This is a genomic window from Kribbella sp. NPDC051718, assembly GCF_040681515.1.
Lineage (GTDB): Bacteria > Actinomycetota > Actinomycetes > Propionibacteriales > Kribbellaceae > Kribbella.
The window spans coordinates 57,672-114,016 of sequence record NZ_JBFAYZ010000012.1; the positions used below are offsets into that span (position 1 = coordinate 57,672).

The window sequence follows — 56,345 nt, forward strand, 5'->3', positions numbered from 1 at the left end:
CCACTACCTCGCCGAACGGTGGATATCCGTCGTCGAGCCACGGGTGCCACTCCGGATCGATCATGAAGTAGCGGACACCTTCAGCGGAGAGGTCGCCGTCCTCGTACGCGACTACGTCCAGCTCGAAGCCTGCCTGGAGTAGGTCGTCGGCTCGCTCGCGGTAGGTGCCCATGCCCCAGCCGCCGCCATGCACGAGCAGCCGCTGGTCCCTATCCCGCCAGGGCACGGGCTCATCCCGGCTGACTGGGATGCTGCAGGGGATGATCAGGTTGTCGGCGTCTGCGAGCCAGATGTGCCGCACGGGCAGGGTGGTCGGCCCGGCCTTGTCGAAGGATGGCGACTGGACCGAGTCCACATGGCACACGTCTACGGGGACTTCGCCGTACTGTGCGATGTACCGCTCGACCAGTGGAAGCCAGAAGCCGGAGAAGACGACGAAGCGGGTTACTCCCCGCGCCTGCCAGCCGTCGAGGAGTGCGGTGACAGCAGCCTCCTCGGTGGAGACGGAGGCGTCGCGAGCGAGTTTCTGGCCGGCCAGCGCGATCCGGAAGTCGCGGTGGAAGGCCTGCTTGGAGCGGGCCGTGGTGGCGAGGGTCTCGGGTGGCATCAGGCGCTCCAGCACGGAGACGTTCGCGGCCTGGCCTTGTTCGACCAGGCGATCGGCGAGCAGCAGGCCGGGGACGTGGACGCCGAGAGCTACGCCCGAGGTGAGGATCTCGATCACAGTTGGTCCAGGTCCTTGTTCAGGTGCCGAAGGATCAACTTCACCATCGCTTCGCGGTCCGGACCCTCGTAGCCGCGAGGCGTCCCCTCGATCAGCATGATCAGGTAGAGATAAACCCGGTAAAGAACGAGAGCCTCGCCCAGTTCCAGCTCGCCGTACCCGGCCAGCAGATCGGCATCCGGGGCAGAGCGGAACAGGGTCAGCGAGGCGAACTCGGCGACCGGATCACCCCAGAACGCGCGCTCCCCGTCGATCACCCCGACGATCCGCCCGTCCTCGACGAGGATGTTGCCGTCCCACAGGTCGAAGTGGATCAACCGCGGAGTCTGTACCTCGTCCAGCAACTCGAGACGGCTGAGGACGAGTTGCCGCAACTGCTCGGCCGGCCGCGGCAGCTCCACGGCGAACCGGCTGGCATCGGCCAGGACGTCGTCGACCATCGACAGGAACGCCTCGCTCCAGGTGGAGACCAGCCCCTTCTGCGGATAGCCGAAGGCCGAGCCGGTCACCTCGTGGAGCGTCGACACGATCCCGCCCAGTTCGCGCTGGAGAACGGCCCGCTCGTCGTCGGGCACGCCTTGCATCGTCGTACCGGGGAGGGCCGTCATCAGCAGGTAGTCGTCGCCGCTGTGGATGACCTCGGGCACCGGCGCCTTGCCGCGGGCCGCTTGGTAGAACAGGGCTTCGGTGCGGATCAGGTCGTGCTCATGGCTCAGGACCGGCGCGTCCGGGTCGGGGGAGACCTTCAGGATCAGGTCGGAGCCGATCCGGTAGACGGTGTTGTACGTGCCCTCGGTCAGCTCGGTGACCTCGCCGCTGGGGTCGACGCCGGCCTCCACCAGGATCTGGGTGATGCCCGGGCGGTCGAGTTGGCGCTTGTTGCTCATCGGGTGTCCTTGCGGCGGAGGGCGTCGGAGTAGATCTCGTCCATCAGGGTGATCCGCGGAGTGGCCGCGTCCAGGTCGTCGGTGGTGCTGTCGAGGATCCGGGTCAGCTGGCGTTCGTAGTACGAGATCGCTGGGAAGCCGATCACTTGGCGGTCGCCGTCGGTGGGGGTGACGATCAGGTTGAGCGGTACTGCGCCGGCGACCGGGCGGAGGAAGTTCCTCAGCTTGACGGTCGCGCGTTCGAAGGTGAACACGTGGTCCGAGATGTGTTGCTCGCCGACGTCGGCGGTCAGGGTCGCCTCGACACCCGTTGCCCATCGCAACGAAGCCTCGAAGGAACGGTCGACGCCGTTGGGTCCGGCGAAGTCCGATCGGCCCTCGACGCTTGTTGGCTCGAGTCCGATCGTCGCCTGGACGGCCTGCAGCCAGTAGCTCGCGGCGTCGAAGAAGATGCCGCCGCCCAGCTCCGGCCGATCGCGATACCCACCAGGAGCCGGTACTGCGAACCTGATGCTGGTGTGCGCCTTGATCAGCGGGCCATAGGTCTCGTCGTGGATGAAGTCGTGAACCGTCTGCTGCCACGGGTGGTTCGCGGTCGCGACGGCCTCGAAGACCTTCACGTCCGTGGCGGCGAAGGACAGCTCGGCGAGCTCCTCGGCGGTGAGGCAAAGCGGCTTCTCGACGATCACGTGCTTGCCGGCGACCGCCGCCCGGACCGCCCAGCGGTGGTGGGCGGAGTTGTGCAGGGAGATGTAGACGGCATCGATCGCCGGGTCGGCGAGCAGGGCCGCGTAGCTCTCGTGCACGACCGGGATCTCGTGCCGGCTGGCGTATTCCTTGGCGCGGACGGGATCGCTCGCGGCGACTGCTCTGACGCCGGCGCCCTGCTGGAGCAGAGTACGTTCGGCGATTCCGGTGGCTCCGATCAAGCCGATCTCAAGCGGCATCGGTCATCCCTCGTGGTGTCAGGCCGGCCGAGATCACTTCGGTCAGCAGGCGTTGCCGCCATCGGTGGATCTCACCGGCGGCGCAGAAGACGGCGACGTGGACCCGCCCGCCGGGGGACGCCAGCGTGCTCCCGTTGAGCACCGTGACGCCTGGCTGTGCGGTTCCGGCGTACCGGATGGGGTCGAAGGCCCGGATCAGGTCTTCGACGGACTCGCCGGGGGCGAGGTTGAGTTCGAGTTGCCAGAGGTGGCCGGTGAGGCCGTGCTCCCTGGCCTGGCGGTCGAGGCGGATCGCGAGCAGGCCGAGTGACTGCCTGGCGTTGATCTCGAGGACGGGGATCACGGTGCCGTCGTCCAGCAGCATCGAGTCGATGCCTACCGGGCCCCAGTAGCCCGCCTCGGTGAGGGCGGGGATGACTTCGGCTACGGTTTCGGCGTACCAGCCCTGGTCGATCAGTGCCGGGGTGGCGGGGCTGGAGCCGAAGTGGCGGAAGCCGCGGTTCGTCATCTGCTGGATGCCGAGGAACTCCCAGCCGCCGTCGCGGTCGAGGTGGAGATGGCCGGAGAAGTCGTGTTGCTTGGCGAACTTCTCCTGGACGACGAGCTCGACCCGCAGGCCCTTGTCGACCTGCTTGCGGAGGACTCGCTCGATCGCCTTGAGGACGCCGGGGGAGCTCGCTTCGAGCAACGCCCGGCCGGAGACGCCGTACGGATCCTTGATCAAGGCCTTGAAATCAAGGGAAGTGACGGCGTCGGCCAGCTCGTCGGTACTCCGGACGACTCGCCCGGCGCCTGGCAGTCCGAGCCGCCGGACGAGGTCGTCGGACCAAGCTTTCGAGTTGACCTGGGCAACCACTGCTGGTGCTGGCAGCAACTGTTCGGCGAGCGTCCAGGTCTCCGGCAGGACGGCGTACGGTGCGATGGCGGCACCGCGGATCCGGCTCATGATCGCCTGATCGGCCAGGACGTGCCGCTCGATCGGGCCGGGGCCGGGATCGCCCAAGGCCAGGTGATCGAAGCGCAATCCCATGGCTGCAAGGCCTTCTCGGACCGCCGCCGACATCGGACGTCTGGTGATCAGCAGGTCGCCGGGATCGCAGAAGCCGGCGAGCAGCTCGTCCATGGCGTCGACGGCCGGATCAGGGCCGCCGCCGATCGCCGGGAGTGCGGCCAGGTCGGTCGGGCGCCAGCGTGACTCGGCGTCGAACGTTCCCAGCCGCACCACGAGTGGATCGGTCATCGCACCGGGGCCGCCAGGTTGGCGACGAAGGTACTGAACTGGCGGACCGAGCGCAGATCGTCCAGCTGCAGGTTCGGGTAGTCGAGCTCGAGGTCGAACTCGTCCTCGATCGCCAGCAGGAAGGTGATGGTCTGCAGCGAGTCCAGGCCGTACTGCTCGACCAGGTCGGCCTCGGGGCCGATCCCGTCGGCGGTGATGCCGTTGTCGAGGACCTTGGCCAGCACGACCTTGACGCGTTCTTCGATCTCCACCTCAGACTCCGTTCAGATAAAGGAGAATGCACTTCGAGCAGACCGGCATCATGCCGTTCTCGGACATGATCCGGCGGACCTCTTTGAAGGACTGGCTCTGCCACAGATCGTTCACCGACTGGTCGTACAGGTTGCCGACCACGAACTCCGGGAAGAACTTGCAGGAGCTGACGGCGCCGTCGGCGTGCACCTCCATCCGGTTCGAGACCGCGAGGCACTTGCTGCGGTGCTGGGCCGGGCGCGACGTACCGAGGATGAAGTCGGTGACCTCGTCGTCCTCGAGCTGCGGCTGGTAGCGGAGCCGGACGTTCCAGGCTCGGGAGGCCAGGCGGGCCATCGAGTCCTTCAGGGCCGGCAACTCCTCCTCGGGCAGCTGGTAGGTGTACGAGTGCCAGGTCGGCTTCTTGGTGTCGGTGCTCGGGTTCAGCCAGGAGAAGGTCTTCTCGTACAGGGCGTCCATCGAGTTGGCGACCTCGGGACTGATGTACCAGGGGAACTGGAAGTAGACCGTGTTGACGCCGAGCTCCTCGGCCCACTCCATGAACTCGTACATCTTGTGCACGGTGACGTGGCTGACCATGCACGACAGCGACAGCTCGCCGTCCCACTCGCCCTTGCGTTTGAGGTCCAGCATCAGCTGGATGTTCTCCATCGTGCGCTTGAAGGTGCCGCGGCCGCGGAGTGCCTCGTGGTCCTCGCCGAGGCCGTCCAGGCTGACCAGCAGGTTGAGGTTCTCGCCGATCTTCAGCAGGTCGTCGAGTTTGCGCTTGAACAGCAGGCCGTTGGTGCACATGTTGACGGTCCGCGGGTACTTCACGAGGAGGTCCGCGACCTGGTCGAACTTGGTGTGCATGAGCGGCTCGCCGCCCCACAGGAAGAGCTTCGAGCGGACGGGGGCGGTGGTCCGCAGTACGTCCTCGATCACCTCGAGGTCCAGTTCGGTCTTCTGCTTCTGGGCGCTGAAGTCGCGGAAGAAGCCTTGCTCGTTCCACTGGTAGCAGTGCGTGCAGCGCAGGTTGCAGCGGTAGGTCAGTTGCAGGCTGACCTCCTGTGGCAGCGGTGCGGCGTAGCTGGGGTCGAGCAGGAGGTTCTTGCGTGCCTTGGAACGGATGGACACGGTGTGCTTGATGTCCGCGAATTCCTTGGTGTTCAGCGTTCGCGTCGTAGTGGGGCGCATACGATCTCCCTCAGGCTTGACTGGTTCTTCCGATCGACAAGACGCTCGCTCCGGCGATCACACCTCCCGTCGCGAGGACGAGTACCAACGCTGTGGACGTCCCGAGGTGCCCACCCAGTACGCCGGCCGCGAAGCCGCCGGTGAGTGCGCCCAACGGGACGGTGGAGGAGGTGACGGTGCGGGCGGTCGCGTGGACGGTGCTCTGCAGGGCGGCCGGGGTGACGTTCTGGCGGACGCTGGTGGTCAGCACGTTCCATACCGGCGTCCAGATCGACGCACAGACCCGGATCACCACGAGCACGATGGCCGGCGCGAACAGCAAACAGACCGGAATCCCCAACCAGAACACACCTTCCAGCCCGGTCAGCAGCAGCGTCCGGTGCGTCCCGATCCGATCCACCAGCCGTTTGGCCGCAACCGCCCCAAGCAACCCGCCGACCGACCCAGCCGCAATCAACAAGCCACCTTGCAGACTCGACAACCCCAACACCCGATAGGCGAAGAGCAGCAGCACCGCATCCACCATCCCGGTCCCGAAGCTCCGCACGGCCGCCCCGATCACCAACGGCTTCAAGACCTCGTGGTCCATCACAAACCGCAAGCCAACCCGAATCCGCCGCACCATCGCCTGCGGCGACGCTGCGGCGGGGGAGGGGGCTGTGGTGGGCTCCAGTGTTTGGATGCGTGTTCGGCCGACGGCTGAGGCCAGGAAGGGGAGGGCGCTTAGGAGGAGGCCGGCGTACGGGCCGGTGGTTTTGAGGGCTAGGCCGGCTAGGGCGGGGCCGAGGAGTTTGGAGAGGCTGTCGGAGCTTTGGAGGTGGGCGTTGGCGGGGACCAGGCCGCCGGGTGGGACTACGACTGGCAGGTAGGACTGGCCGGCTATGTCTACGAAGACGGTGGCGACGCCGGCCAGGGCGACCACGATGAGGAGTTGGGGGATGGTGGTCCAGCCCGCGAGGGCGGTCAAGGGGATGGTGGCGAAGAGGGTGAAGCGAAGTAGTTCGCCGGTGATCATGACGCGGCGGCGGGGGAGGTGGGTCAGCAGGGCGCCGGCGAAGAGGCCGAGGGTGGGGTAGGCGAGCCAGCCGATGGCGGAGAGGACTCCTACCTGGGCGGAGGACGCGTTCAGCGTCAGGATGGCGATGCTGGGGACGGCGAAACCGGTCAGCCGGTCGCCGACGAAACTCGCGGTCTGGCTGGTCCAGTACCAGTTGAAGTCTGCTCTGGGCGGAGCTGTCCCCACGGTCGTACGCACCGCACCTCCGACTCCCCAGCGCCGTTGTGCCTGCCTGTCGCCCGCTTAGTTCAAGCTCTGAAATAAGCGGCTCGGCACAACCTAACCGGGTAAGTCGCGAGTCTCAAGCCCTCCGTCACATCTCGATCGCAGACAGTCGCGAAGTGGGAGAAGCCTTCATTTTTGGCGGGTTCACAGGTCGTCGGGTGACTCGACCGGCTTCTTCCGCTCCTGCTGCAGCTGGATTTCGATCCGCGACTCGGCCGCCGTCGGCAGCCACATCTGTTCGAACGGGCCCATCATCGAAGCCCCGATCCCACGCCGCCGCGAGCGCGCCGCGGCCCAGGCGAGCAGCACCAGAAACCCCGCCACCACGGCCAGACTCACCAGCAGAATCCAGATGTCGTCGATCGCTCCCACCTCCGCTCGATGGACGTGGGGGAGCCGCCGATCGTTCCCCGGGCTAGACCGGTTTGGGGACCGGGCTGTTGAGCAGCGCCGCCAAACCGGAGGTGTAGCCCTCGGGGGTGACATCACCAAGCAGTAGGCGCTGAAGGACGAAGCCGGGGACCATCCCGAAGAGCACCTGGGCGATCAGCTTGGGATCGGCATCCGGATCGACCGTGCCATCGGCCTGGGCCCGCTCGGCCACCGCCTCGAAATGCCCCCGCAGAAGCCGGTACTTCGAGCAGGCGGTCCCCATGATCGTCTCGTTGTGCAGCGCCTCGGCCCACGCCTGGATGGCCACCCGGGTGACGTCGCCGCCGGGCTGGTCGGCGATCCCGACGATGTGCTCCAGCGTCGCCCGCAGGGCCGCGACCGGAGTGAGCGGCTCCTCGGTCGCGAGGATGCCCTCGAAGAGCTGGTCGATCGTGCCCAGCGCGTCGTCGGCGATCGCCGCGACGATCTCCTCCTTGCTCTTGAAGTAGCCGTAGACCGCGCCGGCCGAGAGTCCGGAGACCCGGATCACGTCCGCCATCGTCGTCTTGTGGAAGCCCTGGTCCATCACGCACTCGCGCGCTGCCAGGACGATCTCGCGGCGGCGGTTGGCGCGGTGTTCCTCAGTGACCTTGGGCATACGGCAAACATAAAACGAATGTCCGTTCTTGACAACAGAGGGTGATCCCGGCAGGCTCGGAACCAATAAAGAACGATCATTCGGTTTTTCCTGAGGAGCTGACCCAGATGTCCGAGGATCAAGCAGTCGTCGAGGAGGGCCGCCGGGTTCCGGTGGCGGTGGTAGTCACCCTGCTGACCGTGATGCTGACCGTCGTACTGATCGCGTTCGCCTGGCCGGCCGCGCGGTCGCAACCGCGTGACCTGCCGATCGCGGTCGCGGGTCCGGCGCAGACCGCCGCGCAGGTGAAGGGCGGGCTCGACCAGGCGATGCCGGGTGGGTTCGAGATCGACTCGGTCGCGGACCGGGCGGCCGCCGTTGAGGCGATCAAGGACCGTGATGTCTACGGCGCGATCGTGCTCGATTCGCAGGCGCCCGAGGTGCTGACCGCATCGGCCGGTGGCCCCGCAGTGGCCCAGATCCTCACCCAGTTGTCGACCAGGCTCGCGGCGGAAAATCCCGGCGTACAGGTGAAGGTGACGGATGTCGTTCCGCTGCCGAAGGATGATCCGCGCGGGGCCGGTCTGGCTGCCGGTGCGTTGCCGTTGGTGCTCGGTGGCATCATCGCCGCGGCCGTGCTGACCCAGCGGATCAGGGGTGGCGGCCGCCGGGTCGCCGGCGCGCTCGCTTTCGCAGTGACCGGCTCGCTGGCGCTGGCTGCGGTGCTGCAGTTCTGGCTGGGGTCGTTCGAGGGGAACTACCTGGCCAACGCCGGGGTCATCGCTTTGTCGATCGGTGCCATCTCGCTGACGCTCCTGGGCCTGGAGGGGTTGTTCGGATTCGTCGGCCTGGCTGCTGGTGGCGCGGTGATGATGCTGCTCGGCAACCCGTTGTCGGGGCTGGCGAGTGCGCCGGAGATGTTGCCGACCGGGTGGGGCTCTCTCGGCCAGTTCCTGCCGCCGGGGGCAGCTGGTACTGCGTTGCGCTCCGTGAGCTTCTTCGACGGCGCCGGGTCCGGGCGGTCGTTCCTGGTACTCGGCTGCTGGCTCGTCGCCGGGTTGGTGCTCTGCGGATTCGCCGCGATGCGGAGTCGGGGCCGGAGCGTCGTACAGGCCCGTTCGGAAGCGTCGCCGGTTACCGTTTGACAGATGACGGCGCGGTGACCGGATCGTTACGACCCGGTCTCCGCGCAACGGCGTCACGGCGAGGACAACGTTGTCTCTCAACCATTGACTTCACTGGTCTGAGCCTCCTACGGTCACGGAAAGCCCAGGGGGTTTGAGCGGTGGTACCGGGATGACAACGATTGCCCGAAGGTGGACGTGATGGCCATGAAGAACGGTTTCAAGACCGCAGGTGTGCTAGCTGTCGGCGCGCTCCTGCTGGGGGTGTCGGCCTGTAGTCAGGGATCGACGACCAAAACGCCGGATGCCGGCGGTAGCCAGAGTGCCGGCCCGGCGAACATCAAGATCGCCTACCAGCAGTGGGGCCCCGGTACGGTGATGAAGAACTTCCTCACCGGTGCGAAGGCCGAGTACGAGGCGGCCAACCCCGGCTCGAAGGTCGAGATCCTCCCGATCGTGGCGAGTGAGAACGACTACTACACGAAGCTCCAGCTGATGATGCGCTCGCCGAACACGGCGCCGGACATCGTCTACGAGGACACCTTCCTGATCAACTCCGACATCACGGCGGGGTACCTGAAGCCGCTCGACGACTACATCAAGAACTGGTCGGACTGGAGCCAGTTCGAGGACACCGCCAAGGGCGCCGCGAAGGGTCAGGACGGCAAGACCTACGGCATTCCGGACGGCACGGACACCCGCGCCCTCTGGTACAACAAGAACTTGTTCAAGCAGGCCGGCCTGCCGACCGACTGGCAGCCGAAGACCTGGGACGACGTGCTGAACACGGCCCGGACGCTGAAGCAGAAGCTGCCCGGCGTGATCCCGATGAACGTGTACTCCGGTAAGCCGATGGGCGAGGCCTCGGCCATGCAGGGCTTCGAGATGCTGCTCTACGGCACGAAGGACACCCTGTACAACTTCGACCAGCAGAAGTGGGTCGTCGGCAGCCAGGGCTTCAAGGACTCGCTGAACTTCGTCAAGACCGTCTACACCGAAGGCCTCGGCCCGTCGCCGAAGCAGGCGCTCGACCCGAACATGGGCAGCAAGGTCGGTACCGAGCTGCTGCCGGGCAACAAGCTGGCGATCGCACTCGACGGCTCCTGGATCTACGGCAACTGGCAGAAGACCGGCGCCAAGCCGTGGCCGCAGTGGACCGAGGTGATGGGCCAGACCGCGATGCCGACCCAGGACGGCGGCGGCAAGGGCAAGGTCAGCCTCTCCGGTGGCTGGACCTGGGCGATCCCGGCCAAGTCGAAGTCGCCGGACGCGGCCTGGAAGTTCATCCAGTCCCTGCAGACGCAGAAGAACGCGACCAAATACGCCACCGACGGCGCGCAGATCGCGGTCCGCAAGGACGTCGCCTCGGACGCCGGCTACAAGTCGTCGGCCAAGAGCACCCAGTTCTTCACCGACCTGGTCGCGGTCACCGTCTACCGGCCGGCGCTGCCGGAGTACCCGAAGGTCTCGAACGAGATCATCACCGCGATGGAGGCCACGATGACCGGCCAGTCGTCGCCGGAGGATGCCGCCAAGAACTACGACGAGGCGGTCGAAGGCATCGTCGGCAAGGACAAGACGACCGCCGGGAACTAGCGGAGCTGCGAAAGGGATTTCCCTGTGACGACGACTGCTCCCGCCGTGCCCGCTCCGATCGGCAGCAAGCCTGCTGATCAGAGCGGGCCACCGCGCGGCGCCAAGCTGTTCAAGATGTTGCCGTTGGCACCGGCCATCGGGCTGATGCTGGTCTTCCTGGCCGGCCCGATCCTGTACTGCGTCTACGCCGCGTTCACCAACATGGCGTTGACCGGGACCGGGGCGGCGAACGTGAAGTTCGTCGGGCTGGACAACTTCCGCAAGGCCTTCGGCAGCCACGCTTTCACCAACTCGATCTGGCTCACCCTGGTCTTCACGCTGATCTCGGCGATCATCGGCCAGAACACGCTCGGCCTCGGCCTGGCGCTGCTGATGCGCCGCTCGACCAAGCTCGTCCGTAGCTTCGTCGGTACCGCGGTGATCGGCGCGTGGGTGCTGCCCGAGGTGGTGGCGGCGTACCTGCTGAGCGCGTTCTTCAACACCGACGGCACGCTGAACGTGATCCTGCACAAGGTCGGGCTGCCCGGCCAGGACTGGTTGTACGCGGCACCGATCATCGCGGTGTCGATCGCCAACATCTGGCGGGGTACGGCGTTCTCGATGCTGGTCTACTCGGCGGCGCTGAGCGAGGTACCGAAAGAGATCGAGGAGTCGGCCGAGATGGACGGCGCCACCGGTTTCCGGCGGCTGATCTTCGTCACGCTGCCGATGATCAGCCGGGCGATCATGACGAACCTGATGCTGATCACGCTGCAGACGCTGAGCGTGTTCGGGCTGATCTTCGCGATGACCCGGGGCGGCCCTGGCACCAAGAGCCAGACGCTGCCGCTGTACATGTACGAGCAGGCGTTCAGCTTCTCGCAGATCGGCTACGGCACCGCGATCGCGCTGGTGATGCTCGCGATCGGCGCGGTCTTCTCGCTGATCTATCTACGTGGACTGAATGCGGAGGCCGCATGATCCCGCGCGACCGGATCAACAAGTTGACCGCGAACCTCATCCTGCTCTTCCTCGGGGTGCTGTTCATCCTGCCGTTGCTCTGGGTGCTGTTCGCCTCGGTCAACCGGACGGCGGGACTGCGGGTCGAGTTGCCGACCAGCCCGACCTTCGCGAACTTCAAGGCGGTGCTGAACGTCACCACGACGTACCGGCCGGTCCTGAACGGGATCGTGCTGTGCGGCGGGTCGGCGTTGCTGACGATGGTCTGCTCGGTACTGGCGGCGTACCCGCTGTCCCGGTTCAAGACGAAGTTCAACCGGCCGTTCCTGCTGACCGTGCTGTTCTGCACCGGGCTGCCGATCACCGCGGTGATGGTGCCGGTCTACGGACTGTTCGTGCAGCTCAACCTGGTCGACACGCTCGGCGGCACGATCCTGTTCATGGCGACCTCGTCGCTGCCGTTCGCGATCTGGCTGACCAAGACGTTCATGGACGGCGTGCCGATCTCCCTGGAGGAAGCGGCCTGGGTCGACGGCGCCAGCAACATGCAGGCGCTCCGCCGGATCGTCCTGCCGCTGATGTGGCCGGGCATCGCGGTCGTCGGCATCTTCACCTTCATCGGCATGTGGGGAAACTTCTTCGTCCCCTTCATGCTGCTGCTGTCGCCCGAACGCCTGCCGGCCTCGGTGAGCATCTTCACCTTCTTCGGCCAGTACGGCGAACCCAACTACGGCCAACTGGCCGCGTACTCCCTCATCTACACCCTGCCCGTCCTGCTGCTCTACCTGCTCCTGAGCCGCAAACTCGGCGGCGCCTTCGCGCTCGGCGGCGCCATCAAGGGCTGAGCCCGACCCTGCACCTCCACGGCCCGGCGGGTCGTGGAGGTGCAGGGACCAGCGCCGAGGGCGTACGGTCGGTAACCATGAGCAATGCCGTGGCGAGGGCGCGGCCGAGGGCCGGGGGTCGCACGTCTGCTGTGACCACGCTGATCGCCGTGGTCGGCATAGTGATCACGGTCGCATTGTTCGCGGCTGGGCAACGCGCCTGGGAGTACCGGAGCCCTGCGTCGCACCTGGTTCTGGAGACGGTCGACGCCTGTGTGGCGGTGCTCGTCTCCTACCTCGTCTACGGCCGGTTCCGGCGCAGCCGGAGTCGGCAGGACTTGTTTCTGCTGCAGGGATTCGCCTTGCTGGGCATTGCAAACGCTTGCTTGGCGCTGACCTTGGCCCAGACGGAATGGGTGGCTCTGCTGGGGTTGTGGCTGCCCCCTCCGCTTCGGGTGCTGGGCGCGCTGCTGATCGCCGCGGCCGCGCTGCTTCCGCGACGCTCGATGCGATCGGCCTGGCGACGATGGCTGGCTGCGCCACTCCTCGGCATGGTGCTGGTCATCGCTCTCGTACAGCTGTGGCAGCGCGACAACCTGCCCGGGTCGGAGCAGGGTGAGGGCGGGCTCCGTCCCCCGATCAGCAGTCATGGTCACCCGGCTCTCCTGATCACCCAGGTCGTCTCGCTGGTCGCCTTCGCCGCGGCGGCGGTGGTCTTCACGGTCGAGGCGCGCAAGCGGGACGATGTACTGCTGCGGTGGCTCGGACCAGCCTGCGCGCTGGGTGCACTGGCCCGAGCGAACTACCTGATCTTCCCGGCGAGCGGGCCGGACTGGGTCTACAGCGGCGACGTACTCCGGACCGGCTGCTACTTCCTGCTGCTGGTCGGTGCCGGCCGGGAGATCAGCCGCTACTGGGGAGCGCAGGCCGAGGCAGCCGTGGCCGAGGACCGGCGGCGAGTGGCCCGCGAGATGCACGACGGCGCACTGCAGGAGCTGGGCTACATCCGCTCCGAGCTGGCCGCTTTCGTCTCGGTGGACGAGGCGCGCGTCGGCCGGATCGTCGCTTCGAGCGACCGGGCGTTGGACGAGGCCAGACAGCTGCTGGTCGCGTTGGGCCGGGCCGGTGACGAGCCTCTCGCCGATGCGCTGGAACGCGCGCTCGAGCAGATCGCCGAGCGGTACGGCGTTGCGCTGGCCCTGGAGTTGGACGTGTCGATCGCTGCCGATACCGAGCAGCGGCATGCCCTGGTCCGGGTGGCTCGGGAGGCCGTCCTGAACGCCGTACGGCATGGCCAGGCGGAGCGGATCCGCGTCCGGCTCGGGCGGGATGACGAGGGGCGGCTGCTGGAGGTGGCTGACGACGGTACCGGGTTCGAGCCCGGTCGGCGGACCACAGGGTTCGGGCTGATCAGTATGCGGGAACGTGCGGAGGCTCTGCCGGGGGTGTTCCGGATCGAGTCCGAGCCGGGCAGGGGGACGACGGTGCAGGTCAGATGGTGAGTTCCGAACAGCGCCGGGTGGTGATCGCCGACGACCACCCGCAGCTGCGTAACCAGATCCGCACGGCATTGGAGACCGGCGGTTTCGAGGTCTGCGGCGAGGCTGCGAGCGGGCCGGAGGCAGTGCGGCTGGCGCAGGAGCACGCGCCGGACATAGTGCTGCTGGACGTGCACATGCCGGGCAACGGCATCCGGGCATCAGCCGGTTGCTGCCCGAGGTGGCGATCGTGATGCTCACCGTCTCCCGCGACGACTCCGACCTGTTCGACTCGCTCCGGGCCGGCGCGTCAGGCTATCTGCTCAAGGACACCGACCCGGTACGGCTGCCTGCCGCCCTCCGTGGAGTGCTGTCCGGCGAGGCGGCGATCCCGCGGTCACTGGTGGCCCGCATCCTGAACGAGTTCCGCACTCCCGGCCGTCCTCGGTTCGGTCGCCGGCCGAAGGTGGCGGCCCGGCTCACCTCCCGCGAGTGGGAGGTGATGGAACTGCTGTCCGATGGGCTGAGCACCGACGAGGTGGCGCGGCGGCTGTTCCTGTCGCCGACCACCGTGCGGGTGCACATCTCTTCGGTACTCCGCAAGCTCCGGGTCAAGGACCGGCAGGCCGCGATCGACCTACTGAGCGACGACGATCCGTCGTGAGGGCGGACTGCCGCCTCCCCCCTTTCTCCCCCCTCCTGGCCGCCCTCACGAACGTCTATTGGCGCAGCTCGAACTGCGCCGAGACCCTGCCGTCGTCGTCATCGACGACACTGATGGCGATCCGGTGCGGGCCGGTCGAGGCGTAGTCGTGGCTTCCGGTCACCGCACCGGTCGCGGATCGGGCGAGCGTCGTGCTGCCGTCACCCCACCGGACGAAGGCTGTGTGCGTGTCAGTCGTTCCCGGATCGCTGTACGGCGCGTTCACGGAGACCGTGTTGCCGCTGCGCCGGGTACCGCGTAGGTGGCCCAGAGTGGGCGCGACGTTGGCGGCCGTCCAGCCGAACGCCTCGATCGCGGCCGCATGCTTGCCGTCCGTCGCCTTGACCACGACGATGCCGGACGCGTCGTCGCCGCTGGTGTAGGACCAGGACCAGGTGCCGTCCCCGTTGTCCGTCACCGTTCCCGCTCCGCTCGACAGGGTGACCTTCAGCCTGCTGGTGCCGGGGCCGTTGGTGAACGATCCGTGCGTGGCCAGCGACGAACCCTCGTCACCATCCGCGTCCGCAGGCATGCCTGCCACGATCGGCAGATCGGCAGCGACCGGCAACTTGCCGGCGACCGGTGTCAGGCCGGGCCCGACCCCCGCTTGCTTGCCGCGGTCGGCGTGCACGATCCCGGCAAGCAGCAGAGCGGCCCCGATCGTCATTCCCGCCGCCAGCAGCGCGTGCCGGGTGAAGAAGACACGCTCGGACATTTGGCCCCCCAAGGCTGCGGTGCACACCCCTCCGCGTGCACCCAGTGCCGTAACGCTAAGTAGTGGAGGGGGGGTCGGCCTAGGGCCCGAGGTTCATTTGAGCGTTCAAATACCTAAACACCGGCGATGAGTTCGCTTATGGTCCAGGCAGAGCGGCGCAGAACGGCGGCCGTCTGTCCGGGGAGGCCCTTTACCGCGATGTCGATGCCGGTCGGGTCTTCCTGGAGAAGGGAGATCAGGAACACGCAGGCGGTGAGGTAGCTGCCGGCGAGGGCGGGGTGGGAGTCGTCGGCATCGTGCAGGGACGGCGTTGGGTGGGCTGCCTGGAAGTGCTCCCAGATCAGGCCGGCCGGGACGAGGGTGGCTTTGAGTTCGGCTGCGATGGTGGCGTAGGCCGTGGTGAACGGGGCCTGCGGCTGGTTCTTGCGGGACCAGGTCATGTAGAGGGCGGTTCGGGCGCCGACCTCGGTGATCGCGGTATGGAAGTCGCGGATGTTCTCGTGCATGCGGGTGGGGTTCTTCACCGGGAGGGTGCTCTGCTCCTGGAGGACGACCGTGTCGTAGTTGCCGGTGGCAAGTTCCGTCAGGGCTTTGCCTGCATTGAGGTGCTGGCGCAGGGACGCGCCGCCGGCGGAGATGAGTTTGTGCTCGATGGCGATGCCGCGCGCAGCGGCCAGACTGGCGATCAGGCCAGGCAGGTTGTTACGCGCCGTGAAGCTGTTACCGACGAACAGGATCCGCATTCCGGCAACGATACTCAGGTGCGACAGACCCCTTGGAGCCATCGCGCGGCCTCGCTCGACGGTGGCTCCGTGGCATCGATGAGGCGAAGGACATCGTGCGGGGTGGGCATGGCTGTACCGGCGCCGTTCTTGAGAGCTGCGGCGGCGCCGAACGCGTTCGCCAGCGCCACGGCGTCGGCAAGCGCAAGCCCTTCGAGCCAGCTCGCAGTGAAGGCCGCGACGAACGCGTCTCCCGAACCCGTTGTGTCGAGCACACGGACCTGGTGGCCGGTCGTCCGGACCTGGCCCTCGGGGCCGATGGCAATGGCGCCTTCTGCGCCTAGCGTTGCGATCACCGTGAGAGTAGCGGTGGCCAAAGACTCCGCTGCCGCCGATGGGTTCGGAATGCCGGTCAAGTCACTGATCTCCCGGCCGCCGACGACGAGGACACGGACCTCACTCAGCAATCCGGAGGCCAGATCCTGGATCCCCGTGGGTAGGTCTGTCGGCAGGTCGAGAATCACCGGAATGCCGAGCAGCGCCGACCGATGGATGGCTTTGATTGCCTGGGCAGCCCGTTCTTCGCCGAACAGGGCATATCCGGATACCAACAGGGCGTGTGATCCGGCGATCGCTCGGTCAAGCGGTTGCCACGGGCCTACCCGCGCGCTCGATCCGCGGTGACCGATCATCGTTCGCTCACCATCACCGGAGACGATGATCAAGGTGAGATGCGTGGGAGTGTCCGGATCGTAGGAGATTGCTGAGACGTCGACGCCCTCGTCCACCAGCGAGGCCACCGCGGACCTGCCCCAGTCGTCATCGCCGACGTTGGCCGTCAATGTCGGCCGTGCGCCGATCCGGCCAAGGGTGATAGCGGCATTCGTCCCGCATCCGCCGACTCCCATCCGCTGCGAACTCGCGAAGGCGTCACCGCCGACCCGCGGGAAGGTAGGAACGTCCAGGGTCAGGTCGACTGCCACATCGCCGAGGACCGCAATCGACGGGCGCACCTCGCTCTTCCCTAAAGCCGGGTGCCCATTGGGCGACAACGCCCCAGTAAGAAGCGGGGGAACTCCCAGGCGATCGGGTACTCACCCTCGATGCCTTCGTCGGGATAAGGCTCGACCAGTTCCTCCACCATCAGTCCGGCGGCTGCGAACGCACTGAAATAGCGCTCGAGTGGTCGATGGATATGCGTCGTGGTCAATCCGTTCTCCGGAGACAGTGAGGTACGGAACGGCGCTTCGATCCAAATCTCCCGGTCGTACTGGAACCAGGCTGCCTTCTCGTACTTCCAGTACCGCGGCCAGAAGCACGGGTGGGGGACAGCGAAGACGAGGGCCCCATCCGGAGAAAGCGCCTTCAGGCAGGAGGCGAGTACATCGGGCAGCGAACTCACGTTCTGAAAAAGCATGTTCGCAACAACGAGGTCGAAAGACTGTGGGGGAGTCTGCTCGACGAACGATTCGACCGTCGCCCGGCGGAAGTCCAGATTCGTTCTGGCCGGCCGCTTGCTGCAGGCGATGTCGACGCTGAGTGCACTGGGATCGACGCCGACGATCTCGCTGTCCGGATGATTGGTGGCGAGTTCGGAGGCGAACTTGCCGGTCCCGCATCCCACATCGAGTATCCGCGTTTTCGGAACAAGCCAGTCGGCGCTGAGCCGGAGCAACGCGGGCAGCAGAATGTAGCTGTAACTCAGGTCGCGGCCCTCGGAGATCAGTTGATCCCGGTCTGCTGCGACCTTGTCCCATTCCGCGGCCAGCTGCTCGCTGTCTCGAGCCTCGACCCGGCGGGGCCGGCCACGTCGGCTACTCATCGCCGCCGCCGTCGATTGATCCTGACGAGGCGACGCTATATGCGGCATCCCAGTCTCCTTCGTAGATGTGTGCAGACATGACGTGCAGCGTCAATGCGCCCGGCAGGACACCCAGCTCGTCGGCGATAAGGGTCTGAATCCGGCGCAGTGCGCAAGCATTTCCTGGCTGGCTCGCGAAGATGTTCTGGCTCCGGAATACTGCCGTGAGATGCAGTCGGCCATCGCGTAGTTTGCAGTCCACCAGCGAGATGCAACTCAGGACCTCGTCTCCCGGAGTATGGAAGCCGATCGTCGCCGACTTCGCCTCCGGTCGGAGTTTCAGCCGTCGTACCAGCCACTGGAGTTGGTCGACACCAGCGTGCTCGCGAAAAAGCTTACCGTAGCTCACCGTGTACATCGGCAGTACGGAAAGTGATTCGTACTTCTCGACCATCAAAGTGATGCGGTCCGGATCTGCGCCCGCGGCCACGAACTCGTCCGGTCTGCAGTTCCACGCTGAAAGAGAAACGTTGAGCACCTCTTTCAGTGGTCTGCCGTCGTCGGTCACGACGTGGCCCTCGGCCATCACGTGGCGGACGCACATCCGCCAGGCATCGGCGAAACGGTCGAAGGTGCCGAGGCTGGCCGAAACCGCCGGGCTGTCCGCGAGCACGCTAGGCCGCCGATTCCCAGTGCCGCCGCACGACAGTGCGGATGCCGTCGAAGTCGGGGATCCGCCGGGACCAGACGAACCCGCTGACCGGGTCACCGGTCGACGGCTCGTCGCGCATCTGATGAATGAGGTGACTCACCAGCCTGATGTGATGGGTGGCGAAGAATCGCCAGATCGGCAACGAGCGCAACTCCATCACCAGGTCGGCGCCGAAGCGATCAGGGTGCGGGACCTCGGACAGCGCACTGAGATGGTCGAGCAGATGGCCGTAGTAGTAGACGCTCAACCGGTCCCGGCGATTCGTGACCTCCATGTGCGGCAGGCCGCCGATCGTGCCGGCCAGGTGCAACAGACTGATCCGTTCCTCGAAGGCCTCATAGACAGGGTCGGTGTCCTCGATCCCGGCTCCGCCGCGAATTGCCTCCATCAGGATCTGCCGCGAGAACGAGTTGTGGTTGGCGAGCCGGTTGACATCGGCCTGGATCTTGCCGACGGTGCCGGAGTCGGCCACCACCCGGCTGAGGCCTCCGTCCGAACCCTGGTAGGACAGATCGAGCAGTTGCCGCAACGTCAGGCCCAGCTGGCTGATGACACTGGCCGCGAAGTGCTCGCGGATGGTGATTCGCTCGGTCGGCTGCAGGTCGCGCTTGACCGCCCGGATGAAACCGTCCGCACCGGAGAAGCCTCGGATGAGTGCGTAGGGACTGGCTCCGAGTAGAGCTTCCGAGCGTTCGATCGCATCGCTGTCGACATGGGTCAGCGAACCACATCGCGCTGTCCCAGATCCGATTTTCCGTACTGATGGATTTTGAAGTCGATATAGCCACGGAAATGTGTGCGCGGGTTCTGGGCGTTCTCGCCGAGCAGGTAGAGCAGATCGCCGGCGGTCGTGCACGGCAGGAGCTCCACCAAGGTGCTCGCCACCTGGCTGGACCGGTGTGGGTCGGCGCAATGCACGACGGCCTTGTCGGCCAGTAGCAGCGCCGCCTCGAGATGTTGCTCGATCGGCGCCTCCGGAAAGCGCCGGCGGTACAGCGCCGCGTTGTGGATGTCGGTGATTGCCACATACAGGGTGCTCGGCGGCAGATCGTGGAGGGTGATGACCTGTGGCTCGGTGTCGCGGGTCGCGGTGGCGGGAACAGCGGTGGGCGCGGGCCGGGCAGGGTTGGAGATGTCGACCGGTGAATTGACCCAGACGACCGTGCTGGTCTCTTTGACGTTGATCATCACCGGTGCGAAATCGTCCGGATCGAGCGATCCGTATCCCGGCTTGACGATCTTCTGGAAGAAGTCGTCGGAGACGGCCACCACCGAGTCGTTTCGGGTCGTCTTGAGCGCGTCGCGGATGACGTCGTTGTCGATGATCCGGAAGGCCAGGTTGAGTTGCTCACCGGAATATCCCTGGTCGTCGACGGTCACCTCGCCGTGGTGAATGCCGACCCTCAGACGCAGGGCTGCCGCTGTACTGGCGCTCCGGTTGTGGTGGCGCAGACCGGTTTCCAGGGATGGCACGAAGTCCTGCAGGAGCGAGGTTTTGGGTATGTCCGAGCGCAGCAGGATCCATTTGCCGTCGCCGGTGTCCCCCTCGGCCGCCACCGGATCCGAGTACGGCATTCGCTCCAGCCCGGTCCGGATGAGGTCATCCAGGGTTCGACGGAGGCCGGCCCGGATGGGGTCGGTCCTGGTCGGCGATCCGAATCCTTCGATGTCGATCGTCAGGATCGCATGATGGCGGGGTTCCCAGAGCGCGTTGTTCAACAGTGATCCTCATCAGACCGTGGCCAGAGCTGCTAGAGCCAGACCGGCGATCGCAAGTAGGAGGGATGCCCGGAGCAGGAGCGATTTCCGGTGCGCGATGGCACTGAGCGCGGCCAGTTGCCGGCAGACCTGGTCCAGGTCGTCGGCCTGACGGAGTCGTTCTGCAATCTCAGTGCCTGACATTCCGCGCAACGCCCGGAAGTAGTACCAGCCCCTCTCCTCCGCGAGATCGGCTCGTCGAGACCCGAGCGATGGCAGAACCACCAGGCAGGCGAGCAGTACTGCAGCCAGCAGGCAACCACCGCTGATCCAAACCAGGGGTCCACGAGGTCCAGCAACCCCGTCACCGAGTGCCAGCAATCCACCCAGTTCGATTGCTGACGCGAAACCGGCCTTGGTGTCCGACTTGGTGATTTCAGCCGCAGTCAGTGCGTGCAACCGCCAGGCTGTCTCGAGAACGTCGCGATCCGGCCTCAGCCCAGCGGCGCTTGCCGGGGCGGCAGGCTGCTGAGCCGGGGTAGCGGTCATACCAACAATCTTTAGGGATATCGCCGCGTTCGGCGCGGCGAGTGAAGCCGATGTGGTGTCGGAACGTCGAAATGGGCAGCGCGGGAGCAGCGTGTGCCAGCACGTAGGGTGGGCAGCATGCCGCTGAACTATCCGCTTGCTGAGCAGACGTTGGACAACGGTCTGCGGGTTGTTGTCAGTTCTGACCGGAACGTGCCGATCGTGTCGGTGAACCTCTGGTACGACGTGGGGTCGCGGCACGAGCCGCCGGGGCTGACCGGGTTCGCGCACTTGTTCGAGCACTTGATGTTCCAGGGGTCGCGCAACGTCGAGTCGGGGCAGCACTTCTCGCTGCTGGAGAGTGTCGGGGCGAGCCTGAACGCGAGTACCTTCTTCGACCGGACGAACTACTTCGAGTCGCTGCCCAGCGGCGGGCTCGACCTCGCGCTCTGGCTCGAGGCGGACCGGATGGGCTACCTGCTCGACGCGGTCAACCAGGAGAACCTCGACAACCAGCGCGACGTGGTGAAGGAGGAGAAGCGGCAGAGCTACGACAACCGGCCGTACGGCGACTCGTACGAGCGGCTCGTCCGGCTGCTCTTCCCGGCGGACCATCCGTACGCGCACATGACGATCGGCTCGATGGCCGACCTGGACGCGGCCGCGGTCGAGGACGTGCACGCGTTCTTCCGCAAGTACTACGGCCCCAACAACGCCGTCCTGACCATCGTCGGCGACGTCTCCGAGGAGGACGCGTTCGACGCGGCCAAGCGGTACTTCGGGCACCTGCCGGCCATCCCGACGCCGCCGCCCGCACCGGACGGCACCGTCGGCCCGCTCGACGGCGTGTTCCGTGACGACGTGGTCGACGACGTCCCGTCGGACCTGATCACGATGATGTTCCGGCTCCCGGTCGACGGTACGCCGGAGCTCGACGCCGCCGCGTTGGCGCTCGACGTACTGGCCGGTGGGCAGAGTGGCCGCCTCAACCGGCGTCTGGTTCGCGACGAGCAGATCGCCCAATCAGTCTCTGGTGGTGCCCTGCCGCTGATCGGTGGCGTCTCGTTCGGCACGCTGACCGGGATCGCCTCCGAGGGCATCGACCTGCAGCAGGTCGAGGACGCGCTCGTCGAGGAGGTCGAGAAGCTCGCCAAGGACGGCATCACCGAGGACGAGCTGGCGACCGTGCAGGCGCAGGCCGAGCGGGACTGGCTCGAGCAGCTCGCCACCTGTGGCGGTCGCGCGGACGAGATCTCGCACCACGCCCTGCTGTTCGGCGACCCGAACCGGATCAACACCCGGATCGACGAGCTCCGCGCGGTGACGGCAGATCAGGTGCAGGCGGCGGCGAGCAAGTGGATCCGCGCCAGTTCCCGCGCTCAGGTGACCTACCGACGACAGACAGACGCAGCAGGGGAGCAGGAATGAACAGCCAGGCCTTGACCACACCGCCGGCAGTCGCACCGCCGCGCCCGTGGCGCTTCCCGCTGGCGACCAGTACTACGACCCGCTCCGGCACCCCGGTCCACGTGTTCGACCGCCCCGGCCAGTACGTCGCCACTGTGCGCGTCACCGTCGCCATGCCGCTGGCCGTCGAGCCACGCGAGCTTGAGGGCGTCGCCACGATCATGTCGCGCACGCTGGACGAGGGCACCGAGCTGAAGTCGGCCAACGAGTTCGCGGCGGCTCTGGAGCGGCACGGCGCGGCGTACGGGGTGGACGTCAGCTCCGACGCGCTGCACGTCGAGATCTCGGTCCCGACCTCGCAGCTCGCCCCGGCCGTCAAGCTGCTCGCCGAGGCCGTCACCCGGCCCGCCTTCAACCAGGCCGACGTCGGCCGGCATGTGACGATCCGGCTCGGTGAGATCAACCAGGAGCGGGCCAACGCGGGCTACCGCGCCCGGGAGGCATTCGCCGCCAACCTGTTCGACCCGTCGTCGCGCAGGTCCCGCCCGACAGCCGGTACGCCGGACACCATCCGGCCGCTGACGAACGTCCAGGTGGCCGAGTTCTACCACGCCAACATCGGTCCGGCGCGGGCCGAGATCCTGTTCGCGGGCGACGCGACCGGGGTCGACGTTGCCGCGATCATCGACGATGCGTTCGGTGACTGGAGCTCGGACGCCGGTACTGCGATGGAGACGCCCGAGCCCCTCTACATCGCCGGGAACAAGCTGGTGCTCGTGGACCGGCCCGGCTCCGTGCAGAGCCAGCTGCTGATCGGTTGCCCCGGTCCCGATCGCCGCGAGGACATCTGGGGCGCGGCCGCGGTCGCCAACCATGTCGTCGGCGGCACGATCACCTCCCGCGTGGACACCGTGCTGCGCGAGGAGAAGGGCTACACGTACGGCACCCGGACCAGCTTCACCGCGCCGCGCAAGGGCGGCACCTTCAGCCTGGGCGGCGCTGTCCGCACCGAGGTGACGGGTGCGGCGATCGGTGACGCGCTGAAGATCCTGCTCGACGCACGTGATGGATTGACCGCGCAGGAGGTGCAGGACGCGCAGGACAGCCTGATCCGTACTGCGCCGCTGCGCTACGAGCAGGCCGACTCGATCGCGCAGCAGGTCGGCAGCAACATCGCCGCCGGGGTGCCGCTCGACTTCGCCGACACCTACCTGGCCCAGATCGCCGCGACCACCGCCGAGACGGCAACCGAGGCCTACCGCCGGTACGTCGGCGCCAACGGCCTGCTGGTCGTCGTCGTGGGGGAGGCCAAGGAGGTCCGTGGCCAGCTCGCCGGGCTGGGCATCGGCGACATCACCGAACTGAGCTGACCCGCGGTTTGGTTGCATCAGCCAACTAACCGGACCGATCCGGTCATGCGTTTGCTTGCAACCTGACAACGTCGGTCACCCGCCGAACCCTGGTGGACCCGCGCGCGCGGCTTTAGCGTGTGCGGGTCAGACTCACTTCAGGGAGGGGATCCGCTCGTGAGAGACGTCCGTAGATCGTTGTGTGCGGCCACTGGCGCCATCGCGCTGGTGGCCGGCGCGCTGGCAGTTCCGGTCACCGCCGGCGCCGGTACGACGGCGGTTGCCGGTGGCACCACGGAGTACACGGTGTTGCTGCAGGCCGGGGCCGACCACGCCCAGGCGCTGGCCGCGGTTCAGGCGGCCGGAGGCTCGGTGGTCAAGGAGAACACGAACCTCGGCACGATGACGGTGCTGGCCGCCGCGTCCGGGTTCGTCACCAGGGTGACCGGGGTGGCCGGCATCGACGGCGCTGCCCGCAGCCGTCCGATCGGGCAGTTGCCGCAGGCAAGGCCGAGCACGGTCGAGCAGGAGCACCTGAACGCCGTTGCCAAGGGCAAGAGCACGACGGCCAGGCAGGCGGCCAAGAACAAGACCGCCGACCCGCTCGACGCCCAGCTCTGGGGCCTGCGGATGATCCGCGCGGACCTGGCGCACGAGAAGCACCCGGGCAAGAAGGCGGTCAAGGTCGGTGTGCTCGACTCCGGCATCGACGCCCGCAACCCGGACATCGCGCCGAACTTCGACTGGAACCTGTCCCGCAACTTCGCCACCGACCTGCCCGAGATCGACGGCCCGTGTGAGTTCCGCGGCTGCGTCGACCCGGTCGGCTGGGACGACAGCGGTCACGGCACCCACGTCGCCGGTACGATCGGCGCCGCGCTCAACGGCATCGGTGTCTCCGGTGTCGCGCCGAACGTGTCGCTGGTCGAGATCCGCGGCGGCCAGGACAGCGGCTTCGTCTTCCTCGGCCCGGTGCTGGACGCGCTCACGTACGCCGGTGACGTCGGCCTGGACGTCGTCAACATGTCGTTCTACGTCGACCCGTGGCTCTACAACTGCACCGCCAACCCGGCCGATACCCCGGAGGCGCAGGCCGAGCAGCGCGCCACCATCGCCGCGATGAACCGGGCCCTGAACTACGCGCACAACAAGGGCGTCTCGCTGGTCGGGTCGCTCGGCAACAACCACGAGGACCTCGGCAAGCCGCGGACCGACATCTCCAGCCCGGACTTCGGCGACGTCGCGCCGTACCCGCGGCCGATCGACAACGCGACCTGCGTCGACCTGCCGGTCGAAGGCCCGCACATGATCGGCGTCTCCGCGCTCGGCCCGTCGGCCAAGAAGGCGGACTACTCCAACTACGGACTCGAGCAGACCGACGTCTCGGCGCCGGGTGGCTGGTTCCGCGACTACTTCGGTACGCCGCAGTACCGGACGAACGAGAACCTCATCCTGTCGACCTACCCGGTCAACGTCCTGCAGAACGCGGCCACTCCGCTCGTCGACGCGGCGGGCGAGATCACCGCGGCCGGTGTGGCCGGCGGAGTACAGAAGCAGTGCCCGGCCGGGGTCACGGACTACACGAAGTGTGGTTACTACAACTGGCTGCAGGGCACCTCGATGGCGTCCCCGCACGTCACGGGTGTCGTCGCGCTGATCGTCAGCGAGTACGGCAAGAAGGGATCGCACAACTCGTTCGGGCTGGCTCCGGACAAGGCGCGCAAGATCCTGCTGGACAGCGCGCAGCGGCGGGCCTGCCCGACGCCTCGCCTGCAGACGTACGTGAACGAGGGGCGGTCGACCGAGTTCGACGCGCTCTGTGAGGGGCCGCGGACGTTCAACGGCTTCTACGGCAACGGCATCGTCGACGCCTACGCGGCGGTGACCAGGTACTGAGTCGACAAGACCTCGGGCCCGGCACACGGTTGTGTGCCGGGCCCGAGGTTCGTTCTGCTACTCGGTTACTCGGGGACCAGCAGGCAGGTGGCGGTGCGGTCGCCGAGGGTCCAGCCGTTCTCGATCGGGTGCAGGAAGAAGACGTCGGACGGCTTGTCCGGCGTCTGCTTGAGCGCTTTGAAACGGTCCGTGCAGCCCTTCTCGGCAGCAGCCTGGACGGCGGCCAGGCCGGGCCACTCACCGGCCGGCAACTCGAAGACGGCGAACACCTTGCCGCCGTTGGGCTGGTCGCACGGCTGGACCTTGATGTCGCGGACCGTACCTTCCTCGATCCCGGTGATGCAGTCGCCGACCTTGAGCTTGTCCGGCTTGGTCTTCACCGTCGTGGTCACCTGCCCGGAGGCGTCCCGGTCGGGCTCGCTGTAACTGGCGATCAGGCCGATGACGAGGAGGCCACCGAGGACGACCCAGAGGCCGCTGATCACCAGTCCGGCGATCGCCAGCCCCTTGCCGCGCTGCCCGCGCTTCGGGATCTGGGAGAGCGCGACGATGCACAGGACGATGCTGATCAGCACGATGCCGAAGATGCTGAGGATGAATCCGATGATCGCCGGGGTGTTCGTCCCGCCGGAACCGGGCGCGGGCAGGTCGTTCCGCCCGGTGTAAGGCTGGTAGCCCGAGTACTCGCCTGGTGGCGGCGGATAGCCACCGGGCGGAGGCGGGTAGCCACCACCCGGCGGCGGCGGACCACCCGCCGCGGCCTGGTACGGCCCCGGCGGGTTTCCGCCTGACTGCGGCTGCTCGGGGTTGGGTGGGGGTGGTGTCGGGTCCATGGACGGAATGTAAGCCCGGCCAGGAGCAAAACTGAGGAGGTGCCGCCCTGCTAGCCCGAGATGTAGTTGGAAAGTTGCTCGCGTTCGAACTCCAACTCGCCGATCCGGGTCTTCACCACGTCGCCGATGCTGACGATCCCGCTCAGCGCGCCGTCGGTGACCACCGGGACGTGCCGGATCCGGCGATCTGTCATCAGCCGCATCAGGTTGTCGACCAGGTCGTCCGGCCCGCAGGTGTGCACCTGCTCGGTCATGATCGCGCTCACCCGGACGTCGCCCGCGTCAGGTGTGCGGTGTAGCAGCCGGACGACGTCGCGTTCGGAGACGATGCCGGTCACCGAGCTGCCATCGGCGCTGACCACCAGCGCGCCGACGTTGTGCTCGGCCAGCAGCGCGAGGAGTTCGGTGACGGTGGCTTCTGGGGAGATGGTGACGACCTGGTTGCCTTTACCGCGCAGTACGTCGTTGATCTTCACGGAGCCTCCTGGTGATGGAGTGAGCCCAATACCCAAAGGTAGCGAATAGAACCAGTGAGCGGCAGGTCTGGCACAATACAGCCAGTGACCTGGCGTGAGGACCTGGCCGTACTACGGCATCGAGACGTCCGGTTCTTCGTCGGCGCCCGCTTCATCTCGATGCTGGGCTCCTCGATCGCCCCGATCGCGCTCGTCTTCGCGGTCCTGGACGTCTCGGACGCGGCCAGCGCGGTCGGCCTGGTGCTGGCTGCCCGGAGCATCCCGAACGTGGTCTTCCTGCTGCTCGGCGGCGTCATCTCCGACCGGCTGCCGCGCAAGCTGGTGATCATCGTCGCGAACTCGGTCAGCGCCCTGACCCAGGCGCTCGCGGCGGTGCTCGTCCTGTCCGGGCACGCTCAGATCTGGCAGTTGGCCGCGATCGAGGCGGTGAACGGGATCGCCTCGGCCTTCGTGATGCCCGCGATGACCGGCATCCTGCCGTCGATCGTGGACAGCGTGGAGCTGCCGCAGGCGAACGCGGTCTCCGGGTTCGCCCGCTCGACCGCGTTGATCGGCGGCAGCGCGGTGGCCGGCGTGATCGTCGGTCTGACCAGTCCCGGGGTCGGGCTGGCCGTCGACGCGGTGACGTTCTGCCTTGGCGCCTTCCTGATGTCCAGGCTGCGGCTGCCACCGATCGAGCGGGCTGCCACGTCGGTACTGCACGATCTGCGGGTCGGCTGGACCGAGTTCGCGTCCAGACAGTGGGTCTGGACGGTTGTGGTGGCCTTCATGGTGCTGAACATGATCTTCACCGCGTGCTACTCGACGCTCGGGCCGGTGATCGCCGACGACACCTTCGGCCGGGTCGGCTGGGGTGCGGTGAGCGCGTGCTTCGGGGCGGGATTGATTGCCGGGGGCATCGTGATGATCCGGGTCAAGCCGAAGTACCCGGTCCGGATCGGCATGTTCGGCATGCTGGTGATGATCCCGATGTACCTGTGCCTGGCGCTCGCGCCGTACACGCTGGTCATCGCTGGGGTGGCGTTCGTGGTCGGGATCGGGTTCGAGATGTTCGGGATCGGCTGGGAGACCGCGCTCGGCCAGCACATCCCGCTCGACAAGCTGTCCCGGGTCGCGTCGTACGACATGCTCGGCTCGTTCGTCGCCGGGCCGATCGGTCAGCTCATGGTCGGGTACGTCGCCGCCGTCACCAGCGTCAAACTCGTCGAGCTGTACGGCGCCGGCCTGCACCTGGTGATCTGCGCGGCGACGCTGCTGGTGCCGTCGGTCTGGCGGTTGCAACGCCACCGGACCGTGCAGGATCAGCTGCCTGCTCCCGGGAAGGTTCAGGACGCGACGTAGGTCGTCAGCGACTCAGGACTTCACGGCGAGGGCGGCGGCGATCAGCCGGGACCAGTCGCTGAGGTCGTCGACCGGCTTCTCCGGCCGCCACTCGACCGACGGCACGATGCCCGGCTCGAGCACGGTCAGGCCCTCGCCGAACAGCGCCAGGATCTCGTCGTCGGTGCGCCAGCGGCCGCGGCCGAGCGAGCCCTGCAGCAGTTGCTGCATCTCGGCGCTGCGCGGGTCGTTCTCGCTGCGGAAGTGGCTGATGAAGAAGTAGCTGCCGGCCGGCACCCGGTCGTACCAGAACCGGACGACGCCGGCCGGGTCCTCGTCGTCGTTCAGGTGGTGCAGCACCGCGCTCAGGATGATCGCGACGGGCTTGTCGAAGTCGATCAGGGCACGTGTCTCCGGGCTGTCGTAGATCGACTTGGGGTCGCGCAGGTCGGCCTGGAAGACGGCGGTGTTCTCGTTCTCGGCGAGCAGCGCGCGGCCGTGCGCGAGCACCACCGGGTCGTTGTCGACGTAGACGACCTTGGTCTCCGGCGCGTGCCGCTGGGCGACCTGGTGCACGTTGTCGGCCGTCGGCAGGCCACTGCCCAGGTCGATGAACTGCCGCACTTTGCTGGTCCGGACGATCTCGCGAACGGCCCGGATCAGCGCGCCGCGGTTGTCGAAGGCGATCGCCTGCGAACCCGGCAGGCCATGGATGAACTTGTCCCCGAGCGCCCGGTCGACGGCGAAGTTGTCCTTGCCGCCGAGCAGGTAGTCGTAGGTCCGCGCGATGCTCGGCTTGGTCGTGTCGACACCCGGAATCACGACGCCTTCTCTACCTGCTTCGCCCATCGCGAGATGTCCTTCCGCTACGACTGGTTCGACCTCGCCTACTTTAGGCGATCCCCGAGGTCGCTAGGCGAGACGGCGCAGGATCTCTTCGTGCAGCCGGCCGTTGGTCGCCACCGCGTTGGGACCGTTCGGGCCGGGGGTGCCGTCGGCGGAGGTGAACTTGCCGCCGGCCTCGTCGACGATGATGGACAGCGCCGCCATGTCGTACAGGTTGAGCTCGGGCTCGGCGGCGACGTCGACAGCGCCTTCGGCGACCAGCATGTACGACCAGAAGTCGCCGTACGCGCGGGTCCGCCAGGACGACTCCATCAGGTCCGCGAACTGGTCCTTCTTGCCGAGCTTCTCCCAGCCCTTCAGCGAGGAGTAGGACAGCGACGCGTCCTCGACGGTCGAGACGTCACTGACCCGGCACGGCTGGGCGGACATCAGCGCGCGGCCGGTCCACGCGCCGTCGCCGTACGACGCCCACCAGCGCCGGCCGAGCGCCGGTGCGGAGACGACGCCGACGACGACCTGGTCCTCGATCATCAGGCTGATCAGGGTGGCCCAGACCGGTACGCCGCGGATGTAGTTCTTGGTGCCGTCGATCGGGTCGACCACCCAGCGGCGGATGCCCCAGCCGGTGGTGCCGTCCTCCTCGCCGACGAACGCGTCCCGCGGCCGGGCCCGGGCCAGCGTCTTGCGCATCACGTCCTCGACCTTGCGGTCGGCGTCGCTCACCGGGGTCAGGTCCGGCTTGGTGGCGACGTGCAGGTCGAGCGCCTTGTAGCGGTCCATCGTGGTGGAGTCGGCGTCGTCGGCCAGGATGTGGGCGAGCCGCAAGTCGTCGGTGTGCGAGGGCATGACCGGAAGGCTAGCCTGCCCCCTGTCCAGCCAGAAGTGGGCACCTTGAACACCAACCGGCGACCTGGGACATGAAATAACATGTCCCAGGTCGCCGCTGGGTGTCCGAGGTCGCAACTTCGTCTCGGCGTGGGTTGAACCGTTCGGGCTTGTTGAACGTGCAGCTAGTGTCGGGCGTGCGATGTGGCTTGGCGCTAACGGCGCCCAGGCCAGCACCGCGATGCACGCACCTGGGCACCGTTATCGCTCAAGCCACATCGCACGCCCGACACTGTGTCTGAACACATCGACTAGCTGGAGGCGTCATGTTCGAGCGCTTCGGGGATCTGCCGCTGCACGTGCTGGTGATCCACCTGACGGTGCTGGTGCTGCCGGTCGCCGCGCTCACGGCGATCGTCTACGCGGTGGTGCCGAAGTGGCGCTGGCTGCTCCGCTGGCCGACCTTGGTGCTCGGGGTCGGGGCGCTGGTGTGCGCATTCGTGGCGAAGAAGAGTGGCGAGGCCTTCGTCGCCGCGATTCCGCAGCTGGAGCCGCTGGTCAAGGTCCACCGCGAGCGGGGCAATCTGCTGTTCTGGTTCGTGCTGGTCTTCGCGCTGGTCGCGGTGGCCGCCTTCCTGCTGCTCACCGGGCCGTCGGCGCTGGCGAGCGGAAAGGGTGCCAAGGCAACCAAGAGCCGCCCGCTGGAGCTGGTCACCAGCGCGGCGATCGTGGTGATCGGCGTGATCGTGATCATCCAGACGATTCGCACCGGTGACGCCGGCGCGAAGGCGGTCTGGGACGGGCAACTGCCGCCTAAGTAGTTTCCAGGTCGCGGCCTTCGCGGCTGGCGAGGAGGCGGCGGAAGGAGGCGACTCTTTCCGCGTCGACCCGGCCGGCGGCGACTGCTTCGTCGAGGGCGCAGTTGGGCTCGGTCTCGGAGTGCGTGCAGCCGCGGGGGCAGTCATGCGTCTCCTCGGCCAGGTCGGGGAACGCGTTGATCAGCTGGTCCGGCTGCACATGCGCCAGCCCGAACGACCGGATCCCCGGGGTGTCGACGATCCAGCCACCCTCGGGCAGCCGGAGCAGCAACGCGCTGGTCGACGTGTGCCGGCCGCGACCGGTGTTGTCGTTGACGACGCCGATCGCGCGGTTCGTACCAGGCACCAACGCGTTGACCAGCGTCGACTTGCCGACGCCCGAGTGGCCGACCATCATGCTCGTCCGGTCGTGGAGCTGCTCGCGCAGTTCGGTGAGATCGCCGTCGATCTGCGTGGCGACGGACTCGACGCCCAGCGGCCGGTAGATCGAGAGCAGCGGTCCGGGGTCGGCGAGATCGGTCTTGGTCAGGCACAGCAGCGGGCGCATGCCGGCGTCGTACGCCGCGACGAGGAAGCGGTCGATCAGCCTGGTCCGCGGTTCCGGGTTGGCGACCGCGACGACGATGACAAGCTGGTCCGCGTTGGCGACCAGCGGCCGCTCGACCGGGTCGTCGTCATCGGCGGACCGGCGCAGCAGGGTCTTGCGGGGGAGCACCTCGACGATCCGGGCCAGCGTGTCCTTGTCACCGCTGGAGTCGCCGTCGAGCTTGACCAGGTCGCCGACGATCACGCCCTTGCGGCCGAGCTGCCTGGCCTTCATCGCCGTGACGACGCGATCCGACTCGCCGACCCAGCAGGTGTAGCGGCCGCGGTCGCGGGTGATCACGAAGCCGATGACGGCGTTGTCGTAGGTCGGCCGGTCCTTGGTGCGTGGCCGGGTGTGGCGCTTGGGCCGGTCGTACTTGGCTTCCTCGTCGTACTTCGACATCAGCTCACCAGCGCCGACCAGAGCTCAGGGAATTCCGGCAGGGTTTTCGCGGTCGTCGCGATGTTCTCGATCTCCAGACCGGGCACGACCAGGCCGAGTACGGCGGCGGCGTGCGCCATCCGGTGATCGTGGTAGGTGCCGAAAAGCCCGCTGTGCAAGGGTTTCGGGCGGATCTCCAGGCCGTCGGGGGTCTGGGTGACGTCGCCACCGAGCGCGTTGAACTCGGTCTCCAGCGCGGCCAGCCGGTCGGTCTCGTGCCCGCGGAGATGGGCGATCCCACGCAGGTACGACGGTCCGTCGGCGAACGCGGCGATCGCCAGCAGTACCGGCGTCAGCTCGCCGACCTCGCTCAGGTCGAGATCCAGGCCTTCGATCCGGCCGGTGCCGCGGACGGTCAGGTCGCCGTCGGTCAGCGTGACCTCGGCGCCGAAGCGGGTGAAGATGTCGGGCAGTTGGCCGCCGGGCTGGGTGGTCTCGGCCGGCCAGCCGGTCACGGTCACCTCGCCGCCGGTGACGATGGCGGCGGCCAGGAACGGCGCCGCGTTGGACAGGTCCGGCTCGATCGCGCTGTCGAGCGCGCGAATGGGGCCGGGGGCAACGATCCAGCGGTTGGGCTGGCTGTCGTCGACCTGGACGCCGCGCTCGCGCAGCATCGCGACGGACATGTCGAGGTGCGGCTGCGACGGGACGGGTTTGCCGTCGTGGATGATGTCGACGCCCTCGTCGTACCGGGCGCCGGCCAGCAGCAGGGCCGAGACGAACTGGCTCGATCCGGAGGCGTCGAGGGTGACCTGGCCGCCCCGGACGGAGCCGGTGCCGCTCACGGAGTACGGCATCCGGCCGGTGCCGTGGTCCTCGATCTGTACGCCGAGAGCGCGCAGCGCGCCGAGGATGACGTTCATCGGGCGCTCGCGGGCGTACGGATCGCCGTCGAACGCGATCTCGCCGTCAGCCAGCGCGGCGACCGGCGGTACGAAGCGCATGACCGTGCCGGCCAGGCCGCAGTCGACGCTCGCCGGGCCCTTGAGGGAGCCGGGGGAGACCGTGACCAGGCCGTCCTGCTCGGTGATGCCGACGCCGAGGGAGACCAGGGCCTGGCGCATCAGGTTGGTGTCGCGCGCCACCAGCAGCCCGGACAGCGTCGACGGGCCGTCGGCGATCGCGGCGAGCACGAGTGCCCGGTTGCTGATCGACTTCGACCCGGGCACGGTCACCCGCCCGCGGACCGCCACCGTCGCGGAAGGTGCCGGCCACCCCTGCTGCGCTGCCATCTCACTCCCAGCTCTCCGAAGATTCCGCCCCGAGCCTATCGGTCGGGCCTGCCGGTCGTGCGCGGTGGAACCGTACGAAGTCAGGTTCGAGGCGGGTCACCGCCCCGAACCTGCGCTCAGAGTGAGCCTCGGCGTCAGCCGAAGGGGAGTTCTGCCTTGGCAGCGTGGGCAGCTAGCTTGGCCTCGCGGCGGGCGGTGCGGGCGAACTGCTTCGCCTCCCGCTTCGCCAGCTTGGCGCCGCGCTTCGTCTCGCGCTTGGCCGCCTTGGCGCCGTGCGTGGCGCGCCAGGCGACGCCGGGCTTGCCCTCGGTGTCGACGGCCGCGAGCAGCAGGCCGCCCATGATGCCCAGGTTCTTCATGAACTGGATCTTCTGAGCCGACTTCGCGGCCTTGTCGGTCTCCTGCCAGAACGAGTGCCCGGCGAGGGTCGTCGGGATCAGCGAGCCGGCCAGGAGTACCGCGCCGAGGCGGCGGCCCTTGCCGGACGCGAGCGCGAGCCCGCCGATCACCTGGGCGGCGCCGTTGAGCCGGACCAGGTTCGCGGTGCTCTCCGGGATCCGGTCGCCGACCTGCGGCGGCGCCACCTTCTGGATCAGCGGAACGAACCGGTCGGCGACCGGCTGAGCCTTCGCGACGTGCGGCTCGGGGTTCCGGAGTGCCTGCGCACCCTGGACGACGAAGATGGCGGACAGCAACGGCCTGGCCAGTGCACGCACGACAGTCATGGCTCCTTCTTACCTGGTCCGACAATCCCGGTGGGGCACCAGGTGCCCGTGTGTCTTGTACCCAGTTTGAATCCGGATCCGCGGTCCGGGCTAGATCGCGCAGCCGTCGGGGCCGCAGGCGGCGTCGTCGGTGGTGCCGGGCGTGGTGATCAGGGTCACCGCCGGACGGTCCGCGGCGGCGCGCCGGATCGCTTCGGTGAACACCTCGACCGGCTGGGCGCCGCTGACGCCGTACTTCTGGTCGATCACGAAGAAGGGGACGCCGTTCGCGCCGTACGCGAGCGCCTGGGCCTGGTCGGCCGCGACGTCATCGGCGTACGCCGTACCGGTAAGGACCTCGGTCACCTGGTCCTCGGGGAGGCCGACCTCGACCGCGAGCCTGGTCAGCGTCGCGTGGTCGCCCATCGGCAGGCCGTCGGTGAAGTAGCCCTTGAGGTAGCGCTCCTTGAGCCGGCTCTGCGTGTCAGCCGGTACGTCGCCGGCCTCGGCGAGCTCGAGCGCGAGGTGCAGGACACGGTGGGCGTCGAGGGTGTTCGCCGACTTCGCGTCCTCGAGGTGGAAGTCCAGGCCGACCGCGGCGGCGCTCTTGGTCACATGCGCGTTGGCCTGCTCGCCCCACTCGCGGCCCCGGCCGTACTTCTCGCCGAGCCGCAGGGCCAGGTCGCGCGGGTCGTCGTTGGTCGACGACGGGTCCAGCTGGAAGCTGTGCCAGACGACCTCGGCCGGCTCGCCGGAGGCGGTCAGCGCCTCTTCCAGGTGCCGTTTCCCGATGTAGCAGAACGGGCAGACGACGTCGGACCAGATATCTATGCGCATGAAGATGAAAAACAGTCAGTACTGCCTGTGTATTCCCAAGAACGCGCAGCCCCCGAGGTTCCGGGGACTGCGCGACTTGGGCTGGAAGGATGGTCAGCGGTTGGTGGCGGCCTGCTCGATCAGCTTGGTCACCGGGGAGGGCTCGGACAGCATCACCAGGTGGGACGCGCCCTGGACCTTGACGGTCTTGGCGCCGGCCCGCTGGGCCATCCACGCCTCGGCGGCGGGGGCGATGGCGCGGTCCTTCGACGGCAGGATCGCGTACTTCGGCAGGTCGGCCGGGGCGGACTTCTGGATCACCTCGGTGAAGGCCGAGGCCGCGATCGGACGCTGGGAGGCGCCGAGCAGGGACTGCTCGCGGTACGGCAGGTCGTCGGCGAAGACGGTCCGGAAGGCCTCCGGCTTCATCGCCAGGTCGACGCCACCGGCGTACGAGATCACATCGGTCGTGTCGGGGCCGATCTCGCTGCCCGGGAACTGGGAGTTGAGTCCGCCGACGGTCTCACCGGCCTGCGGGATGAAGGCCGCGACGTACACGAGGGCCTTCACGTCCGGGGTGGAGGCGAGCTCGGTGATGATCGCACCGCCGTACGAGTGGCCGACGAGCACCTTCGGGCCGGGGATGCCGGCCAGTACGCCGGTCAGGTACTTGGTGTCGCTCTCGGGGCCGCGCAGCGGGTTGGCCGGGACGACGACCTTGTAGCCGTCGCGCTGGAGCTTCTCGCTGACCTTGTTCCAGCTGCCGCCGTCGGCGAAGGCGCCGTGGACCAGGACGATGGTCGGCTTGGGCTTGTTCGGGTGCGTGTCGGTGGTCGCGGTGGCGGCGGTGGCGCCGGTGGCCAGCAGGACGAGGCTGGCGACCGCTACCAGGGTGCGGCGAAGGGGATTCATGATTCTGTTGCTCCTGTTCGGTGTGCGGGGATCAGAGCGCGGAGGCGATGAAGTCGGCGACGGTCTTCGGCTGGGAGACCGAGACGGCGTGCGAGGCGTCGACCTCGATCGTGGTGCCGCCGGCGCGCTTGGCCATCTCGCGCTCGCCGTCGGGGTGAATGGCCTGGTCGCCGGTCGCGATCAGGAAGTGGGTGGGCAGGCGCTTCCAGCTGGCCGCGGGAGCCGGCTCGCCGAACGCGGCCGCGGCGATCGGGCGCTGCGAGCGGCCCATCACGTCGGCCTGTGCGGCCGGTACGTCGGCTGCGAACAGCTGGTGGAACTTGTCGGTGGCGATGCTCAGCCAGGTCTCTTCGCTGCCGTCCGTGGCCGGCAGGTTGTGCGGTGCGAGGCCGGTGCCGAAGTCGGTGGCGGGGAAGCTCTCGTTGAGGCCGCCAAGGGTCTCGCCTTCGTCCGGGGCGAAGGCCGCGATGTAGACCAGGCCGGTGACGTTGTCGGCGTCGTTGGCCGCGGCGGTGATGACGGCGCCGCCGTACGAGTGGCCTACCAGGACGACCGGGCCGTCGATCTCGCGGACCTGGGCGGCCAGCCGGCTGCCGTCGCGGGCGATGCCGCTCAGCTCGTTGGCCGGCGCCAGGGTGTTGATGCCGCGGGCGGTGAGGTCGGTGACGACCTCGTTCCAGCTGGACGCGTCGGCGAACGCGCCGTGGACCAGGACGACGGTGGTGGCTTTCTCGCTCATCTTCAGTTCCTCGTTCTCTAGCAGTGGGATTTCCAGCACCGCAATAGAACCTCGGATGGACGAGCCCGCGAATCGACCGAACAGCGGAACTCGGATGAACTCTTCGGGCGGGTCAGCTCACCCGCCGCACCCAAATCTCATGCGTTCGGGGGAGACGCGAACCGCTCGAGCACCAGCCGGGTCAGCTGCACCCGCGAGTTGACCCCCAACTTCCCGAACGCGGCCCTCAGGTGAGTCCCGACGGTACTGGCCGACAACACCAACTCATCAGCCGCCGACCTGTTCGTATGCCCCTCCGCCACCAGCAAGGCCACCCGCCGCTCCATCGGCGTCAACGCGTCCCACCCAGACTCCGGCCGCTGCGGCACCGCAGCCCACTTCCGCCTTCGTACCCCCGCCGCCTGCAACACCGCCTGCACCTTCCCAGCCGGCGCCGCCGCACCCAACTCGGTATACCGCCCCAACGCCCGCTCCAACGCGGCCACCCCCGCCGCCCGCTCGCCCGCCTCCAACTCCGCCCGCCCCAGCAACTCATCAGCCCGAGCCACCAACAGTCGCCGAGGCGACCCAACCAACAGCTCAACAACCGCAACCAACCGAGCCCGAGCACCAGCAACACCTACTACGTCGGTGCTGGCTGCTGTTGCTTCGCGTAGTTGGTTGTGGGCGGTTACTAGTTGGGCTGCTGCCTGGAAGGTGCGGGTGGGGGTGGCTTCGGCTTGGGCGGACAGGAGGTCGGCGGCTTGGGCGGCGGTTTTGGGGTCAGGGGCGGTGGTTGCCGCCATGATCAGGAGGTCGTGGCGTTCTGGGAAGTCGAGCGGGGTGTCCAGGAGCTTGGTGGCTGCTGACAGGTCGCCGTCGGCGATGGCCAGCAGGGCTCGGATTTGGGGGTCGGGGGATTGTTCTCGGGCTTCGGTGGGGTGGCCTTTGAGGAGGGCGATCAAGGCGAGGATCTGGCGGGCGGTGGGTTCGGAGGTGTTGTCGTGGACTTCGGCGCTCCAGCGGATGCAGGAGGTGGCTGCTTCGGTGGCGGCGGGGAGGTTGCCGGTGGCTAGCTCCAGGCGGGCTCGTAGTACCGAGAGCTGGGGGGCTAGCCAGGAGTCGCTGGCGCCTAGGAGGTCTTTGAGGCGGGTCAGGGCGGTGGTTAGCTCGTCTGCCTGGGCTTGGCAGAAGAGCTCGGCCATTTCGATGTGGATGGCGGGATGGCTGCCTACCTGCTCGCCGGCGGCCAGGCGGGCCTCGCGGTAGAGGTCTCGGGCTTCGGCGTACCGGCCGGCCCGCTGTGCGCGCTCGGCGGCGGCTAGGTGCTGGATGCCCAGAGCAACGGCGTCGGTGGTCTCAAAGGGGGCCTCCAGGCGGCCCAGCACTCGGTATGACCTGAGGCGCTCGGCCAGTTGGGCTGAGGCGCCGGGCACATCCAGCTCGCTCTCGCCTAGGCGGCCGGTGGCCCAGCGGTGCGGGAGCAGGCGGAGCATGATCGAGGCGCGCAGATCCGGGGATACAGGACCTCGGTAGAGAGCGGTTCCGCCGAGCAGGTCCTCGGCGAACGCCTCCGCCTGGGCGAACTGCCTGAGCCGGAGCAGGATGGCGATGACATCCTCGCCGACCTCACCTCGGAGCCGACTCTCCGGCAGTGTGAGTTCGAAGGTCTCCTGGATCACCTTGAGCGCAGTGATCGACATAGTCGGTAGCAGCTCCTGGGCCGCCTCCCGGAGCGTGATGATCGCCCCAACGTCTCCAGCGGCAGCCGTGGCGAGGATGTGCGGCGCAGCAGCCGACGCACCCTGCCCACTGGAAAGCAGCTGGTCGGCAATCGCCTTGTGCAACGCTCGCTGCGCTGACGGCGGCACCTCGGCCAGTACTGCGGCTCGCAGCAGCTCGTGCCGGAAGCTCAACGTAGAGGTCCCATCAGCCAGCAACCCGGCGCGAATGGCCTCCTCCAGCGCCCCGGCCAGCTTCGCGATCGAGTCACCCATCAGTACGGCGACATCGTCCAGCTGGAACTCACTGCCGAACACAGCGGCCGTACGGAGCAACTCCTGGCACAACTCCGACGTGCTGCTGACTCGGCGCCGCACACCCTCCACCAGGCCGTCCGGCAGGTCGGCCAGGTACAGCCCGGCCACCAGCTGCTCAGCCAGGAACGGCACTCCCTGTACGCCGCCCAGCCGCACCGACAGCGATGGGTCCACAGGTGAGCCGAGCCGGTCAGCAGCAAGCTCCAGTACCGCCTCCGTACTCAGCGGAGCCAACTGCATCGCATGCACCGGCACCTGGTCCCGCACAGCGTCGACGAGCTGGTCGAACAGCGCACCCGGCCCAGGGCGGGTAGCAAGCACCCACATGACCTTCGCCCGGCTCAGCCGCGCGATCACGATCCGCAGGACGAAGTTGGTGAGCGGGTCAGCCCACTGGGCATCGTCCAGGACGATCAGAGCCGGTACGCCGTCCAGCCGGCGTCCAAGGAGATCCGCCAGCCGCTCACCCAGCCACAGCGGTTGCCCGTTGAGCCCGGCAAGCTCAAGGAAGTGCTCGGTGCTGACCAGCGGCTCTACCCCGGTCCTGAGCGCAGGAGCCAGCGAGGCAAGCGGGCTGATCTCGTCCGTCTGATGCGCCGCCGCCTGCGCGACCAGCACCCCACGGCGCTCCGCCTGCTCCACCAGCGCCCGCACAAGCGCCGACTTCCCGATCCCCGGCTCACCGGTCACTACGGTCAGCGAGGCAGTACCACCCTCAGCCGCCCGCAGAGCCTCCAGCAGTTGGCCCAGCTCTCCTGAGCGTCCCCGCAGCGGTCCCATGCGCACTTTCTACCACCAGCGCTAGCTACACCGCTGCAAAGCGAGGAGAGCGTAGGTGCGGGCGCAGTGGAGGACGTCGGCCAGCGGGACGTGTTCGTCGGTGGCGTGGGCGTAGCGGACGTCGCCTGGGCCGTACTGGAGGGTGGGGATGCAGGCAGCGGCGTACTGGCGGAGGTCGGAGCCGTAGGGGCCGCCCTTGACGTCCGGTGTCTCGGCAGCACCTGCGGCGGTTGCTGCGCGCAACGTGTCGTCGAGCAGGGGGTCGCCCTCCGGTAGCAGCCCGGACGCGAACACTCCACCAGGCCAGCTGACCTTGACCGGGTGCTCCCGCAACCACTCGTCCGCAGCACACGCCTCAGCGACCGCTTGCTCGAAGCTCCGCCTGGCGTCCGCGACCGGCTCGCCCAGGCGTACGCCGTAGCGGCCTTCGGCGACTAGTAGGTCGGGGACGGTGCTGGCCCAGTCGCCTGCCTGGATCGTGCCGACCGACAGTGGGTTGGCTAGATCGAGGTGCTTGAGCAATGGGTGTGGGTCGCGGTTGCGGTCGATCTCGAGCCGTACGAGCGCTTGCTGGATGACGGCGAACTTCTCGATCGCGCTGACCCCGCGGGTACGGGTCGAGCCGTGCGTGGCGAGGCCGGGGACTTCGAGGCGGAAGGTGAGTGAGCCTGCGTTGGCCGGGATGACGCCACCGGCGGTGGGCTCGGCGATCAGACAGGCCTCGCCGGTATGACCGCGCTTGAGCGTCCCGAACGCGCCCAGTCCGCCGTCCTCCTCACCGATCACGGTGTGCACGGCGAGCGGCTTCCGCAGCGAGACTCCGGCGGAGGACAGGGCCGCCACAGCGCCGATGATCGCCGCCAGTCCGCCCTTCATGTCGCAGGTGCCGCGACCCCACATGATCCCGTCGCTGACCCGCGCCGAGAACGGATCACCGTCCGGCCACAGCCCAAGATCCCCGACCGGCACCACATCCACATGCCCATTGAGAATCAGCCCTGGCGTGCCACCACCTGGGGTCACTCCCACACAGCCCCAGGCTTCGGTCCGCTCGACCTCCCACCCGGGAAAGTCGGGGTCGCCGGTGACGGCCGGCAGGTCGAACTGCCAGTGGTCCACGTCCATACCGAGGCCCCGCAGCCGTGCGGCCACCCAGCCCTGGATCTCGTTCTCGACCGGCGTCCCGTCGACGCTGGGGATCTGCACCAGGGTCTGCAGGTCGGTGACGATCTGCTGGTCGTCGACCGCCGCCAGGACGGCTTGCTCGATCTCGGAGGTCATCCTTCGGTCTCCCGATATCTAGGCCGGCGACGCGGGCCGAAGTCGCCGGGGCCAGGCCCGGCTGAACCATACACACGTTGTACAGGCCTTCGGTACCACCGATCACCCGTCAACCGAACTACCCGATCGGAGGGCGAAGTCCACCCGACGAGCCGACAAGCACCCGTCGTGATCACTGTCACTCTTCGTGATGTCGGTCCAGCCCGGATCGGAGCGAACTTGCACTTCGGATCCCCTTACGGGGAGAGGAGAACCACAATGCGTAACAAGAAGAAGATCCTCGTCGCGGCCGCCGCCGTCCTCGTCATCGGCGCCGGCTCGGCCTTCGCCTACTGGAGCACCACGGGCTCCGGCACCGGCTCGGGCACGACAGCAGCCTCCAACGGCACGGTCGTCCTGCACGCGTCCTTCGCCAACGGACTGACGCCGGGCGCCAGTACGCCGGTCAGCTTCACCGCGGACAACGCCGGTACCTCCAGCCTGCAGGTCGGAACCGTCACCACGGTCGTCACCGCGTCCGGCACCTGTGACGCCGCCTGGTTCAGCGTGGCTCCGGTCGCCGAGAACCAGACCATCGCGGCCGGGGCGAGCGGCGTCGCGCTGGCGAACAGCGGCACGCTCACCTTCACCGACGCGGCGGTCAACCAGGACGCCTGCAAGAGCGCGACGATCACGCTGACGCTGAGCAGCAACTAGCCAGCTCCGCGTGTTCCCGGAACCGGGCGGGGGGGTCTCGCCCGGTCCGTGAACGCCGAGGTCCGTCGTCCGCCCATGTTCAGCCGAAAGGAGTGAGGTGCAGATGTCGCGTTGGCGAGTGTTACCCGCCTTTCGGTCTGCCCACGCCGGCACGAAACTCGTCATCGCAGGTCTGCTGCTGGTGCTGACCGCGGCCGGGGTGGCGTACGCCGCGCAGCCCGCGAAGCCCGGTATCAACCTCGGGATCTCGCCCGCCAGCCAGTCCATCACCCGCGGCAAGGCCGCCACCTACACCGTGGCGATCACCTCGACCGGTGGGTTCGCAGGCAAGGTGACACTGACCGCGAGTGGTCTGCCCAGCGGCGCGTCGGCCGCCTTCAGTTCGTCCTCGGTCACGCTGACTTCGGGCAGTACCGGCACCTCCACACTCACCATCAGCACCACGACCAGTACGCCGATCGCGTCGAAGACGATCACCGTCAAGGGAGTCAGCGGCTCGGTGAACGGTACGGTTTCGGCCGGCCTGACGGTGAATCTGCCGCTGTCGAGTTCCTTGACGATGACCACGACGCCGGCCTCGGTGACGATGGCGGCCGGCGCTAGCGCCGTGTACGCCGTGCAGTTGGCCCGTACCAACTTCCCCGGCCCGGTCAGCTTCGCAGTACTGGGAGGCCTTCCCGCCGGGGCGACGGCTGCCTTCACGCCGAACCCGACGACGGGGACGACCTCCACGCTGCAGATCACCACACCCGCCGCTGCGGCTGCCGCGAGCTACACCTTGTACTTGGTGAGCTACGGCAACAACCCGAGCGGCACCCAGCAGTTCGCGTATTCGAGTGTCAGCCTCGTGGTCACAGCAGGCGGCAAACCGTTCACCATCTCCGGCAGTCCGTCCGGCGCCCTGGCACCCGGCGTCTCCCGGCCACTGAACCTCACGCTGACGAATCCGAACAACAAGCCGCTGTCCATCACCAACCTGACGGTGACAGTGCAGACGGTGACCCGGACCGCCTACGCGATCGCCCATAGCCAGCCATGTACAGCGGCGGACTACGCGGTCGTGCAGTACAGCGGTTCCTATCCGCTCACAGTGCCGGCCAACGGCAGTACCTCGTTGTCCAGCCTCGGCGTCAGTACGTCCGCCCAGCCGAAGGTGTCGATGCTCAACACCGCACTGAACCAGGACGGCTGCAAGGGCGTCACCCTCACGCTTGCCTACTCCGGCTCAGGTCAGGGGAGCTGAACGATGATCCGCAGACGCTTGCTCCTCCTGCTCGGTACCACTGTTGTCCTACTGACGGCCACCGGAGTAGCCCTGGCCTTCTGGACCACCTCCGGCACCGGTACAGGCAGCGCGACGACAGGCACACTGGCCCCGCCAACGAACGCCGCCGCTGTAGCGACGCCCGGCAGCGGCACAGTTGAAGTCAGCTGGACCGCTTCCACCCAGTCAACCGGGTACTACGTAACGCGGGTCCGCAACAGCGACAGCTCGGCTGCCGCCGCCTGCGGTACCTCTCCTGCAGCACCTACGGCCAGTACGTCGTGCAACGACCTCGCCGTGGCGGACGGGACCTACCACTACACAGTCACTTCCGTGCTCGCCAGCTGGACCGCTGTCAGCGCCCCGAGTGGGAACGTCACCGTCAACAACACCAGGCCCGCGGTCACCGTCAACCAGGCGGCCGGCCAGGCCGACCCGACCAAGCTCGCGCCGATCAACTTCACCGTCGTCTTCGACGCCATCGTCACGGACTTCACCAGCTCGGACGTGACCGTCGCACCCGGTACTGCGACAGCGGTCGTCACCGGGAGCGGGACGACCTACAACATCGCAGTCAGCGGATTTACCGGTACCGGCTCCGTGAGCGCGTCGATCGCAGCCAACACCGTCCACAACACAGCAGGCGCAGGCAACACAGCGTCAACCAGCACCGACAACACGGTCCTGTACGACGTATCCGCCCCAACAGCCTCCGCACCGGCCGCAACTGCCGCCGTCACCTTCGGCACCACCCCACTCTTCGTCAACAACGAGGTAGTAACCCTCACCACCACAGCAACCGACACCGACTCAACCGTCGCCTCAGTCAGCTACTACTACTGCGCCGGCTCCACGGGCTCCTGCACCAGCGCCAACTGGATCGGCATCGGGACCTCCACAACCTCAGCAACCAACTACCAGGTCCCCACCTCCGCACCCCTGGCCGCAGACGGCCCCTACCGAGTAGTCGCAGTAGCCACCGACTCACCCGGCAACACCAGCACCCCCAGCGCCGCCACCCCCATCACGGTGGACACCACCCCACCAACCGTCACCCGCCCAACCGTGAACGGACACTCCTGATGATGAAGCCATCGAAGAGCAAGCTGGTATGGCTGATCGGCGCCGTGGTCGCGACGCTGGTCGGGGTCACCCTCAGCATCGTCGGCGGACCGGCGGCGTTCGCGGCCACCAGCGGCGTCACCTTCGTCGGCACACCCCAGACCGGTGGAGCCACGGCGAGCTGGCAGATCGGCTTCACCACCGCCAACGGCAGCGGCGGCGATCTCGCCGCCGGCAACACCGTCATCGTGACTTTCAACTCCTCGTTCACCCTGCCGAGCACGCCAGCTGTGACGCTCCAAACCGGGTTCACGGCCTGCTCGGCAACCGCGTCCAGGAGCGGGAACGTCGTCACGGTCCTGCTGGCCAACAGCGGCGGCACCTGTGACCACCAGAAGGGCACTGCGGCCACGCTCACGATCGCAGGGATCACCAATGCGCCCGTGGGTTCATATCCGGCCACCAACTTCACCGTTGCGACCTCCAAGGACGCAGGTACCGGTTCACCGTCAGGTCCTGTCGTACTGACCGCGGGGGCGCCTTCCCAGCTGGCTTACACCACAGCGCCGCCGGCCACCGGCACTTCGGGTTCCCCGCTGGCCACCTTCCGGGTTTCCGTCAAGGACGCTGTCGGCAACACGATCACCACCGGGAACGGCTCCGCCGACAACATCACGCTGAGCATCGCCAGTGGGCCGGCCGGGGGAGCGATCGACTCGGCTCCTGCGACCTACACGAACGTCGCGGCCGTGGCTGGTGTCGCGACCTTCAGTGGGGTGTTCTTCAGCACTGGAGGGACCTACACCCTGGCCGCGACCGATACGAGTCGTACAGGGGTCAGTACGGCGACCAGTGGCTCGATCGTCATCAGCGTGCCGGCCGGGAGCAAGCTTGCTTTCGTCCAAGGGCCGTCTTCCAGCTCAGCCGGGTCGGCGATCTCGCCGGCCATCACGGTTCAGGTGCAGAACTCGAGCGGTAGCGATGTTGCTGCTTCTGGGATCAGTGTGACGCTGGCGGTGTCAGCGGGCGTGATCGATGCCGGTGCCACGGCGATCACCAATAGCGCGGGGCGAGCCACCTTCAGCGGTGTCGTCATCAACACGGCAGCCACCGGGCTTACCTTGACGGCGTCGGCGAGTGGGCTGACCTCGTCGCCGGTGTCGGCGGCCTTCAACGTGACCGTTGCTGTGAGCAACGGAGCTGCGCTGACCAGTGGGGTGAACGACGGCAGTGGGTCCGGGGTGAAGACGGTTGCGTACTACCGCTGCTCGGGCTACACCGGCGCCTGCACCAGCGCCAACTGGACGCTGATCGGCTCGTCGACGACGGCAGCAGGGAACTACCTGGTGACCTGGACCGGGCAGCCCGCCAACGGTCCGTACCGGCTGGTGACTGTGGCGACCGACAACGTGAGCAACGTCAGTCAGGCGAGTGCGTCGATTCCTGTGACCGTGGCCAACTAGCTGTTCCTCCCCGGGGGGAGGAACAGCTAGTTGGTTGGCTACGGTGTCAAGCGGTGGAGGTCGCGGGGGAACAGGGTTACCTCGCGGACGTTCTCGGCGCCCGTCAAGCGGGCGACGAAGCGTTCTAGGCCGATTGCGAAGCCACCGTGGGGTGGCATGCCGTGTTTGAACGTCTGCAGATACGACCGGTACGCCGTTGCGTCCGCCGACTCGCCTCGCGCTTCGAGCGCCGCCACGTACTCGCTGTACCGGTGCAACCGCTGCCCGCCGGTCACCAACTCGACCCCGTTGAAAAGAAGGTCGAACGAGTTGGACCAGCGCGGGTCTGACGGCTGTGGATGCGTGTAGAACGGCCGCTTCACCATCGGGTACCCTTCGACCGCGACGAACTCGCTGCCGTGCTCGCGCAACGCCCACTCGCCGATCGCGCGCTCGTCGGCCGGCGCCAGGTCGGGCTCGTCCGGGTTTGCGCCGGCCAGCTTCAGCGCCTCGCTGAAGTGCAGGACGGGCACCTCGACAGGGATCTCCGGCAGCTTGACGCCGAGTCGCTCCAGCGCACCACCGGCCCGCTCGCCGACAGCTGCGAGCATGGCGGAGATGACGGTCCGCAGTACGGCGAGCACGTCGCGGTGGTCCTGGATGAAGCCGAGCTCTGCGTCGAGCGAGACGTACTCGGCCAGGTGCCGGACCGTGTCGTGCGGCTCGGCGCGGAACACCGGGCCGACCTCGTAGACGCGCTCGAACACCCCGACCATCGTCTGTTTGTAGAACTGCGGCGACTGCGCCAGGTACGCCGGCCCGCCGAAGTAGTCCAGCGCGAAGACGTTCGCGCCGGACTCGGTCGCAGTGCCGACGATCTTCGGCGTCTGGATCTCCGTGAACCCTTGCCCGTCAAGCGAAGCCCGATAGCCGTGCAATGCAGCCGCGGCGACCTCCCACCCGGCCCGGACGGCTGGGTGCCTGAGGGCGACGGGCGCGTTGTCCAGTACTACGGGCAGCCCGGCCCCGACCGTCGGACGCCAGAGCTCGATGGGTGGTGTCTGGGCCGGTTCGGTCAGCGGCTCGATGACGGGGTCGACGATCTCCGCCCCGCCCGGTGCTTGCGGGTTGGCGGCGACCGTACCGGTCACCTGGACGACGGTCTCCTCGCCGAGTTCGTCCAGCTGGGCTTGGGCTTCGGCCGTCTTGACGACGATCTGGCTCAGGCCGGAGCGGTCCCGTAGTACCAGGAAGCTGACGGCCGCCAGCCGTCGTCTTCGATGGACCCAGCCGGCCACCGTGACGGTCTGGCCTACTGCTGAGGGGATCTCGTGGTTGAGAATGCGCATCGCTGTAATTCACCTCCGTTGGTCAACTCGAACCCCGGAGGTGTGGGCGAAGGGTACTCGCGGTGCCACCACACCTTCACCAGGTCGACTGACCCGGCCTCTTGCACTTCATTCGCTCAGGAGTGTCTTCACGCCCGCCCCACGCATCGCCTTCCCAGCTACCGGCGACTCTCTCTTGCGCGGGGTGACGGCCGCTACTCGGTTCCTTCACCACGAACACCCCCAGCGTAGTTGGAGGTTGGAGCCGCACGCAAAACCAATTCAGCGCTTGGTCTTGCCCGGGGGGATGACGACGGTGTCGGTGTCGTGCCGAGCCGGGGTGGTTGCGGTGACGGTGACCGTGTTGGCGGCGCCCGAGCCCGGCCAGGCGGCCCATTCGGTGTTCAGGGGCTTCTTGTAGTTGGCGGTGGTGCAGGTGGCGCGGCGTACGTCGGTCGTGCGCGAGCAGATCCAGCCGCGGTCGAACCGGGGGAGCAGGGCCAGGTTGCGGCCCCAGGAGATCTCCAGGGTGACCCGGCCGGTCGTACCGCTGATGGTCAGGAAACGGTTGTAGACAAGGGGATTCGGGTCGTGCTGCGGATCCGGTGTGACGATCGTGAGCAGCGACTCGTCCAGTTGCGGGCCGGGCAGCGTCTCGGAGTCGGTGTCGAACAGCAGACCGGCTGTCGCGGATACCGAGTACGTCCGTGCTGCCGAGCTGCCCTCCGGTACGGCGAACGAGCCGGGCAGCGGAGCAGGTCGCGACGGGTTGGTGGCAGTGCAAGTGCGTGCCGACGGCGTGCACTTCCAGCCGGCCGGGTTCCCGGCGATCGGCCAGGACAGCGCCGAGCCGTACTGGATCTTGACCGTCACGCTCGGCCGCTTGCCGGGCGCGATGACGATGGTGCGGAAGTACTCTTCCGGGTCGGACTTGCCGGCGACCAGCTTCAGCAGGCTCTCGTCGAGGTGCGGCTTCGGCGCGGGCGGCGGGGCGTCGAGGGTCTCGGAGTCGTCGTCGTACAGGCGGCCGCTCTTCGCCGAGACGGTGAAGGTGCGCTGCACGGCCGTCCCGCCCTTAGGGTCGGCGAACGAGATCGGCAGCGTCGCCGGTGCGGCGGAGTTGGTGGCGGTGCAGATGCCGGTGGCCTTCACACAGCTCCAGCCGGCCGGGCTCCCGGCGATGGGCCATTGCAGCGCGGAGCCGTACTTGATCCCGATCACGACGGGCTTGGTGTTGCCCGCCGGGACCTTGATCGTGATCAGCCACGGCGAGTTCGCCGACTCGGTGCTCGCGCCCGATTCGTACGACGCGTCCGGCAGTGTGCTCGCGCCGTACGGGAGGCCGCCCGGTCCGCCGCCGCCCGGGGGCATGCTGATCGTCAGCAGCCCCTCGTCGAGGATCGGCGTGGTCGGCTCCGGCGGGGTGGGCACCACAGGGGTCGTGGGGGCCGTCGTCGGCGCGGTGGTCGGAGCGGTAGTCGGTTGGGTCGACTCGACCGGCTGGGTCGGGTCCGTCGGTTGGGGCTGGGTCGGTGCGACCACCGGTGGCTTCACCGTCGGCGGTTTGGCCGATGGCGGCTTCGCCGACGGGTTCAACGGCGGCGCCTGCGTCGGCTGCAGCGACGGCGGCTTGCTGATCACCGCCTGGGGAGTGTCGTTTCCGGTGAGTGCCATGGCGGCGATCACTGCGGCCACCGCGACCACGACGACGGCGCCACCGCCGACGGCTGCACGGGTGCTGTTCTCGGTGACCTTCTGCCATCCCGTGGCCAGGAAGCCGGCGATGCCGACCTTGACCCCGGAGGCGGCGGCCAGGTAGCCGAGGCCCGCAGTACCGAGCAGTGCCGGGGCGAGCAGCGCTGGGAGTGCACTGTTGACCTCGACGAGCTCCAGGTAGACCGCGGTGCACTTGGCGCAGTCGTCCAGGTGCTCGCGGACGTTCTTGTTCTCCCGCTTGGTGAGGCCGCCGCGGACATACGCGCCCAGGCGCTCGGTAGTCCAGCGGCAGCGGTCCCCGGCGACATCGGCCAGGTGCTGCTGCAGGTAGGCCTGCCGTAGCCCCTCACGGGCCCGGTAGGCGAGGGCGGAGACGCCGTTGGCGGTCAGGCCGAGCATGGGGGCGATGGTGGCCGGCTTCTCGCCCTCCACCTCGGTGTGCCAGAGCACTGCCTGCCAGCGCTCTGGCAGGGAGGCGAAGGCCTTGGCCGCCGCTCCACTCTCGAACCCGGTCACGCTCGGGTCGTCGAACCCCTGCGGCTCCCGCTCGTACGCCGCGATGTCGTCCGTCGTCTGGACCTTGCGGCCCGAGCGGATCCGGTCGACGTGCACCCGGCGGACGGTGGTCAGCAGGTACGCCCGGAAGGAGATGTCCGGGCCGCCGCCGTTGCGCAGGGCATCGAGCACCTTCGCGAAGGCGTCACTGGCCAGGTCGTCGGCGTCGTTGGCCGGTACGAGCTGGCGGGCCATCCGCTCCGCGGCCAGATGGTGGCGGGCGAACAGCTCGCCGTACGCCTCGAGGTCGCCGGCGCGGACGCGCGCGATCAGCTCCGCGTCGCTCGGCCCTTCCGGCGTCTCCATCCGTGGTCCCCCTGGGTTTGTCACTACACCGTCACCGTCTGTCAGCTCGTTGCCGGGATCAAGGTTCCCACGAGGGACGGATCCGCGCACCTAATCATGACGACAGCGACCTCTGTGAGGTTACGCGAAAAAAGATCCGGAAATCCGCGTCATGAACTCGTCATCGGGCTGTCTCACCTCCAGTACGACGCTTCCGGCCACCCGGTCGGGAGACGAAGGGGCCACCCGAGGAGGGGACATGTCGCTGTTCGCGGACATCCGCAGACGGCTCGACCCGCGTCCCAGCCGGTCCCTGAACCTGGCGGGGTCGCTCGCCCGGGACCGGTCGGAGGCGTCGTCTACAGAGCAACCGTGCGGAAGGAGGGAGCCGCACGGCACCGCTGGCATCGACCGCAGCGCCTATCTGGCAATCGCAGAGGCGCTACGTGACGGTGCCGATGTAGTGCCACCGAGTGACGAGGTCGGCCGCCAGCTGGCGGCCGACGGAGTCTCGCTGCTCGAGGCACTTGATGGGCTGGGTGCGCTGTACCGCTCGATCGCCGGGGGCGAGCCTGCTTTCGAAGCGGTACGCGCACTCAGTTCCAGCTGGGCCGAGGCTTCACTGATCTATCTGCACTCGCTGACCTGCGAGGACCCGCTGACCGGGCTGTCCAGCCTGGCGCACCTGCGGTCCCGGCTCGGCGAGATCTACCGGGAGGCTGAACTCCGTGGAACTTCCGTACCGGCGACCCACGCACTGGTGGTGGTCGAGCCGCTCCACCCGGGCGGGATCACGCCGCTGGAGCGGGAGCTCCGGCTCATCGACGTCGCGGAATGCCTCCGGATCGTGTTCGCGGGCGGTGACGTACTGGGCCGCCTCGGCACACGCCGCGCGGCGGCGCTCGTCGACCGCGAGCCGAACCTGCCGGACCAGGTCGAGACGGTACGAGCCCTGATCACCCAGTGGCGGCTGGACACCGACGAGCCGCAACTGGCCCGGGTATGGATCGAAGGACTTCCGGCGGCCGAGCACTTGGCCGGCCGGGTGCTGGACGAATTGGCACGACCCGCATAGGACTTGCGTCCGGTCGCCAACAGGGGGACGACCGGACGCAGCGAACCGGTGGCGGATCGCCTATCACGGGGTAGGCGATCCGTCGCCGCTGTCCTGAATTCTGTCGGTGTCGATGGCTACGCTGCTCCTATGTGTGGTCGCTATGCATCGAGCCGTGATCCTGCCGATCTGGTCGTCGAGTTCGAGATCGACGCCGGCAATGTGAAGGAGTCCGTGCAAGAGCTGCCGGACAACTACAACGTCGCGCCCACCGACGAGGTGATCGCGGTCGTCGAGCGCAAGAACCGGGAGAACCCGGACGAGACGATCCGCAAGCTCACCACGGTGAAGTGGGGGCTGGTGCCGTCGTGGGCCAAGGACACCTCCATTGGCAGCCGGCTGATCAACGCCCGGATGGAGACCGTCGCGGAGAAGCCCGCGTTCAAGAAGGCCTTCGCGGTACGCCGCTGCATCCTGCCCGCCGACGGGTACTACGAGTGGTACACGGCCGAGGAGAAGGTCAACGGCAAGCCGGTCAAGCAGCCGTACTTCATCCGCCCCGCCGACGGCGGAGTGCTCGCGATGGCCGGCCTGTACGAGATCTGGCGCAACAAGGCGGTCGCCGACGCCGACCGAGACGACGCCTGGCTCTGGACCTGCACCGTCCTCACCACCACAGCTACGGATGACCTCGGCCGAATCCACGACCGCATGCCACTGCTGGTAGAGCCCGACCGCTACAACGCCTGGCTCAACCCCCTCTCCTCAGACCCCGACGAGCTCCTGGACCTCCTGGTCCCCGCCGCTCCTGGCGTCCTCGAGGCCTACGCCGTCTCCAAAGCAGTCAGCTCCGTCAAAAACAACGGCCCGCACCTCATCGACCCTCTACCCCCGGACGGCGTCGACCCCATCGACAAGCCGGACGCACCCGAGGAGATCACCCTCTTTTGATATTCCCGGAGCACCTCTACGCCCGTGCTGCGGAGGCCATCGCAGGCTTCGCCGAGCCCGACATCTACGCGGTCGCGCTGTGGTGCTCGTACGACGAGGACGACACCCGCCGCCCGACGCTGGTGGTCGACTACAACACCGAGACCCAGGTCGAGCAGGTGCTGTCGACCGACGAGGACGCCCCGGAGGCGGACGAGGCCCGGTGGAACTACGCCTACTGGCTGCAGAGCATGCCGATGGAGATCGGCGGTCCGCAAGACCCGACCGGGCTGCGTCTGGGGCAGGAGTGGATCAAGGCGGCCGGGCTCTGGTACTCCGATGAGCAGGAGGAGGCGGACTTCGAGGCGACGCTCGAGCTGGGGAGCTCGATCGCCAGGCGCTTCGAGGCCGAGTGCATCCGGGCCGGGCGGCGATTGCATGAGGACGGGGTGATCGAGAAGGTCTTCGGCCGCCCGATCCCGGTGATCGTGCACGAGTTGGAGCACCAGCCCCACCACGCCGACTGGGCGATCGCCGGCAATCCCCCGGGGCTGGTTGCGGGGTATGTCGCCTGGATCGCGTCGCTTGACAGCTGACCCGTCGTACCGGGCGGCGACCCGGCGTGTGAGCTGGCGCAGGGGACGGCTGGGGAATGACAGGATGGGGCCGTGACCGATGAACGGATTGTGAGTACGCCGCATGGTGAGGCTCGGATTGTGGCGCATCGGGCTCGGCGGCCGGTGGCTACGCTGGCGCTCGGTCATGGGGCTGGGGGCGGGATCGAAGCGGGGGATCTGGCTGCGTTGGCGGCTCGGTTGCCCAAGCAGGACATGAATGTGTTTTTGATCGAGCAGCCGTGGCGGCGGGCCGGGAAGAAGTTGGCGCCGGCGCCGAAGGTGCTCGACGAGGCCTGGATCGCGATCATCGGGCAGTTGAGGATCAGGACGCCGTTGGTGCTGGGCGGGCGGAGCGCGGGGGCGCGGGTGGCTTGCCGGACGGCGGCGGGGTTGGGGGCTTCCGGCGTACTGGCGTTGTCGTTTCCGTTGCATCCGCCGGGGAAGCCGGACCGGTCGCGGGTGGACGAGCTGCAGGGGTCGCGGCTGCCGACGTTCGTCGTCCAGGGGGAGCGGGATCCGTTCGGTACGCCGGAAGAGTTCCCGCCGCTGACCGAGATGGCCGTGGTGCCGGACGGGGATCACTCGTTCAAGGTGCCGAAGCGGGCCGAGCTGACCCAGGACGAGAGTTTCGAGCTGCTGGTCGAAGCTGTGTTCGAATGGGTGACCCGGGAGATCTCCGGCTGAGGGCGGGAATGAGCCGGTGGCCGGCCTTGTTGTGACCAGCATGACGGCGATGAGTCTGGCTCCTGCGCAGAAGACTGCGAAGACACCGGTATTCTCGATAACGATGCCGACTCCCACGACCACCGAGACACCCGAGCAGCGGACCGAGCGCTTCGAGCGCGAGGCGCTGCCTTTCCTCGACCAGATGTACGCCGCGGCGATGCGGATGACGCGTAACCCGTCCGACGCCGAAGACCTGGTTCAGGACACCTTCGCGAAGGCGTACAGCTCGTTCCACCAGTTCACGCCCGGTACCAACCTGAAGGCGTGGCTGTACCGGATCCTGACGAACACGTTCATCAACGGATACCGCAAGCGCCAGCGTCAGCCCACGCAGTCGCCGACCGAGGAGATCGAGGACTGGCAGCTCACCGCCGCCGAGTCGCACACTCCCGGCGGCCTGAAGTCGGCCGAGGCGGTGGCGCTGGAGCACCTGCCCGACTCCGATGTGAAGTCGGCGCTGCAGTCGATCCCCGAAGATTTCCGGCTGGCCGTCTATCTGGCCGATGTCGAGGGGTTTGCCTACAAGGAGATCGCCGACATCATGGGGACGCCGGTGGGCACCGTGATGTCGCGGTTGCACCGTGGCCGGCGCCAGCTGCGTGAGTTGCTGGCCGACTATGCCCGCGAGCGGGGCCTGATCCCCGCGTCAGACGATGCGCCGGCGGACGGTTCCGCGGCGGCGGCCGAGGAGAAGAAGTCATGAGCTGCGGCGAGGACCACGACGTGGACTGCAGCGAGATCCTGGAACGGGTCTACGTGTTCATCGACAATGAACTCGAAGGCGCGAGCACCGAGGAGATCCAGCAACACCTGGACGAGTGCGGCCCCTGCCTCGACCAGTACGACATCGAGCGCTGCGTCAAGAAGCTCGTCCACCGCTCCTGCGGCGACGACCACGCCCCCGACGCCCTGCGCCAGAAGATCCTGCTCCGGCTCACCCAGATCCGGATCGAGACAACCACCACCACCCTCACGGACTAACCCCTCAAGGCCCGGCCGGACACCTGTCCACCGGGCCTCCGGACAGCCGTGCTCGTCCGTTCGACCGGGCGTCCAGCCCGGCTGCGTTTGCCGGGCCGTCGGCGGCTTGTGCCTCAGGTCTTTGGCGGGTGCTCGGTGAGCAGTTCCTGGGCGATGGCTGCGTCGTTGGGGAAGTCCTGCAGGGTTGTGGCGGCTCGGCGCCAGGCGGTGGTGGCTGCGGCCAACTCGCCGGTGGCGGCCCGGATCCGGCCCAGCTCGATCAGCAATAGCCCTTCGCGTTGCTGGTTGCCGAAGGCACGGGCCAGTTTCAGGCCTGCTTCCGCCTCCGTTGCGGCAGCCACCGGGTCGCCGAGGGCCAGGTAGCTGGTCGCGAGGTGCTGCAGGCATTCGGCTTGGGCGTTGCCGTCCTCCAGTTGGGCGAAGATGTCGAAGCTCTTGCGCTCCATCTCCATCGCCGCCAGATGATGACCGGCCTCCATGTACGCCTGCCCCGCGATCTGGAGCCGCTTGGCCAGTGACCGCGGATTGCCCGACTTCTCCGCCAGCACCAGGCTGAGGTCGAACGACTCGCGGGCCAGCTCGTACTCTCCACGCCGGCTGTGCAACCGGCCGAGCGCGAGGTGGCTGATCCCGACGACGGTCTGATCGCCGATCCGCAGACTCAGGGCGAGAGCCTCCTCGGCCCACTCCAGCGCCTCGTCCAGCCGGTTCATCAATTCGAGGACGTAGCTGAGCGAAGTACAGGAGCGTGCCTGGCCGGGCAGATCGTCGATCGCCTGGAACATCGGCAGGGCTGCGCGCAGGTGCTCCAGCGCCGGCTCGAGGTCGCCGCCCTCCGCATCGGGGATCGCGAGGTCGTGCTCGAGCCAGGCGGCCAGCCGGTCGTACCCGAGGTCGCCCGCGATGTCGCGGGCGATCCGGTCGATCGTGCGCATCTCGATCCATCGGGACCGGACTTCGGCGTACCCGAAGAAGGCGATCGCGAGCTCAGGTACCAATCCCCGCAGGCCCTCCGACGCACTCGCCTGCTGGACGAGCGCGAGGATGTTGGCGCGCTCGCGATCGAGGAAGGTCACGGCAGTCGGTAAGTCGGGCAGCGCCGTGCCCGGCCGTGCGGGCGGACTCGCCAGCGCAAGCCGGCGGCTCTCGGGATGGGTGAGCTGCTGACTGCGCCACGCCACGGCGGTGTAGTGCTGCAGCACCCGGGCCAGCGCATCGGTGCGAGCGCCTTCGGACAGCGTCTGCGCGGCGCGCTCGCGGGCATAGGTGCGGATCAGGTCGTGCATCCGGTACCGGCCGGGCACCCCCGACGAGAGCAGGTTGAGGTCGACCAGCCGCTCGAGGATCTGCTCGGCCTCGTTCTCGGAGACGTCGAGCAGGTGCGCTGCGGTGAGTGCGCTCAGGTCGGTGCCGTCCGGCAGACCGAGCAGGCCCAACGCCGACGCTGCTTTGCGATCGAGGCTCTGATTGCTGTGGGCAAGGAACTCGGCGGTGCCGGCGATGTTGGCCCGGACCCCCGACTCGCCGGTGCCGAACTCGTCCAGCCGGCGGTGCTCGTCTTTCAGCTGCCGCACCATGTGCTCGATCGGCCAGCTCGGTCGCGCGGCGAGCCGGGCGCCGATCAGCCGGACCGCCAACGGGAGCCGCCCGGTCAGCTGGGCGATCGAGCGGGCCGCCGCGTCCTCCGCGGTGACACGTTGGCGGCCGGCGATCGTGGCCAGCAGCTCGACCGAGTCCTCCTCGGACAGCGGCGCCAGCGCGATATGCCGGAATCCCGGCAAGGTGGTCAACGCCCGTCTGCTCGTCGCGAGGACGGCCGAACCGGGCACCCCTGGCAGCAAGGGCAGCACCTGGCTCGCGCTGTTGGCGTTGTCGAGCAGGATGAGCACCCGTTGGCCGGCCAGGCGAGACCGGTACAGACCGGCCAGCTCGTTGATGCCGGACGGCAGGCTCCGGTCGTCATCGATGCCGAGCGAACGGAGCAGCTGGCTCAACGCGTCGACCGGGCTGAGCGCGTTACCGGGTCCGTATCCCCGCAGATCGAGATAGAGCTGGCCGTCGGGGAAGCTGTCCCCGACGAGGTGAGCGACATGCACCGCCAGCGCGGTCTTGCCGACACCACCCATTCCGGTGACGGCGGCCAACTGAACCTTCTCCGGCCTTGCCGACCGGAACACCTTCACCAGCTCCGCGACCTCGCCGGCCCGGCCAGCAAAATCCGACAAGGTCGGCGGCAACTGCCGCGGCAACACCCGAACCACTTCAGGCGGCGTAGGTGGCGCGGCCGGCGCCGCACCCGCCACACCCGCCGCACGTGGCGCCTTGGCCACATTCAGCAGCCGCTCGACCTCGTCGGCCCCGAGCTCGAGCGCAACACCCAACGCCTCGATCGTGTCGATCCTCGGCCGCCGCCGCGTCCCCCGCTCCAGCAAGCTGATCGCCTGCTCGCTCAAGCCGGCCTTCTCCGCCAACCCGGCCTGCGTCAGCCCAGCCGCAACCCTGTACTCCCGCAGCAGCCCCGCCAACGTATCCACAGTCAGCCTTCTGAGCCGTTCCCCGAAACTGCTTCCTGCTTGCGGCGAAGGTCATCGGCCTCGGCCAGGACGCCTTCCGCCTCGAAGATCTCGATCGCCCGCGACCGGGTCTGCCGGGCAGCGGCATGCTTGGCGGTCGCGTCCTGGATGGCGGCCAGGCTGGCGAGCAAGAGGCCTCGCCGCTGGCTGTCGCTGTTGTTGTAGAGCTCGTTCAGCCGCAATCCTTCCCGGACGTTCCGCTCGGCCTCGGGATAGTTGCCCCGGGCGAACTCCAGTTGACCGAGGTAGTGCCGGGACTCGGCCAGTCCGGGCGGATCGTCGATCCGGGTGTAGATCCCGAGGGCGGCGTCGAGGTGCTCGACAGCGGTCTCGTACAAGCCCGCGGCCAGGTAGCTGCCCGCCGCGAGCCGGTGCCGGCGAGCCAGCGAACGGTCGTTGTCGGCCAGCTCGATACTGGCGCGGAAGGCGGCGCGCGCTTCCTCCCGGCGCCCGACCCGGTTGTACAACACTCCGAGCGCAAGGTGGCTGGTGCCGAGCGCGTTGCGTTCGCCTGCTTCCTGAGCCAGCGTCAGGCCGCGCTCACCCCACTCGATCGCTTCCTCCACCCGATCGAGGCGCTCGCAGACATGACTCAACGACGAGCAGCAGCGCGCCACCCCGCCGAGGTGCTGTGCTGTCTCGAAATGCTCCAGTGCGCGCAGCAAGCGAGCACGGCTCTCTTCCAGATGGCCCAGCTCGCTGTCCGGGATGGCGCGGTCGTGCTCCAGCCAGCCCCACGCCACCAGGTTGTCCGTCGGCGAGCCGGAGGCCAGGACGAGATCGAGCAGGGTCCGCATCCGCAACCAGTACGCGCGGAGCTCCAGATAGCCGAACAGGCCGAGCGCGAGGGACGGACCGTACCGGCGGGCCAGCCCCGGCACCGCGGAAGCCAGCTTGTACAACGTGAGGATCGAGTCGTACTCCGCGTCGAACCAGGCCGGTGCATCGGTCAGGCTCGTGAAGGTCGGTACGCCGGTGAGGTCGAGCTTCCCGATTGGTTGCCGTGGGCTCCAGGGATGGGTGAGCCGCTGAGCCTGCCAGGCCGCCGCCGTGTAGAACCTCAGACCCCGCTCGATGGCGGCCGTCCGCTCGGACTCACGGTCGCGGGCCGAGAGACGCTCGCGGGCATAGGCCCGCAACAGGTCGTGCATCTGGTAGCGCAGGGGACCGAGCGAATCGAGCAGATGCAGGTCGACGAGGCGCTCGAGCCGCTCCTCGGTCGCCCGCAGATCCAGATCCAGCAGCCGGGCGACCAGCGGGACCGAGATCTCCGGACCGTCCGCGAGGCTCAGCAGGTCGAACGCGGTGGCGGCATCGCGATCAGCGGCCAGGGGACTGGCGATGAGCTCGTTCAGCGAAGAGGCGAAGGTGGCCCGGACACCGGAGTGGTCCAGCCCGAGCTCGTCCAGGCTTCTCCGCTCGTCCTGCAGCTGGTCGACGAAATGCTGGAGCAACCACTGCGGACGCATGGTCAGCCGCG

General features: G+C 67.9%; 55 protein-coding genes (2 of these 55 cut by a window edge). 22 read left to right on the plus strand and 33 right to left on the minus strand.

Features of this window, described 5'->3' with window-relative positions; translation table 11 throughout:
- The 9 genes from AB0M15_RS34945 to AB0M15_RS34985 all read right to left on the minus strand — a co-directional run.
- A protein-coding gene (locus AB0M15_RS34945) for a hypothetical protein (protein ID WP_363828441.1) crosses the window boundary here: on the minus strand, positions 1–724 show its 5' portion. It extends 314 nt beyond the left edge of the window; only the first 724 of its 1,038 coding nucleotides appear in the window; it begins with the start codon at positions 722–724; its stop codon lies beyond the left edge, outside the window.
- A complete protein-coding gene (locus tag AB0M15_RS34950) occupies positions 721–1,611 on the minus strand; it encodes an aminoglycoside phosphotransferase family protein (RefSeq protein ID WP_363828445.1) in 891 nt (296 codons plus the stop codon). Before AB0M15_RS34950 ends, AB0M15_RS34945 begins: the two co-directional genes overlap by 4 nt.
- Positions 1,608–2,558 carry a Gfo/Idh/MocA family oxidoreductase gene (locus tag AB0M15_RS34955; RefSeq protein ID WP_363828448.1) on the minus strand — a complete coding sequence of 317 codons (951 nt, stop codon included), beginning with the start codon at positions 2,556–2,558 and terminating at the stop codon, positions 1,608–1,610. Before AB0M15_RS34955 ends, AB0M15_RS34950 begins: the two co-directional genes overlap by 4 nt.
- Positions 2,548–3,798 carry a hypothetical protein gene (locus AB0M15_RS34960; protein WP_363828451.1) on the minus strand — a complete coding sequence of 417 codons (1,251 nt, stop codon included), beginning with the start codon at positions 3,796–3,798 and terminating at the stop codon, positions 2,548–2,550. The genes AB0M15_RS34955 and AB0M15_RS34960 overlap by 11 nt, the downstream gene beginning before the upstream one ends.
- A complete protein-coding gene (locus AB0M15_RS34965) occupies positions 3,795–4,049 on the minus strand; it encodes a phosphopantetheine-binding protein (protein WP_363828454.1) in 255 nt (84 codons plus the stop codon). The genes AB0M15_RS34960 and AB0M15_RS34965 overlap by 4 nt, the downstream gene beginning before the upstream one ends.
- 1 nt (position 4,050) lies before the next feature.
- Positions 4,051–5,226 (minus strand): radical SAM protein, encoded by a 1,176-nt coding sequence (locus AB0M15_RS34970; protein WP_363828457.1) that lies wholly within the window; start codon positions 5,224–5,226, stop codon positions 4,051–4,053.
- Between the two features lie 10 nt (positions 5,227–5,236).
- The gene (locus AB0M15_RS34975; RefSeq protein WP_363828460.1) at positions 5,237–6,481 is read right to left on the minus strand and encodes an MFS transporter; all 1,245 of its coding nucleotides are present in this window, start codon (positions 6,479–6,481) and stop codon (positions 5,237–5,239) included.
- A 171-nt stretch (positions 6,482–6,652) separates the two neighbouring features.
- Positions 6,653–6,880: a hypothetical protein gene (locus AB0M15_RS34980; RefSeq protein WP_363828463.1), complete on the minus strand. Its 228-nt coding sequence runs from the start codon at positions 6,878–6,880 to the stop codon at positions 6,653–6,655.
- 43 nt (positions 6,881–6,923) lie between these two features.
- A complete protein-coding gene (locus AB0M15_RS34985; protein ID WP_363828466.1) occupies positions 6,924–7,538 on the minus strand; it encodes a TetR/AcrR family transcriptional regulator in 615 nt (204 codons plus the stop codon).
- A gap of 107 nt (positions 7,539–7,645) precedes the next feature.
- Between AB0M15_RS34985 and AB0M15_RS34990 the strand changes: the two genes are divergently transcribed.
- The 7 genes from AB0M15_RS34990 (at position 7,646) to AB0M15_RS35020 (ending at position 14,142) form a co-directional block, all read left to right on the plus strand.
- A complete protein-coding gene (locus AB0M15_RS34990; protein ID WP_363828469.1) occupies positions 7,646–8,662 on the plus strand; it encodes a hypothetical protein in 1,017 nt (338 codons plus the stop codon).
- Positions 8,663–8,842: 180 nt separating this feature from the next.
- A complete protein-coding gene (locus AB0M15_RS34995; RefSeq protein ID WP_363828472.1) occupies positions 8,843–10,237 on the plus strand; it encodes an extracellular solute-binding protein in 1,395 nt (464 codons plus the stop codon).
- 24 nt (positions 10,238–10,261) lie between these two features.
- A complete protein-coding gene (locus AB0M15_RS35000; RefSeq protein WP_363828475.1) occupies positions 10,262–11,197 on the plus strand; it encodes a sugar ABC transporter permease in 936 nt (311 codons plus the stop codon).
- The gene (locus AB0M15_RS35005) at positions 11,194–12,021 is read left to right on the plus strand and encodes a carbohydrate ABC transporter permease (RefSeq protein WP_363828478.1); all 828 of its coding nucleotides are present in this window, start codon (positions 11,194–11,196) and stop codon (positions 12,019–12,021) included. Before AB0M15_RS35000 ends, AB0M15_RS35005 begins: the two co-directional genes overlap by 4 nt.
- 77 nt (positions 12,022–12,098) lie before the next feature.
- The gene (locus tag AB0M15_RS35010; RefSeq protein ID WP_363828481.1) at positions 12,099–13,502 is read left to right on the plus strand and encodes a sensor histidine kinase; all 1,404 of its coding nucleotides are present in this window, start codon (positions 12,099–12,101) and stop codon (positions 13,500–13,502) included.
- Positions 13,496–13,732 carry a response regulator transcription factor gene (locus AB0M15_RS35015; protein WP_363828485.1) on the plus strand — a complete coding sequence of 79 codons (237 nt, stop codon included), beginning with the start codon at positions 13,496–13,498 and terminating at the stop codon, positions 13,730–13,732. Before AB0M15_RS35010 ends, AB0M15_RS35015 begins: the two co-directional genes overlap by 7 nt.
- Complete coding sequence (locus AB0M15_RS35020) at positions 13,732–14,142, plus strand: response regulator transcription factor (protein WP_363829129.1); 411 nt, start codon at positions 13,732–13,734, stop codon at positions 14,140–14,142. The genes AB0M15_RS35015 and AB0M15_RS35020 overlap by 1 nt, the downstream gene beginning before the upstream one ends.
- A gap of 55 nt (positions 14,143–14,197) precedes the next feature.
- Here the strand turns inward: AB0M15_RS35020 and AB0M15_RS35025 are convergent, their stop codons facing one another.
- The 8 genes from AB0M15_RS35025 to AB0M15_RS35060 all read right to left on the minus strand — a co-directional run bounded on the left by AB0M15_RS35025 (position 14,198) and on the right by AB0M15_RS35060 (position 20,378).
- Positions 14,198–14,896 carry a hypothetical protein gene (locus tag AB0M15_RS35025; protein WP_363828488.1) on the minus strand — a complete coding sequence of 233 codons (699 nt, stop codon included), beginning with the start codon at positions 14,894–14,896 and terminating at the stop codon, positions 14,198–14,200.
- Between the two features lie 113 nt (positions 14,897–15,009).
- Entirely contained in the window at positions 15,010–15,639 is a 630-nt protein-coding gene (locus tag AB0M15_RS35030; RefSeq protein WP_363828491.1) for a hypothetical protein, read from the minus strand.
- Between the two features lie 14 nt (positions 15,640–15,653).
- Positions 15,654–16,670 (minus strand): carbohydrate kinase family protein, encoded by a 1,017-nt coding sequence (locus tag AB0M15_RS35035; RefSeq protein WP_363828498.1) that lies wholly within the window; start codon positions 16,668–16,670, stop codon positions 15,654–15,656.
- The gene (locus tag AB0M15_RS35040) at positions 16,643–17,488 is read right to left on the minus strand and encodes a class I SAM-dependent methyltransferase (RefSeq protein WP_363828503.1); all 846 of its coding nucleotides are present in this window, start codon (positions 17,486–17,488) and stop codon (positions 16,643–16,645) included. Before AB0M15_RS35040 ends, AB0M15_RS35035 begins: the two co-directional genes overlap by 28 nt.
- Positions 17,433–18,092: a thymidylate synthase gene (locus AB0M15_RS35045; RefSeq protein ID WP_363828506.1), complete on the minus strand. Its 660-nt coding sequence runs from the start codon at positions 18,090–18,092 to the stop codon at positions 17,433–17,435. The genes AB0M15_RS35040 and AB0M15_RS35045 overlap by 56 nt, the downstream gene beginning before the upstream one ends.
- A 1-nt stretch (position 18,093) precedes the next feature.
- Positions 18,094–18,660: a hypothetical protein gene (locus tag AB0M15_RS35050; RefSeq protein ID WP_363828511.1), complete on the minus strand. Its 567-nt coding sequence runs from the start codon at positions 18,658–18,660 to the stop codon at positions 18,094–18,096.
- Positions 18,661–18,848: 188 nt separating this feature from the next.
- A complete protein-coding gene (locus tag AB0M15_RS35055; protein WP_363828514.1) occupies positions 18,849–19,850 on the minus strand; it encodes a hypothetical protein in 1,002 nt (333 codons plus the stop codon).
- 12 nt (positions 19,851–19,862) lie between these two features.
- Complete coding sequence (locus AB0M15_RS35060; RefSeq protein ID WP_363828517.1) at positions 19,863–20,378, minus strand: Pycsar system effector family protein; 516 nt, start codon at positions 20,376–20,378, stop codon at positions 19,863–19,865.
- A gap of 117 nt (positions 20,379–20,495) precedes the next feature.
- Here AB0M15_RS35060 and AB0M15_RS35065 point away from each other — a divergent pair, with 117 nt between their 5' ends.
- The 3 genes from AB0M15_RS35065 to AB0M15_RS35075 all read left to right on the plus strand — a co-directional run bounded on the left by AB0M15_RS35065 (position 20,496) and on the right by AB0M15_RS35075 (position 25,009).
- Positions 20,496–21,785 (plus strand): pitrilysin family protein, encoded by a 1,290-nt coding sequence (locus tag AB0M15_RS35065; protein ID WP_363828520.1) that lies wholly within the window; start codon positions 20,496–20,498, stop codon positions 21,783–21,785.
- The gene (locus AB0M15_RS35070) at positions 21,782–23,134 is read left to right on the plus strand and encodes a pitrilysin family protein (RefSeq protein ID WP_363828523.1); all 1,353 of its coding nucleotides are present in this window, start codon (positions 21,782–21,784) and stop codon (positions 23,132–23,134) included. The genes AB0M15_RS35065 and AB0M15_RS35070 overlap by 4 nt, the downstream gene beginning before the upstream one ends.
- A 156-nt stretch (positions 23,135–23,290) precedes the next feature.
- Entirely contained in the window at positions 23,291–25,009 is a 1,719-nt protein-coding gene (locus AB0M15_RS35075) for a S8 family serine peptidase (RefSeq protein WP_363828526.1), read from the plus strand.
- A gap of 65 nt (positions 25,010–25,074) precedes the next feature.
- On the opposite strand, the gene AB0M15_RS35080 is transcribed toward AB0M15_RS35075, so the two are convergent.
- On the minus strand, positions 25,075–25,842 hold the full coding sequence (locus AB0M15_RS35080) for a DUF4190 domain-containing protein (protein ID WP_363828529.1): 768 nt from the start codon (positions 25,840–25,842) through the stop codon (positions 25,075–25,077).
- Between the two features lie 50 nt (positions 25,843–25,892).
- Complete coding sequence (locus AB0M15_RS35085) at positions 25,893–26,318, minus strand: CBS domain-containing protein (protein WP_363828533.1); 426 nt, start codon at positions 26,316–26,318, stop codon at positions 25,893–25,895.
- Positions 26,319–26,402: 84 nt separating this feature from the next.
- Here AB0M15_RS35085 and AB0M15_RS35090 point away from each other — a divergent pair, with 84 nt between their 5' ends.
- Entirely contained in the window at positions 26,403–27,659 is a 1,257-nt protein-coding gene (locus AB0M15_RS35090) for an MFS transporter (protein ID WP_363828536.1), read from the plus strand.
- 12 nt (positions 27,660–27,671) lie between these two features.
- Here the strand turns inward: AB0M15_RS35090 and AB0M15_RS35095 are convergent, their stop codons facing one another.
- Both AB0M15_RS35095 and hisN read right to left on the minus strand, forming a co-directional pair.
- Positions 27,672–28,487, minus strand: coding sequence for an SAM-dependent methyltransferase (locus tag AB0M15_RS35095; protein WP_363828539.1), 816 nt, complete (start codon positions 28,485–28,487; stop codon positions 27,672–27,674).
- Between the two features lie 63 nt (positions 28,488–28,550).
- Positions 28,551–29,330 carry a histidinol-phosphatase gene (gene hisN, locus AB0M15_RS35100; protein WP_363828542.1) on the minus strand — a complete coding sequence of 260 codons (780 nt, stop codon included), beginning with the start codon at positions 29,328–29,330 and terminating at the stop codon, positions 28,551–28,553.
- Positions 29,331–29,635: 305 nt separating this feature from the next.
- Here hisN and AB0M15_RS35105 point away from each other — a divergent pair, with 305 nt between their 5' ends.
- The gene (locus AB0M15_RS35105) at positions 29,636–30,130 is read left to right on the plus strand and encodes a DUF2231 domain-containing protein (protein WP_363828545.1); all 495 of its coding nucleotides are present in this window, start codon (positions 29,636–29,638) and stop codon (positions 30,128–30,130) included.
- On the opposite strand, the gene rsgA is transcribed toward AB0M15_RS35105, so the two are convergent.
- The 8 genes from rsgA to AB0M15_RS35145 form a co-directional block, all read right to left on the minus strand.
- Positions 30,123–31,115, minus strand: a complete 993-nt coding sequence (rsgA, locus tag AB0M15_RS35110) for a ribosome small subunit-dependent GTPase A (RefSeq protein ID WP_343964564.1) — start codon at positions 31,113–31,115, stop codon at positions 30,123–30,125. The genes AB0M15_RS35105 and rsgA overlap by 8 nt on opposite strands.
- A complete protein-coding gene (gene aroA / locus AB0M15_RS35115; RefSeq protein WP_363828550.1) occupies positions 31,115–32,386 on the minus strand; it encodes a 3-phosphoshikimate 1-carboxyvinyltransferase in 1,272 nt (423 codons plus the stop codon). Before aroA ends, rsgA begins: the two co-directional genes overlap by 1 nt.
- 134 nt (positions 32,387–32,520) lie before the next feature.
- Positions 32,521–33,111, minus strand: a complete 591-nt coding sequence (locus AB0M15_RS35120) for a DoxX family protein (protein ID WP_363828553.1) — start codon at positions 33,109–33,111, stop codon at positions 32,521–32,523.
- Positions 33,112–33,201: 90 nt separating this feature from the next.
- Complete coding sequence (locus tag AB0M15_RS35125; protein ID WP_363828557.1) at positions 33,202–33,927, minus strand: DsbA family oxidoreductase; 726 nt, start codon at positions 33,925–33,927, stop codon at positions 33,202–33,204.
- 93 nt (positions 33,928–34,020) lie between these two features.
- Positions 34,021–34,818: an alpha/beta hydrolase gene (locus AB0M15_RS35130; RefSeq protein WP_363828560.1), complete on the minus strand. Its 798-nt coding sequence runs from the start codon at positions 34,816–34,818 to the stop codon at positions 34,021–34,023.
- A gap of 31 nt (positions 34,819–34,849) precedes the next feature.
- The gene (locus tag AB0M15_RS35135) at positions 34,850–35,557 is read right to left on the minus strand and encodes an alpha/beta hydrolase (RefSeq protein WP_363828563.1); all 708 of its coding nucleotides are present in this window, start codon (positions 35,555–35,557) and stop codon (positions 34,850–34,852) included.
- 137 nt (positions 35,558–35,694) lie between these two features.
- On the minus strand, positions 35,695–38,355 hold the full coding sequence (locus tag AB0M15_RS35140; RefSeq protein ID WP_363828566.1) for an AAA family ATPase: 2,661 nt from the start codon (positions 38,353–38,355) through the stop codon (positions 35,695–35,697).
- A gap of 21 nt (positions 38,356–38,376) precedes the next feature.
- Positions 38,377–39,636, minus strand: coding sequence for an ArgE/DapE family deacylase (locus AB0M15_RS35145; protein WP_363828569.1), 1,260 nt, complete (start codon positions 39,634–39,636; stop codon positions 38,377–38,379).
- Between the two features lie 258 nt (positions 39,637–39,894).
- On the opposite strand from AB0M15_RS35145, the gene AB0M15_RS35150 reads away from it, so the two are divergent.
- The 4 genes from AB0M15_RS35150 (at position 39,895) to AB0M15_RS35165 (ending at position 44,121) form a co-directional block, all read left to right on the plus strand.
- Positions 39,895–40,332, plus strand: a complete 438-nt coding sequence (locus tag AB0M15_RS35150; RefSeq protein ID WP_363828572.1) for a hypothetical protein — start codon at positions 39,895–39,897, stop codon at positions 40,330–40,332.
- A gap of 103 nt (positions 40,333–40,435) precedes the next feature.
- Positions 40,436–41,575 (plus strand): hypothetical protein, encoded by a 1,140-nt coding sequence (locus tag AB0M15_RS35155; RefSeq protein WP_363828577.1) that lies wholly within the window; start codon positions 40,436–40,438, stop codon positions 41,573–41,575.
- Positions 41,576–41,578: 3 nt separating this feature from the next.
- Entirely contained in the window at positions 41,579–42,679 is a 1,101-nt protein-coding gene (locus tag AB0M15_RS35160; protein WP_363828581.1) for a hypothetical protein, read from the plus strand.
- Between the two features lie 2 nt (positions 42,680–42,681).
- Positions 42,682–44,121 carry a hypothetical protein gene (locus AB0M15_RS35165; RefSeq protein WP_363828584.1) on the plus strand — a complete coding sequence of 480 codons (1,440 nt, stop codon included), beginning with the start codon at positions 42,682–42,684 and terminating at the stop codon, positions 44,119–44,121.
- 38 nt (positions 44,122–44,159) lie between these two features.
- On the opposite strand, the gene aspS is transcribed toward AB0M15_RS35165, so the two are convergent.
- Entirely contained in the window at positions 44,160–45,449 is a 1,290-nt protein-coding gene (gene aspS, locus AB0M15_RS35170) for an aspartate--tRNA(Asn) ligase (RefSeq protein ID WP_363828587.1), read from the minus strand.
- Between the two features lie 261 nt (positions 45,450–45,710).
- Entirely contained in the window at positions 45,711–48,005 is a 2,295-nt protein-coding gene (locus AB0M15_RS35175) for a sigma-70 family RNA polymerase sigma factor (protein WP_363828590.1), read from the minus strand.
- A gap of 238 nt (positions 48,006–48,243) precedes the next feature.
- Here AB0M15_RS35175 and AB0M15_RS35180 point away from each other — a divergent pair, with 238 nt between their 5' ends.
- From AB0M15_RS35180 to rsrA, 6 genes are all read left to right on the plus strand, one after another.
- Complete coding sequence (locus AB0M15_RS35180; protein ID WP_363828593.1) at positions 48,244–49,059, plus strand: hypothetical protein; 816 nt, start codon at positions 48,244–48,246, stop codon at positions 49,057–49,059.
- Between the two features lie 129 nt (positions 49,060–49,188).
- The gene (locus tag AB0M15_RS35185; protein WP_363828596.1) at positions 49,189–49,989 is read left to right on the plus strand and encodes an SOS response-associated peptidase; all 801 of its coding nucleotides are present in this window, start codon (positions 49,189–49,191) and stop codon (positions 49,987–49,989) included.
- A complete protein-coding gene (locus AB0M15_RS35190) occupies positions 49,986–50,564 on the plus strand; it encodes a hypothetical protein (RefSeq protein ID WP_363828599.1) in 579 nt (192 codons plus the stop codon). The genes AB0M15_RS35185 and AB0M15_RS35190 overlap by 4 nt, the downstream gene beginning before the upstream one ends.
- A gap of 72 nt (positions 50,565–50,636) precedes the next feature.
- Positions 50,637–51,269, plus strand: coding sequence for an alpha/beta family hydrolase (locus AB0M15_RS35195; protein ID WP_363828602.1), 633 nt, complete (start codon positions 50,637–50,639; stop codon positions 51,267–51,269).
- Between the two features lie 40 nt (positions 51,270–51,309).
- Positions 51,310–52,014: a sigma-70 family RNA polymerase sigma factor gene (locus AB0M15_RS35200; protein WP_363828605.1), complete on the plus strand. Its 705-nt coding sequence runs from the start codon at positions 51,310–51,312 to the stop codon at positions 52,012–52,014.
- Complete coding sequence (gene rsrA / locus AB0M15_RS35205; RefSeq protein ID WP_363828610.1) at positions 52,011–52,292, plus strand: mycothiol system anti-sigma-R factor; 282 nt, start codon at positions 52,011–52,013, stop codon at positions 52,290–52,292. The genes AB0M15_RS35200 and rsrA overlap by 4 nt, the downstream gene beginning before the upstream one ends.
- A gap of 113 nt (positions 52,293–52,405) precedes the next feature.
- Here the strand turns inward: rsrA and AB0M15_RS35210 are convergent, their stop codons facing one another.
- Positions 52,406–54,826: a helix-turn-helix domain-containing protein gene (locus AB0M15_RS35210; RefSeq protein WP_363828613.1), complete on the minus strand. Its 2,421-nt coding sequence runs from the start codon at positions 54,824–54,826 to the stop codon at positions 52,406–52,408.
- A 2-nt stretch (positions 54,827–54,828) separates the two neighbouring features.
- Positions 54,829–56,345, minus strand: partial view of a tetratricopeptide repeat protein gene (locus tag AB0M15_RS35215; protein ID WP_363828618.1) — the 3' portion only. Its footprint extends 916 nt past the window's final position; 1,517 of the gene's 2,433 nt are visible here — the last part of the coding sequence; its start codon lies off the right edge, out of view — the gene reads right to left on this strand; its stop codon occupies positions 54,829–54,831.

Bases quoted from the DNA above. Each gene is read 5' to 3' on its own strand.
- AB0M15_RS35155 (WP_363828577.1), top strand. From the start codon at position 40,436: ATGTCGCGTTGGCGAGTGTTACCCGCCTTTCGGTCTGCCCACGCCGGC.
- AB0M15_RS35175 (WP_363828590.1), bottom strand. From the start codon at position 48,005: ATGGAGACGCCGGAAGGGCCGAGCGACGCGGAGCTGATCGCGCGCGTC.
- AB0M15_RS35095 (WP_363828539.1), bottom strand. From the start codon at position 28,487: ATGGGCGAAGCAGGTAGAGAAGGCGTCGTGATTCCGGGTGTCGACACG.
- AB0M15_RS35060 (WP_363828517.1), bottom strand. From the start codon at position 20,378: ATGACCGCTACCCCGGCTCAGCAGCCTGCCGCCCCGGCAAGCGCCGCT.
- AB0M15_RS35105 (WP_363828545.1), top strand. From the start codon at position 29,636: ATGTTCGAGCGCTTCGGGGATCTGCCGCTGCACGTGCTGGTGATCCAC.
- hisN (WP_363828542.1), bottom strand. From the start codon at position 29,330: ATGCCCTCGCACACCGACGACTTGCGGCTCGCCCACATCCTGGCCGAC.
- aroA (WP_363828550.1), bottom strand. From the start codon at position 32,386: ATGGCAGCGCAGCAGGGGTGGCCGGCACCTTCCGCGACGGTGGCGGTC.
- AB0M15_RS35040 (WP_363828503.1), bottom strand. From the start codon at position 17,488: ATGCCGCATATAGCGTCGCCTCGTCAGGATCAATCGACGGCGGCGGCG.
- AB0M15_RS35135 (WP_363828563.1), bottom strand. From the start codon at position 35,557: ATGAGCGAGAAAGCCACCACCGTCGTCCTGGTCCACGGCGCGTTCGCC.
- AB0M15_RS34970 (WP_363828457.1), bottom strand. From the start codon at position 5,226: ATGCGCCCCACTACGACGCGAACGCTGAACACCAAGGAATTCGCGGAC.
- AB0M15_RS34985 (WP_363828466.1), bottom strand. From the start codon at position 7,538: ATGCCCAAGGTCACTGAGGAACACCGCGCCAACCGCCGCCGCGAGATC.
- AB0M15_RS34950 (WP_363828445.1), bottom strand. From the start codon at position 1,611: ATGAGCAACAAGCGCCAACTCGACCGCCCGGGCATCACCCAGATCCTG.
- AB0M15_RS34955 (WP_363828448.1), bottom strand. From the start codon at position 2,558: ATGCCGCTTGAGATCGGCTTGATCGGAGCCACCGGAATCGCCGAACGT.
- rsgA (WP_343964564.1), bottom strand. From the start codon at position 31,115: ATGTCGAAGTACGACGAGGAAGCCAAGTACGACCGGCCCAAGCGCCAC.
- AB0M15_RS35160 (WP_363828581.1), top strand. From the start codon at position 41,579: ATGATCCGCAGACGCTTGCTCCTCCTGCTCGGTACCACTGTTGTCCTA.
- AB0M15_RS35005 (WP_363828478.1), top strand. From the start codon at position 11,194: ATGATCCCGCGCGACCGGATCAACAAGTTGACCGCGAACCTCATCCTG.
- AB0M15_RS35180 (WP_363828593.1), top strand. From the start codon at position 48,244: ATGTCGCTGTTCGCGGACATCCGCAGACGGCTCGACCCGCGTCCCAGC.
- AB0M15_RS35200 (WP_363828605.1), top strand. From the start codon at position 51,310: ATGACGGCGATGAGTCTGGCTCCTGCGCAGAAGACTGCGAAGACACCG.
- AB0M15_RS35065 (WP_363828520.1), top strand. From the start codon at position 20,496: ATGCCGCTGAACTATCCGCTTGCTGAGCAGACGTTGGACAACGGTCTG.
- AB0M15_RS35140 (WP_363828566.1), bottom strand. From the start codon at position 38,355: ATGGGACCGCTGCGGGGACGCTCAGGAGAGCTGGGCCAACTGCTGGAG.
- aspS (WP_363828587.1), bottom strand. From the start codon at position 45,449: ATGCGCATTCTCAACCACGAGATCCCCTCAGCAGTAGGCCAGACCGTC.
- AB0M15_RS35080 (WP_363828529.1), bottom strand. From the start codon at position 25,842: ATGGACCCGACACCACCCCCACCCAACCCCGAGCAGCCGCAGTCAGGC.
- AB0M15_RS35070 (WP_363828523.1), top strand. From the start codon at position 21,782: ATGAACAGCCAGGCCTTGACCACACCGCCGGCAGTCGCACCGCCGCGC.
- AB0M15_RS35185 (WP_363828596.1), top strand. From the start codon at position 49,189: ATGTGTGGTCGCTATGCATCGAGCCGTGATCCTGCCGATCTGGTCGTC.
- AB0M15_RS34960 (WP_363828451.1), bottom strand. From the start codon at position 3,798: ATGACCGATCCACTCGTGGTGCGGCTGGGAACGTTCGACGCCGAGTCA.
- AB0M15_RS35125 (WP_363828557.1), bottom strand. From the start codon at position 33,927: ATGCGCATAGATATCTGGTCCGACGTCGTCTGCCCGTTCTGCTACATC.
- AB0M15_RS35030 (WP_363828491.1), bottom strand. From the start codon at position 15,639: ATGCGGATCCTGTTCGTCGGTAACAGCTTCACGGCGCGTAACAACCTG.
- AB0M15_RS34995 (WP_363828472.1), top strand. From the start codon at position 8,843: ATGGCCATGAAGAACGGTTTCAAGACCGCAGGTGTGCTAGCTGTCGGC.
- AB0M15_RS35150 (WP_363828572.1), top strand. From the start codon at position 39,895: ATGCGTAACAAGAAGAAGATCCTCGTCGCGGCCGCCGCCGTCCTCGTC.
- AB0M15_RS35020 (WP_363829129.1), top strand. From the start codon at position 13,732: ATGCTCACCGTCTCCCGCGACGACTCCGACCTGTTCGACTCGCTCCGG.
- AB0M15_RS34990 (WP_363828469.1), top strand. From the start codon at position 7,646: ATGTCCGAGGATCAAGCAGTCGTCGAGGAGGGCCGCCGGGTTCCGGTG.
- AB0M15_RS35025 (WP_363828488.1), bottom strand. From the start codon at position 14,896: ATGTCCGAGCGTGTCTTCTTCACCCGGCACGCGCTGCTGGCGGCGGGA.
- rsrA (WP_363828610.1), top strand. From the start codon at position 52,011: ATGAGCTGCGGCGAGGACCACGACGTGGACTGCAGCGAGATCCTGGAA.
- AB0M15_RS35120 (WP_363828553.1), bottom strand. From the start codon at position 33,111: ATGACTGTCGTGCGTGCACTGGCCAGGCCGTTGCTGTCCGCCATCTTC.
- AB0M15_RS35165 (WP_363828584.1), top strand. From the start codon at position 42,682: ATGAAGCCATCGAAGAGCAAGCTGGTATGGCTGATCGGCGCCGTGGTC.
- AB0M15_RS35010 (WP_363828481.1), top strand. From the start codon at position 12,099: ATGAGCAATGCCGTGGCGAGGGCGCGGCCGAGGGCCGGGGGTCGCACG.
- AB0M15_RS35130 (WP_363828560.1), bottom strand. From the start codon at position 34,818: ATGAATCCCCTTCGCCGCACCCTGGTAGCGGTCGCCAGCCTCGTCCTG.
- AB0M15_RS35145 (WP_363828569.1), bottom strand. From the start codon at position 39,636: ATGACCTCCGAGATCGAGCAAGCCGTCCTGGCGGCGGTCGACGACCAG.
- AB0M15_RS35015 (WP_363828485.1), top strand. From the start codon at position 13,496: ATGGTGAGTTCCGAACAGCGCCGGGTGGTGATCGCCGACGACCACCCG.